Origin of the sequence: Clostridium sp. RTP31139st1_H3_RTP31139_211217 (genome assembly GCF_040227035.1) — a bacterium.
In the GTDB taxonomy this organism is placed as follows: Bacteria; Bacillota; Clostridia; order Clostridiales; family Clostridiaceae; genus Clostridium; species Clostridium saudiense.
Map to the genome: position 1 here is coordinate 1 of NZ_JBCOAB010000015.1, position 57,671 is coordinate 57,671.

Consider the following 57,671-nt stretch of genomic DNA (forward strand, 5'->3'; position numbering starts at 1 on the left):
TAAGATTTTTTTTGTTAGCATGAAAAATATTTTACCATAAATCCTAGGCTTATAGAGTCTGGGATTTATTTTTTTTTGCAAAAGGGGCCTCGCACTAATTATTTAGTGCGACAGCCCCTTTTTTATTATCCTCTTATTAAATTTTCTATCTTAAACAAACTATTATTCTTATTAAATTAATTAACTTTATCAATATACCTTACCATTTCTTGTTTAACTTATAATTACTTATAAATTGCTTCAGTAGTTTTAATTTTTCTACTTACAGCATCAATTTGCATTTCTTTTACAACTTGTGTATATATTAAATCCACAATAAATATTTGTGCTATTTTTGATGATACTGCTCCACTTTCAAGCAAAGTTTCAGAAGAAACATAATTTAAATTTATATCAGAAACTCTTGCAAGTGTTGAATTTTCATTTTCAGTTATTGCAATTATTTTCGCACCATTTTCCTTTGCAATTTTTACAGACTTAATAATTTCTTCAGTTTCTCCAGAATGAGAAATTGCTAATACAACTTCACCTTCATTTGCAAGTGCAGACATCATTATCATAGTATGTGTATCTTGATAATACATGCTATTTATGCCTATTCTCATAAATTTATAATTAGAGTCTTGTGCAACTATTCCTGAATATCCAACTCCCATAAAATATGCCTTCTTGCAATTTTTTATTAAATCAGCACACTCATATATATCATTAGTATTTAATTTATTAACAGTTCTTTCTAATACATTAATATTGTTTCTTAAAAGCTTATTAGCTGTTTCTAATACATCTTCATTATTACTTATTTCATTATTAATAATACTATTGCTATTTTTTAATGATATTTCTTGAGCTAAGGTTACCTTAAAATCTTGAAACCCTGAAAACCCCATTTTTTTAGCAAATCTAGTTACTGTTGCTTCACCTGTATTAGTTTCTTTTGCAGCTTCTGATATACTCATGTAAATAACTTTTTCTGCATTATTTCTTATATATTCAATTATCTGCTTATCCGACTTACTTGTCTTAAAATTTGGAGTATCCAACTGATTTAATATGCCCATTTCTTCTCTCCTGCCACTACTACTTTTACTTAATATTTTGTTTTATATTATCTTAAAATTATATAATTATCTGCTTTTAAAATTATATAAAGCTCCTAACATTCCTGCATTATTTTGATTTTCTGCAAATTCAATTTTAACATTTTTATATACTCTTTCAATAAGTTTTTCTTTTAAAGCCTTATTAATTCTTTCTTTTAAATAATCTTTTTGTGCCATTATTCCTCCGCCAAGCACAACTACTTCTGGATTAATAACATACACAATATATGAAATACCTAATGCTAAATTATCAACTAAATTATCTATTTCTTCAATACAATCAACATCACCTTTTTTAGCTAAATCAAAAATTATCTTTCCGTTGATGCTATCTTTACTAAGATTCTTTCTTATTGCAACTTTCTCAACTAATTTGCTAGTTGCAGCTATGTCTTGAAATGCACATCCATTAATTAGCATATATCCCACTTCTCCGGCACTATTGCTAAATCCATGGATTACTTTGCCATTAATTATAACACATCCACCTATTCCTGTACCAATAGTTAAGCATACACATGAATGTGAATCTTTAGCTGCTCCAAGCCAGTATTCTCCAAGCCCTGCACAATTCACATCATTTTCTACTTCACAGGGTATATCAAATTCCTTTTCTAACTCTTTTTTAATTTCAACTCCTGTATAATTTGGTATTAAACTAGAAGCATATACTATTTTCCCTTCTTTAGGATCAACCATTCCAGCTGTTGATACACATATCCCCTCAACTTTATGTTCAGTTATATAATTTCTTATTATGTTTTTTGCTTTTTCTAAAATTGACAATCCACCTTTACTAGCTTCTGTATCAATTTGAGACATTGTAATAATTTCTCCATTTTCTTTTATAACAGAATGTTTTATTGCTGTTCCACCAATATCTATACAAATATATTTTTTCATAATATCACCTTTGCCACTTTTTAAATTAAAACCTACCAATATTTTATAAAAGCCATTATCAATTTATCTTATATCTATAAAATTACTTAAAAGGGAGTACAAAAATACTCCCTTAACAGTTTTTAAATTATCTTTACTTTAAATATTGCTTTTTTAATATCTTTACTTTCATCAACCTTTATAGCTGTCATATGAGCATCTTCTGGGTAACATATTAAAAAATCACCTTTTTCTAATGTTACTACAGCAGATTCCTCTCCATTTAGAGGTAAGAAATCTCCTTCTTCTTCATATTCCTTTTGCTCTAAATTATCAATATGATTAAGAGCAATTTTTTCTGTTCCATCTAACATTAAATGAACATCAATATATTTTCTATGAGCTTCCCAAAATCTATCTGCTTTATTTGTAGTTTTATAAGATACTACGTTAACGAATACATCATCACCATTAATTTCATGAGTTCCTGTACTAAATTTATTCAAGTTATTTTCAATAGCATATTTAAAGCATTCTAAAATTCTTTCATCTATAAAATTATATCTTTCTTTATCTTTTATATTTCCAAAAATCATACTTATACTCCTTCTAGTTCTCCTCTTAAAGATTCATCAGTTTCTCTATCACAGAAAACTGTTGCAGCATCTAAAGTATTTACCTTTTTGCCAGTTACAGCAAGTTCTATGGAACTTGTTATATATCCAACAACTACTGATGTTGATATAGAAATAATTGCATATGCCCATGAAGTTACACTTGGAACATTGTACTTTAAGAATACAACAAGTGCTGCTGATACTGCAAAAGCTACATAAGCACCTAAGCTTGTTGCTTTCTTTGTGAAAGCTCCTAAAACGAAGATTCCTGCTAATACTCCAAGAACTAATCCCATAAAGCTATTAAACCATTCATAAGCTGATTTAATTTCACCATTTGCAAGTACCATTGATACTGCAATTGATACAATACCAACACCTAATGATATATATTGAGCTATTTTTGTTTGCTTTTCAAAACTTAATTCTTTAGAAGATATTTTAGATTGAATATCTAATGTCCAGCTTGTTGCAACTGAATTTAATCCAGTTGATAATGTTGATTGTGATGCTGCATATATAGCTGCTAATAATATTCCTGTTATACCAACTGGTAATTGGTATGCTATATATGATGCAAAAATTTGGTCTTGTTGAGCTGTTTGTGCTAATGCTGGATTTTGATTATAGAAAACAAATAATGCTGTTCCTATTAAATAAAATACTGTTGCTAAGAATATTGATAATACTCCATTTCCATAAGTCATCTTCTTTAATTGTTTAATATCTGTTGTAGTTGTAAATCTTTGTACTATGTCTTGGCTTGAAATATATGATGAGAATGTATTGAACCCTGCACCTACTAAAATTATAAATGCACTGTTCTTTAATATGTTTATATCAAAAACTACATCTGTTGGTGCTAAGAACTTTCCTCCAGCTAATTCACTAAATACAGATCCTATTCCACCATCGATACTAAATAATAAGAATCCTAATGCAAATGTAACTCCAACTATTAATACCATACCTTGAATAAAGTCAGTCCATAATACTGATTTTAATCCACCTGTATATGAGTAAATTATAGCAATAACACCCATAACTATTATTAATATGTTTACATTAATTCCTGTAAGTTGAGCTAATACCATAGATGGTAAATACATAATGATAGACATACGTCCAATTTGATATATTATAAACATTAAAGCACCTAAAATTCTAAGGCCTTTATTTTTATATCTTATTTCTAAGTATTCATATGCTGTATCTATTTTTAATCTGCTATATAAAGGTAAGAAGAATCTTATAGTTAATGGAATTGCAATAATCATACCTAATTGTGCAAACCATAATATCCAACTTCCTCCATAAGAGTTACCTGCTAATGATAAGAACGATATTGGACTTAATAATGTAGCAAATATAGAAACAGATGTAACCCACCAAGGTATAGTTCCATCCCCCTTAAAGAATTCCTTACCCTTCATTTCTTTCTTTGAGAATGCTAACCCTGCTAATAAAACTGCTCCTAGATATACTACGAGCACAACCATATCAATCCATGTAAAACCCTTCACTTTAATCTCTCCTTTATACCTTTAAATTTTAGAAGTATTTATTGTAGATAACTTTAGCTTGCTTAACCATTTCTGGTGTAGCTTCCTTCATTGGCTTTCTGCAATATCCAGCTTCCACACCTTCTTCTTCTAGTAATAATTTTAAAGTTCCATATAAACCGTTTGCTAATATATCAGTAATTAAGTCATTAGTAACATGTTGAACTTCTAATGCTTCAGCAATTCTACCTTCTTTAGCTAATTCAAATATTTCTCTAGCTCTCTTACCATTTACATTAAATGTTGAACCAATAGCTCCATCTACTCCTAGAACTGTTGCTGGTAACATCATTTCATCAAATCCTGCATAAATTAATTTGTCTGGGAATCTTTTTCTCATTCTTTCTAATAAATAGAAGTCTGCTGCTGTGAATTTAACACCAATTATTTTTTCATTTTCAAATAACTCTGCAAATTGATCTAAACTCATATTTACTCCTGTTAAGAATGGAATTGAGTAAATTATCATAGTGTTGTCAACTGAATTTATTATTGTATTGTAATAATCCTTAATTTCTTCAAAATCAAATTTATAATAAAAAGGTGTTACTGCTGATAATGAATCATATCCAAGTTCTGTTGCATATTTTGCAAGTTCTACTGATTCCTTAACATTAATTGATCCTACTTGCGCAATTAACTTTACTGCATCCTTTGCTTCATCTTTAGCAATTCTAAATATTTCTTTCTTTTCTTCTGTTGAAAGCATAAAGTTTTCTCCTGTGCTTCCACCAACATATAAACCATCAACTTTATTTTTGTCGATGTTATGTCTTATAATTTGTCTAAGACCCTTTTCGTTAATGTTTCCTTCCTTATCAAAAGATACTAATAATGCTGAATAAATTCCCTTCATTTTTTAACCCTCCATTTTGTAAATGTTTACTTAAAATTTAAAAAAATTATTTATTTCTAATTTACTAAACATCTGGTATTTAGCTTAATAGCTTGTCTACCAGTATGATTTTTTATTAAAGTTTAGTAAATGATTTAACTTATTGATTTAACAAATTTCTTTGTTATTAATTGTGGTCTTGTAATTGCTCCTCCAACTACACATGAATATGCTCCACATTCAAATGCTTGTCTTAATTCTTCCGGAGTATTTATTTTTCCTTCTCCAATTACAGGTATTTTTAAATCTTTAGATAACCTTTTAATAAGCTCTAAATCTGGTCCATCTCCCTGTGTTGAATACTTTGTATATCCAGATAATGTTGTAGATACACAATCAACGCCTAATTCTTCTGCTTTAACTGCTTCTTCATAAGTAGATATATCTGCCATAACTAATACTCCATTACTTTTTATATAATCTACTAAGTCTTTTAACGATTCTCCATTTGGTCTTTTTCTTTCTGTAGCATCTAAAGCTATCATTTCACATTTAGTATTTAAAAGCTTGTCCACCTCTTCTTTTGTAGGTGTTATATATATTGGTGAATCTTCATAACACTTCTTAATTATTCCTATGATAGGTAATCCCGTTACTTTTTTTATTTCTATAATATCTTCTACCCCTTGTGCTCTTATAGCAACTGCTCCACCTTCTTTTGCTGCCTTTGCCATTCTTCCCATTATGAATGAACTATGTAACGGCTCGTCATCTAAGGCTTGACATGAAACTATAAGTTTACCTTTTACCTTATTTAGCATATAAACTCCTCCCATCAAGATTTAAAGAAAATAATTTTCACTTGTTGATATTATAATATCATGTAATCATTTACTTTGCAAGTAATTTTCATAAATTATTTTCTTTTTTCTTAATTTTATTATTTTAATAAGATTTTATATTGATTTTTAGTAAAAAAAGAAAATAAATTTCATTTTTATTTTGAAATTTATTTTCAGAAATTCATTTTTATTAAATGTTTTTTGTTTTATTTTTAAAACAATATGGAAATTAATACAAAATAAAGGATGCCCTAATGAGCTACCCCTGTCTACATCACAATAGGTCAGTTCATTAGGACATCCTTTTAAGACTCAATATTTTATATTTTTAATCACTTCATAGTAAACTATTCTTTGCTTTCTTAATGTACATATCTTATATAGAACTTTTACTCAATCTGTAACTATTATCTTCTTTCATATTCCTTAATTAAAATACTTGCCACAATAACTGATAAAAGATATGTTATAGATTTATCTTGAGTGTATAAAAAATTACTTATAATAATAAATATTATTATTGATACTATTAAAATCTTTATTAAGTAAATATTTTTTTTCTGTTTTAGGATATTAATTAAATCCTCACTTATACCATATATATTTTTTTCATCTGAAATTTTTTCTATTTCTCCACTAGGCGAGGTAGACATACCAAATACATATACCCCTCCAATTAATGCTATAATCCAAACTATACCCTCCATTAATATTCCCCCCTTATTATTAATTAAAAAATATTGCAATAAGAAATCCAAAAACTATAATATTTTCTCATAAAGTCATACTCCTATACCTTTACTAAACAACAGAACATACGAAAAATGTAATATACCTGCTTTTATCCAATTTTTTTATTGCTCATAATTTTTCTCCTCACATATATTTAGCATCTAATAAAACAATTATACACTAAATAAAGTATAATTTACATATTAATTACCAATACCATGTATTAACTTTTGTGATTGTAATTTACCATTCACAATATTTAAAAATAGTGTACTTTATTTTTGAATTATGAATAAAAAATACCGGATATTCACTTTTTAATAATACGGTATTTTCATTAATTTAATATTTAATTTCATCTTCTTAATATTTTAATATTATTCACAGTATATTTAATTTATTTTATATACCTTTGTAGTTATTTTTAAATATTTGAATCTTTGTGTTTATGATTTCTCAAAGAAAATACCCATGCTTCATCTTCTGGTAATTTCTTTCCTGTAATATCTTTATACGCTTCCTTAATTCCATTTTTAACTGACCATTTAATAACAAAGTATATTACAATTAAAGTGATAATAGCAGTTCCACCGCTAATCCCTAATTCTTCCCACATAACTATCCCCCCCAAAAATATCTTCAATTAATACCTTACAATATTATACCTTTAATATAGATAGATAATACATAAGCGAGCTTCTCTATCTTTTTATAATCTAGCAATTCTGGAGTATCTTTTTCATTTAAAATAAATTCCGAAATACCCTGTTGACATATATGAATATTCGGATAATCATTTTCCTCAAATGCAAAATAATCGCTTACTCCCATATTTTGCTCAAAAGCAATTTTAGCCTTTTCTGTAGGATAATCATCAACAAAATCTATATTATTATTATTAAAAATCTCCTTAATACCTAAATATAATATTTGCGACTCACTAATTCTACTTAAAGTTTTTAAACCTAAAGGATTAGAATTATATGAATCTTTCATTCCAACACAGTCAATATTTATGTTAAAAATATTTTGATATTGTAATTGTTCAAGCTTTGTTACAAAATCTCTACTGCCTGCAAAAAGAGCCATTTCTCCATTAGTCATTAGAAAAATAACATCATAATTAAGAGACTCTTTTTTTGATGTATCCTCTAATAATTTAGCTATTTCAAGAACTGTAGCAACACCTGATGCATTATCAACAGCTCCATTAAACCAAGCATCAAAGTGAGCTGTCAAAATAATAGCAGTGCTGCTATCGTTTCCACTAATTTTGCCAATAACATTGCTAATATTTCTACCATCATAGGGAAAATTGTCTAAATATGATTTACCAAAAACAAATTCTAAATTTAATTGTTTATACAATTCATCAATATATTCAGTTGCTTTTTGATTCCCTTCTTTATTATATTCCCTATCTTTAACTTTTTCTGAACATAAGTATTCAACTACTTCGCTAACTGTAAATTTTCCGTCGAGATTTTCTTCTTGAACAATAATATTACTTCCAACCTCACTTTCATCTTGTTCTACATTATTATCATTACAACCATATAATAAAAATACACTTAACACTATTAGCAGAAATCTTATTTTATTCATATTAGCCCCCTATTCATTTAATATTACAGATAAATATATATGTTCTATAGCTATTCTGATGATATAATATAAAATTATACATAAAATAATAAATCATATAATAGCAAAACTAACCCACATTTTATTCTCCCTTTACATCGTATTAAGATTATTGATTTAATCTACTGAATAACTAATTAAGATTATCCATTATTCTATTAATTTATATCTTACTATTAATGGACTTAATACAATAATGAATGATAAATATAGTAAATAAAATACTAGAATATTAATTCCTAATTTGAATAAATATGTTTGAACTAATAGAGGTAACGGTATTAATACTGCTATTATTAATCTAGATACATTGTTAATTTTCAATGCAAAATTACAATTTTTACATTCTATTTTTTTATAACCAGAAAATGGCCATATAGAAAATAGTAATTCCACATATGAAAAGTTTCTTTTGCATTTAATACATTTTTGAATAATTTCCCTCTCCTATCCTTTTTAAATTTGTCATATAATACAATTATACACTAGAAAAATCATACTTTACATATTAATTCCAAATACCCCTTAATTCTCACCATATTAAAACTACTTACAATAATTTTGAATTACTCACTAAAAAATACCGTATATTCAGTTGAATAATACGGTATTTTTTTACTATTTACTCTCTAATTTATTTTAGTAAAATCTAACTCTACTTCTCCATCGGTTATTAATATAATAGTATTCTTGTTTGTTATTGTACCAGCGTTACATTTTCTATTACAGTTTATATTTTTATAAACTATATCAGCATTTTGATCCAATACAATAATTGCAGAATCACTATCTTTATTAAGAAATTGGTATTGCAAATTATATTCTCCTTTATCATTTTTATCTAATTTGTAAATTCCTTCCTTGTAAGCATTATTAATAGGCGTAATAGGAGTATTTGCATATACATTGTTTGTAGCAAAAATTAGAACTGTTATTATTAATGTTGCTATATAGATTACTTTCTTTCTCATAATATTCACCTCATAAATATTATTTACTACATTTAATATTTAAATACCGTATTATTCAATTTTCAAAGATCATTTAGTTCGCAATAATTTCCAATCTACTTTAAGCGTTTTTCTATATTTTTTAACGCTTTCAGCACATCATTTAGCACTATAGTATCTCCAGAAACCTATCTATTGTTTTCTATATGCCAAATTATATTTTCTATTTGATTTTTTAAATCCATATTCTCCTCCTATTTTTGAATTGAACACTAAAAAATACCGTATATTCTTTTTGAATAATACGGTATTTTAATACAAAATTAATAATATTTTCTATATAATTTATTCAATTTTCATAGTTTCCATTTCTTCTCTAGTTATTCCGTTTCTTTCACCGTATTTAATCCAATAATTTGTAGAAGCTTTTATAAAAAGTTTCTTAGTTAATGGCATAGTTACAGTATAAAAACTTTTTTTACCATTATTAATAGAGTTAGCAAACTTTTTAATTTTTCTTTTTGCTAAAAAAGCAAATGGTGTTCCCATTATAGCTTCTCCTCCACCAATACATAAAGTAGATCCAAAAGGATAGCCATTTTGTCTTGCAAAAAATTTTATTATTTCCACCGCTATAAAATTTTGTTCTGATTCAATAAATCCACAATTAATTAATACATGTATTGTAGGCTTAATATCAATCTTATATTCTTCCAAGCTTTTTAAAAAAGCTGTAAACACTGCAGGAATACTATCAACATATAATGGAAATATAAAAAGAATATCAGAATACTCATTTATTTTTTCAAATAAGTCTTCGTGTTTTTTTGATACAATATTATATTCTAAAATTTCCCCTTTATAATGCTCTTTAAATACTTCTGCATACTTTTTAGAGTTAGATTTGCTAGCTCTAGGACTTCCATTTATAATAATTAATTTCCCCATAATAAAACCTCTTTTCTAACAATATTATTTAAATCCTCTTCTTGAACAAATAATATTTTATAATTTTCAAATAGCATATTATGCGAATTTCTATCAACAAGTTTTTTGAATAAATTTTTTTCTTCTTCTGAAATATTTCCATATACAATAATTGTTGCATTTTTTAATTCTACATCACGTTGAACATGATGAGCTTCTCCATGATAAAGCCTTATAAATGCTTGTTGAATTGGTAAAGAACGTTCAAGTAAAGTTTTTAGAGGTGTATCATAGGTCCCAAATTTAATTTTTGTTACATAAATTAAATTTTTACTTTTCGCAATTAATGGATAAACCCTAACTGCATCATCTCGTATGATACATTTACCTGGAGTTCTTGTCCAACAATTGAAGCAACCTAGACAATTAGCTATCTTTAGTTTTGATATATCAATATATCTAGAGTTTTCAGATTCAATTAAATTAATATCTAAATCGACATCAGTAATTAGCAAATTCATAATATCATCTCCTAACTCAATAAAATTCAAAAGTTTCATTTTCTAGGGTATATACTATCATATTTTTTATAATTACACCATATTTTCTATACTATATTATTTAATTTTTAAAGATCAAATTTTATTACTTCGTAATAATTTCAAAGTATTGGTGATTTTAATGAATTGCGCACTAAAAAATACCGTATATTCTCTTTTGAATAGTACGGTATTTTCATAATTTAATATTTAATTTCATCTTCGTTATATTTTTTATACTAAGTTACTCCACAATTTTGATTTTACTAAAATATATCTTAGCTTCCTAAATCAGCTCCACTACACATACAAAGCCATTAAACGTATTCATTTTTTGATAAATTTTACAAAAATGTAGTAGACAAGTTGTAAAATATATGTTAATATTCAATTATGTCAAGCGTAAGTCATATTAGATATGATTAAATTGGTTTGTTACTGAAATATTATATATCGTCAGGCAAGACCAATAGTTAGCAGTTTTTTTGCTATACTATTGGTCTTTTTTTATATCGATGGGGGATGTTTTTATGAAAATAAGAAAAATATTAAATAATAATTTAGTCCTTGCTAGCGACGTGCAAGGAAATGAAATAATAGTAAAAGGCCGTGGAATTGGCTTTAACAAAAAAAGATGGGATCTTTTAGACGAATCTGTTATTGAAAAAATATTTACACCTGAAAACTCTAAAAACAGTAAAGAATTACAATCTTATTTAACATCAATTCCTGAAGATTACTTGGATTTTGTTCAAGAATATGTTGATGATATTAAAAATTCCTATGATATTAAATTAAATAATAGCATTTACATATCATTAAGCGACCATTTAACCGGAACAATTAAACGATTTAACGAAGGAATATCTATAAACAATTTATTACTTTTAGATATTAAGCAATTATATAAACTAGAATATAAAATCGGCTTAGATATGCTTGAAAAGCTAAATGCAAAATTCAACGTAAATTTACCTTTAGATGAAGCTGGATTTATTGCACTACATTTTGTTAATGCACAAGATTCTGAAGGTAAAAATGATGGGTTTAAAATATCTCATATTGTAAACGAAATAATGGAGATAGTTAAAAGATATTATGATTCAATTGTTTTTGATGAAGAAAGCTTATATTATCAAAGGTTTATTACACATTTAAAATATTTTGCACAAAGATTTCTTCATAAAGAACTTAATTATAAAGAAGATACTAATTTATTTGAAATCATTAGAAATCAATATAAAGAAGCTTATGGATGTGTTAAATTAATTTATTTAACGATGGATGATAAATATAATTATAAACTTACTGAAGAAGAAATGCTTTATCTTACAATGCATATTCAATCAATTACTGAGAAATCAACATTATAAAATTTATTACTGTTATCTTTGGCTTGTTACTGAAATACGAACTTAATATTCGTAGCGTTCAGGCAAAACCTTAAATATAAATTATATTTTTAAGGAGGATACTTAGAATGAAAAAAGATTATAAAAATGATTCTAAGAAATTAACAGAAGCACTAGGAGGAAAGGAAAACATCAAAAAAGTATTTCACTGTATGACAAGATTACGCTTTTACTTAAATGATAAAAGTAAAATTGATAAAGATTCAATAAATAGTCTTTCAGAAGTATCAGGAATTAACTGGCACAATGACCAACTTCAAATTATTGTTGGTAATGATGTTAATGAAATGTATAAAGAATTACTTGCTTTAGGTGCCCCATCTGATGATAATTCATCTGATATTGAAACTAATTCAAAAGGAATTGTTTCAAAGGTTGTAGATTCAATTACAGGATGTATGACTCCTATGATACCAGCATTAACTGCTGCAGGTATGATAAAAGTTGTATTAACTTTACTAACAACTTTTAATTTAGTTGAAACTACAAGTAGTAGTTATCAAGTAATTAACTTTATTGGAGATGTTGCCTTTTACTTTATGCCATTCCTAATTGCTGCTAATGCTGCAAAGGTATTTCATGTTAATCAAGCACTTGCATTAATTATTGCCGGAGTATTTTTACATCCAAATTTTACTGCAATGATAGCATCACAAGATCCAATATCACTATTTGGACTTCCAATTACTAAGTTTTCATATGCTTACTCAGTAATTCCTGTTATTTTAATGGTTTGGATTATGTCATATATTGAAAAATTAGTTGATAAAATTACACCACGTATATTTAAATTAATATTAAACCCTACACTTATAATGCTTATTAGTGCTCCAATTGCTTTAATAGTTGTTGGACCTTTAGGAGGATTAATTGGTGATTGGTTAGCTGTTGCAATTAACTTCTTATCTACAAAATTAGGTTTTGTTATTGTTGGTATTTTAGGTGCCACTTTCCCATTTATTGTTATGACTGGTATGCATCATGCTTTAACTCCAATTGGATTAAATGCAATAGCTACTGGTGGAGCTGATAAGTTAATATTTGTTTCTCAAGTTTGTTCAAACATTGCTCAATCTGGAGCATCTCTTGCTGTTGCTGTAAAATCTAAGGACAAAGATATGAAACAATTAGCTAGTGCATCAGGTATTTCTGCTTTAATGGGTATAACTGAACCAGCACTTTATGGTGTTACATTAAAATTAAAACGTCCTGTTATTGCTGCTTCTATTGCTGCTGGTATTGGAGGTATTGTTGGAGGAATATTACAAGTTTCTTTATATATTGCTCAAAACAGTATTATGGCTATCCCTGCATTTATAGGTGAAGCTGGAATGGGTAATTTACTTGCAGGTGTTATAATGATCATTGTTTCTTTTGTTGCTTCATTTATATTAACAATTTTATTTGGATTTAAGGATATTAATCTAGAAGAAAAAAAAAATTAAATATTGATGAAGATAAAATTGAAGAAAAACCACTTGTAGAAAGAATTGAGATATACTCTCCTATTGCAGGAACATTAGAGAAATTATCAAATGTTCCTGATAGAACTTTTTCTGACAAACTTGTTGGTGATGGTGTAGCAATAATCCCTACTGATGGAAAAGTATACGCACCAGCAGATGGTACAGTTATTTCTATAATGGAAAGCAAACATGGAATTTTATTTAAAACTAATACTGGAGTAGAGCTTTTAATACACATAGGTTTAGATACCATGAAATTAAACGGTAAGTATTTCAAATCTCATGTATCTAATGGGACAGAAGTTAATTTAGGAGATTTATTACTTGAATTTGATATAAATTCTTTAAATAAGGAAGGTTATAATTTAATAACGCCTATTGTAGTAACTAATATTGATAATTATATTAAAGCTGTTCCAATGTTATCTGAAAAAGAAGAAGTTAAAATACTAGATAACATCTTAACTATTGTTTAATTGCCAAGAAAGGATGAATTATATATGACTAAAAAGATGCCTAAAGATTTTTTATGGGGAGGTGCAACTGCAGCTAACCAATACGAAGGTGGATGGAATGAAGGTGGTAGAGGCCCTTCTATTGCAGATGTACTTACTGGTGGAAGTGTTAATAAAAACCGTAGACTAACTCCTCCCGTACCACTTGAAGATGAGTTTTATCCTAACCATGAAGCTACAGATTTTTATCATCATTGGAAAGAAGATATAAGATTATTTGCTGAAATGGGATTTAAAATTTATAGATTTTCAATTTCTTGGTCAAGAATCTTCCCTAATGGAGATGAAGAATTGCCAAACGAAGAAGGATTAAAATTCTATGATAATGTAATCAATGAGCTACTTAAATACAATATAGAACCTTTGGTTACAATATCTCACTATGAAAACCCATTACACCTTTCTTTAGAATATGGTGGATGGAAAAATAGAAAATTAATTGATTTCTATATTAATTTTGCTAAAGTTTTATTTACTCGTTATAAAGGGAAAGTTAAGTATTGGCTTACTTTTAATGAAATAAACATGCTAACAGTACCTTTTGGTGGTGTCTTCTGTGCTGGAATTTTAGATGAAAATGAAAATAATGAAGAAAATAGATATCAAGCTATGCATCATCAATTAGTTGCTAGTGCTTTAGCAGTTAAACTAGCACATGAAATAGATTCTAATAATCAAATTGGTTGTATGCTTGCATATCATAATGGATATCCTTATACTTGTCACCCTGAAGATATTTTATTTGCTCAACAATATGGCCAACTTCACAATAGTATTGCTGGTGATGTTCATGTTAGAGGTAAGTATCCTGGATTTGCTAAGAGATTCTTTGAAGAAAATAATATTAATCTTAAAGTAGATAATAATGATAATAAAATCCTACAAGAAGGTACAGTTGACTTTGTAAGTATAAGTTACTATTCAAGTATTTGTGTAAGTGCAACATCTGATGGTGAAAAGACTTCAAGTAATGGATCTGAGAATATTAAAAATCCATATTTAAAGGCATCTGACTGGGGCTGGCAAATTGATGCTACAGGTCTTAGATATGTATTAAATCAAATTTATGATAGATATCAACTTCCTATAATGATAGTTGAAAATGGTATTGGTGCAATTGATGAAGTAAGCCCTGATGGAAAAATTCATGATGATTATCGTATTGATTATATGAAAAAACATATAGAACAAATGAAAGAAGCTATCTATGATGGTGTTGAATTAATTGCTTATACTAGTTGGGGTTGTACAGATGTTGTTAGTGCATCAACTGGTGAAGTTAGAAAAAGATATGGTCTAATTTATGTAAACAAACATGATGATGGAAGTGGTGACTTATCAAGAATGCCAAAAGATTCTTTCTATTGGTATAAGAAAGTTATTGAATCTAACGGTGAAGATTTATAAAAAACAAGCTACTCTTTAGGAAAAAGGAACACTTTTCTCCCTCCTAAGAGTAGCTTATTATATGTATTTAAATACTATATTCATCTTACTTAACTTCTTATTAATATTTACTTTAATCTTAAAATTTTTACTTTCTATAAATATTAAACTCATTACTTCCCACAATAATACTGTTCCACCTGAATCTAATAAGGATGTTAGTAAGGATTCTCCATAATATGTTTTTATATAAAACCAACAAGTTAAAAGAATTAATGCAGAAAATATATAATAACATATTCTTTTTATTCCCATAAGCCTGAACTTCTTTTGTAATATAAAAAATGAATTATAATAATTTATTATTCCTAATTTTGATTTTTCTTCTTTATCCTTATCCATAGCATCTTCTGGCATATTTATTAATAGTTCAACATCAATAGAACTTAATTTCTGTGGTACTCTTGAAATATATTCTTCAATCCATGAATGCACTTCCCCATTAATATCTCTCTCTGCAAGATTTCTATAATCTAAGGGATTGAATAACTCTTCATAGGAATTAACTTTAATTGGTATTGTACATTTAACCTTTTCTTTTGTCTTATCACTCATAAATTTTACTCCTAAATCATATATATTCCCCCTTTTACATTTTTCTTATTAATATCATATTTTATACACTTTAGAAGAAATATTTTAACTAATAAATAATTTTAAACTTTAAAAGTTGTAGTACCACTTATTAATACTACAACTTTTACTTTCTTTTCTGATTTCTCATTAAATTAAAATATTCTTTTTTATTCCTTGCACTAGTAATAATTAAAACAATTATTGTAACCAAATATGGAAGCATCTTAATTAGTTCTTGTCCACCTCTGCTAAGACCTGGAATATATGCATATACTACATATAATCCTCCAAATAAAATTGAACCCAAAATAGCATTTATAGGTTTCCATAATGAGAAAATTACTAATGCAATAGCTAGCCATCCCCTATTTCCAAACCCATTATTAGTCCATGTTCCACCTAAATACTCCATTACAAAGTATAATCCGCCTAAACCACTAATAGCCCCACCAAGTATAGTAGATACATATTTATACTTACTTACATTAATTCCAACTGAATCCGCTGTTGATGGATCTTCTCCAACTGCTTGTAAGTTTAATCCTATTCTACTTTTCTTCAAAAATATTCCTATACAAATGGAAAGTACAATTGCAAAATAAGTTAAAAATCCATAAGAAAATAATAAATCTCCAATTACAGGTATCTCACACAAAACTGGTATTTTAGCTCTATATGCACTAGCAGTTACTGCAACTGAAATTTGTCCAACACCACCTGCTAATTTACTTATTGAACCTCCAAAGAAGTTACCAAATCCTATTCCAAAGGTAGTTAATGCAAGTCCAACTACATTTTGATTGACTCTAAGAGTAATTGTAAGGAAACTATAAATAAGACTACCTAAAGCTGAAAAAATCAAAGCACATACTAATGAAATTAAAAATCCAATAAATGCATTTGGATTTGAGCTACTATTCTCATAAAAGAATGCTCCCATAAGACCTGAAATTCCACCCATATACATAATTCCTGGTATACCTAAATTTAAATTTCCTGATTTTTCAGTTATAATTTCACCAGTAGCTCCAAATAAAATTCCAATTCCTTGTGCAATTGCTTTTTGAATAAATACTAAAACAACATTCATATTATTACACCTCCTTCTTAATTTTTCTGAATTCTAACTTATAATTAATAAAGAATTCGCATCCTATTAAGAAAAATAATATTATTCCTGTAATAATATCTGAAGCACTTTTATTAAGACCAAATTTTGTTGCAATTTGAATAGAACCTTGTTGCATAAAAATAAGAACTGCTGTAACTGGTATCATTGCAAATGTATTAAATTTAGCCATCCAAGCAACTATTATTGCTGTAAAACCAAATCCCCCTGCTATAGTTGTAGAAATTGTATGACTTGATCCACTAACAATAAGGCTTCCTGTAAATCCACATATTGCTCCTGAAAGAGCCATTGTTTTTAAAATTACTTTTTTTACATTTACCCCAGCATAATTAGCAGTATCAACCCCTTCACCAACTACTGATATTTCATAACCCATTTTGCTAGACTTTAAAAAGAAGAAGATTCCTATAGTTAATAAAGCTACTAAAATAATATTTAATCCATAAGTCATTCCAAATACCTTTGGAAACCATCCTGAATTGGTAATAGAATTAATAATTCCTACTGTATTAGATCCTTTTGGATTTTCCCAAAAAACAATACAGCAAGATACAATTTGTATTGCAACGTAATTTAGCATTAATGTAAATAATGTTTCATTAGTATTGAGATGAGCTTTAAAAAATGCTGGAATTAGTCCCCATATCATTCCTGCTACTGCACTAAATATAAAAATAAGTATCAATAAAACCCAATTTGATACCTTATCTCCCATATATATCATAAGAGCAGCTGCCATAGTTCCTCCCATAAGTACTTGTCCTTCTGCTCCTATATTCCAAAATTTCATTTTAAAAGCAGGTGTTAATCCAATTGCTATACATAATAACACTGTTATTTCACGAATTGTTGTCCATAGTCTTGTACTATTTCCAATTGCACCTTCTATAATTGTTTTATATATTTCTATTGGATTTAAATGAGTAATTGGTACAATAAAAAGTGCACATGCTATCAAAGCAAAAAAAAGTGCTATTATACGAATTCCCCAAGCTTTTTTTATAGAAATAGTATCTCTTTTTACCATATGAAACAGTGGTTCTTTATTTGCAAGTTGTAAGTTTTTGCTCATTTTCCTCACTTTCCTTTCCACTCTTCGTCATAAGAAGTCCTACTTCCTCTTTATTAGTTGTTCTAGCATCTAATATAGCTGCAACTTTTCCCTTATTTAAAACAACAATCCTATCACAAAGTTCAAGTAAAATATCTAAATCTTCTATAACACAAATAACTGCTACACCTTTTTTCTTTTGCTCATTTATAAGATTATATATTGTGTAAGATGAGTTTATATCTAATCCTCTTACTGGATATGCAAGCATTAATACTCTTGGATTAGAATTAATTTCACGTCCAACCAATACTTTTTGTACATTTCCTCCTGAAAGTCTTCCCACAGGAGTTTCTGCACTAGGAGTTACAATATCTAACTCTTTAATAATAGATAATGCTAATTCTTTTGCTTTTTTACGTGGAACAAAAAATCCTGAATTCTTTTTATAGTTTTTTAGCATCATATTATCAGTTATATCCATAGAAGATACCAGTCCCATACCAAGACGATCTTCTGGAACAAAAGATATCTTTATTTCATTTTTCTGAATATCATCTGAATTCATATTAGTTATGTTTATGTCCTTACCTTCTGATGAAGTATATATAATACTTCCACTTTTAATTTCTTGAATACCAGCTATAGCTTCTAAAAGCTCCTTTTGCCCGCTTCCTGCTATACCTGCAATTCCAAGTACTTCTCCACTATTAGCTACTAAAGATACATTATCTAAAGAATTTATTCCATCAGAATTAACACATGTTAAACCTTTAATTTCTATTCTTTTTTGTGGATTTATAACTTCATCTCTTTCAATATTAAGTACTATTTTTTGCCCTACCATCATTTCTGTAAGTGATTCAAAGCTAGCATCTTTTGTGTTTATTGTTCCTATATATTTTCCTTTTCTCAAAACTGAAACTCTATCTGAAATTTCTAATACTTCATTTAATTTATGAGTAATTATTATTATAGATTTTCCATCAGCACGCATATTTCGTAATACTGAAAATAATTTTTCTGTTTCTTGTGGTGTTAATACTGCTGTAGGTTCATCTAAAATTAAAATATTAGCTCCTCTATAAAGAACTTTTACTATTTCTACTGTTTGTTTTTGAGATACTGACATATCATAAATTTTTTGTGATGGATTTAGTTCAAATCCATAGCTTTCTGATAATTCCTTAATTTCTTTTTCAACTTGAACCATATTTAGCTTTTCTTTTTTTTCATTTCCAAGAATAATATTTTCTGCCGCTGTCAAAATATTAATTAATTTAAAATGCTGGTGTATCATTCCTATCCCTAATGAAAAAGCATCTTTGGGAGAACAAATATTAACTTTATTATCATTAATAAATACTTCTCCTTCATCTGGAAAATAAATTCCTGAAATTATATTCATAAGTGTTGTTTTCCCACTACCATTTTCACCTAAAACAGCTAGTATCTCTCCTTTATTAACAGAAAGACTTACTTTATCATTTGCAATAACTTGTCCAAACCGTTTAGTAACATTCCTCAATTCCAGTGCTACCTTTTCCACAATAAACACCCCTTTTTTTTAGTTAGGAGTTAATAGTTAAGAGTTAATAGTTAGTAGAATAAATTCAGCCGTGCTAAATTTTAAAAAACATATATTTTAAGTCCCCCCAAGTAGTTTCCCCCTCAACTATTAACTCAAAACTATTAACTATTAACTGATAAAAGACTTTTAACTATCTTACTCTATTCCGTCAATTTTAATATCAAATGATGGAGCTGATGCTGCTTCTGATTCATGATAATATCCATCAGAAACATAATCTGCATATTTCTTATAGTCTTCATTTGATTCAATTAAATCTTCTAATGAAGAACCATCTACAGTAAATTTACTTGTATCAAATACATGAATTGTACCATCTTTAATACCTTGCTCTACTTCTGCTACCTTTTCTTCAGTACCTTCTGCAATAGTATTTTTATTTAATTCAGTTATGCAATCTGCTCCTTCTGAATATCCCTTACACCAATCTGTATCAATCTTTTCACCATCCATAACAGCTTTTACTGCATAAGTATAATATGGACCCCAATTAATAGATGCTGAAGTTAATGCTGTGTTAGGTGCTGTTGCTATCATACTTACGTTATAACCAACTATTGGAACACCAGCAGCTTCACAAGCAGTTGCTGCACCTACTGTATCAGCATGTTGACTTATTAATACACAACCATCTGCAATTAAAGCTTCAGCTGTAGATTTTTCTAAATCCATACTTGCCCAGCTATTTGTATATTGAACTTCCATTGTAGCTGACTCACATACGCTCTTAACTCCAAGATAAAATGCTGTATAACCAGAAATTACTTCTGCATATGGATAAGCCCCAACATATCCAATCTTACATTTATCTGCTGTTATTTCTCCCTTTTCTATCATTTCATTTAATTTCATACCAGCTACTACACCTGATACATAACGTGATTCATAAATAGCTGTAAAATAATTATGCATATTACTTAATCCTGAGCTTGCAGCTTTAAATCCTGTAGCATGGCAGAACTCTACATCTGGAAATTCCTTTGCAGCTTCAATCATATAATCTTCATGTCCAAAACTATTTGCAAAAATAACATTACATCCTTGTCCAACTAAATCTTTTGCTGTATCATAACATGTTTGATCTTCAGGTATATTTGTAACTTCAATAACTTGATCATCAGATAAACCTAAAGCTTCTTTCATTTCTTTAATACCAGTCATATGAGCTTCCGTATATCCTTCATTTTCATCTCCAATGTAAATAATCCCAACCTTTATATCAGATTTTTCACTAGTAGAGTCTTCGCTTTTAGCAGTATTATCTTTATCCGTATCTTCTGTGCTTCCTCCTGATTGACATCCTACAAGCATCATTACTGTCATAGATAATGCCAAAATTAAACTTAACAATTTTTTCATAAATAACTCCCCCTTCTATATTTTTTGATAATATTTATAAATTTGTTTACATTTAACAAATACTACACTTTTAAAACTTATATTCATTATTTTTTATATTTCTTAAAAAAATAAAAAAACAAAGGTGCTGACATATATAAAATATGTTCAACACCTTTGTTGAATATTTCCATTTTTTATAATTTTAGTATACTACCCATTATTGAGTTGTCAAGTATTTTCCATTAATTAATCCAATAATAATCAAAACCATTCTTAAACTAATATATTTCTTTTAAACTTATTTTTAAATCAGTAAATACTGTACTAACATATTCATCTTCATTTTTATAAACATCAGAAATAATATATTGATTATCTACCAAAGAGTACTGTATAATTTTCCCACTTTGTTCTACAATATTATATTCTTCTACCTTAAACTTTTGATATACTGCAAGTTTAGTTATATAATCATGAGATGCCGTACTTTTAGAAACTACTTCAAATATAATTTTAGGAACTGAAGTAAAACTTTCTCCCTTTGTAGTAGCATTTTCACACATTACAAAAATATCGGGTTTATATTTATATAATTCATCTTTGCTTTGAAATATTACTTCTATTTGTTCATCAAAAGGCTCACATTTTGACCCTTTAAAGAAGTCATCAAGTTTAGATAATATTCTCCTTTTTATCCTATTATGCTCAATAGACGTATTTGAAGTTAAAAATATTGACCCATTATCAAATTCTGCTTTACCATTAAAATTCTTCTGAATTTCTTCAAAATCCTCTTCAGAGTAGATATAATCTTTAATAATATCCATTTTACCCCTCCTTACCACTCTTATTCTTACTTTTTATTATAGCCTAAACATATCTTTTCTTAAACATAAATTTTAATCTTAAGAAAGCTTCAATTTAATATCTATCTCTTCTTTTTCTATTACCCCTATTAAATCCATTTCTTCTGCTATTTCCCCTAAATACTTTCTTATATCTAAAGTCCTTACCATCATTCATCAATTCCTTACAAGCTCTACATCTTTCACTTGGATAATCCCAAGATAACTTTTTACCACAGTTTATACAAACTCTTTCATGATCTAAAAGATTAGTTAAAAGAAGTTCATTTATTCTATTTGCTGTATCTTCCTTTTCCATTGCAATATATCTATTATTTATCATCATATTAAAATTCTTACCAAAAGAATAATTTAATTCTAATGACTTATAATAACATTCAAGTTCATCAAGCTCCTTCTTTGAACTTACATTTTTCTTAAGTACTGGCTTCTTTAAATTTACTGCTCCAGAACTATACATCTTACAATACTCTTCCCACAATGCACATACTGCCTTATTATTTTCTTCAAAAGGTATTGTTGCCATTTTTAAAAGTTCTTCTTTTGAAGCCTCTATATTAAGCTTCTTTAATCTATTTAAAAGATAAATTATTGTTGTTACATCTGATTTTTCATAATATCCTTTTACAGGCATTGTACTCCATGTTTTTAAAGCATCTACAAGATCTATATTTATTTCAAGAATAGAATCTGGTATTCCTATAAAACATTTTTCAATTTTCTTTGTTTTTGCTTTTAATGCATCTCTTATCAAATTAGGATCGCTCATAGTTGCAACATAACCTTTATTATAGATACCTTTACGCCCTGCTCTTCCTGCTATTTGCTTTATTTCAGAAACATTTAATTTTCTTAGGGACACCCCATCATATTTTCTTGTTTCTAAAAATACAATACGTTTTATAGGAAGATTTACTCCCATTCCAATGGCATCTGTACATACTATTACTTCTGTTTCTCCATCTAAAAATCTTTCAAACTGTTTCTTTCTTGTTGAATATGGTAGTGATCCATAAATTATACTTGTTTTTATATTGTTATTAAGAAGCTGTGCTGAAACTGCAAGCGCCTTCTTTTTACCAAATACAACTAATGCATCTCCTGGTTTAACATCCTTATTTAAATCAAACTTTTTATCTTCAAATATCAGTTCCGTATCTCTTTTATGTTCAATAACTTCATATGTGTCATTACAATCTTTTATTAGCTTAATTATTACATCCTTTGCTTCTGGTGCCATACATATATGAACTTCTGGAGCCATTACACCTATTATAGCTCTTGTCCATGCCCATCCTCTTTGTTTATCCGCAATCATTTGAGCTTCATCTATAACACATACATCATAAGGAGTTCCAAGCTGTAGCTTTTCAATTGTTGATGATACATGCCCTGCATATGAAATAATATCTTCTTCTTCTCCTGTTAATAATGAACAAGATATATTTTCTGAATTAAGCTTATCTTGAATTTCAAGAGCTAATAACCTTAATGGTGCTAAATAAACCCCAGTTTCTACTTCCATAAGTCTTTCAATACTTGCATGTGTCTTTCCTGTATTAGTTTCACCAACATGAAGATAAAAATGTCTTTTCATCTCTCTAGTTTCTTTATATTCATATATTGGATTATCTAAAATTATTTCTTGAATTTCATCTTTTGCTTTATTTTTAATATATATATTTTCTGATGTCCATACTAAACCTTTTATACATATCCAAGGAATACATTCTTTAAACTCTATCATTTCATCAATAGATGGTGCTTTTTCATTTTCTTTTAAATATTCCTTATAAAGAATATTTTCAACTACTGCAATTCTTTTTATTATTTCATTAATTTTATCTTCCTTAGATACAAGGTTTCTTCTAAAGCCTGGTAAATTAACACTTTTATAATATCCAAAGACCATACTTTTAGCATCTTCTAAAAATAAATTCATATGTTCTTTTGTCTTATAAATATTCACATTAATAAGATTATCTAATCTTTTATCAATTGAATTAACAACCTTAACTTTAAGTCTATTTATTCCTTTTGTTGATGAACTTGCCTCTTCACAGCTTTCTATCATAAGCTTTATTAATTTTTCTTCATCATCACTTTTATCTTCTTCTACAATTTCTGTATAACAATCATTAGCAATACCAAGTGCTGCACAGCCCTTATCATAAATATCTAATAAAAGTTTTTCTTCTAATGGTGCTACCTTAACTGCAACTGCTGCACCCCATCTTGTTTTAAATCCGTTTCCTATTTCTACTTTTATTTTTTCTTCTATACTTCTTTTTTTATCATCATTTAATTCTTCTAAATCTAAATCATAATATACTTTTCCATCTCTAGTTCTCTTATACCATCTAACACTATTCCATATGAATTCATCATTATATTTACTTTTAAATTTTTTATATAATTCACCTTTTTTTTGCTCCATTATAGTTGCTACTTTTTCATATATAACAGTAGCAATATCTTTTGGCTCATACTTATATACAGGTGTATCATCATCATTTTCTTCAATTTCTTTTAAGTCTTCAATATATGAACCTTCCCATGATACTTCATATAAAAAATCTTTCACATATGTATAATCATAAATATTAAATGGTCCATTATCTATTAAATCGACCTTTGAATTTATATCATACTTATTGTAATTTGAATCATCTATTTGAACTTTATTAACTTCTTTTATGTATTTAACAATTTCTTTTATTGTTTCATTAATAAATTCATTATCTATGTATTTAGCTATTTCATTTTTTGTTTCTTTTCTTAGTGTACACTTAATTGAGCTCATCCCATCATTCCTTTATAAATTACTTTGTTATATTTTATGAATCTTAATTCTTTATCTTATACCTAGCCGTTGTAATACTTCCGTCTCTTTAAGAAGAAGATATAAACAGATATCACTCCAAGACTAAATTCCTTATTTTTTAACCAATTCTAGTTCTTAAATTAGTTAAAAATTCCCCTTTAAGTTAAAATTTCAATTTATATAACATACATTTTATCACTATAGGTAGTTTAACAAAAATATATGTATTTGGGTATTTATTTACCAAACTATTTTTGTACAAATCATTTCCATTGCATAATTCCCTAAATTCTGTTAAATTATAGTATGTATTCATCAAAAAAATACAAAAACTTTCATTTCTATTATGTCTATCAAAAGAATGCAAGGATTATTCCAAGGAACCCTTGTTGCTCAAGGAGCCTTTAGCATATATAAAACTGAAATAGTTAAAAGTCTTGATGGATGGTCTGATGCTATAGGAGAAGATATTGTATTAACATGGCAAATGTTAATGAAAAATAATAGAGTTTATTTTGAACCATTAGCTGTTTCATTTACAGATGTACCTACTAAGTTTTCTCATTTTTATAAACAGCGTTCAAGATGGGCAAGAGGAATGATTGAAGGATTAAGATTGGTAAAACCTTGGCAACAACCAAATATGTTTTTAAAATTTTTAACTGGTATTGATTTATTAATTCCTTATATGGATTTATCTTATACTATATTCTTCATTCCAGGATGTGTACTTGCATTATTCGGAAAGTTTTACATAGTAGGACCTATCATACTTCTTGTATTACCTATAACATTATTAACATTTATTATTTTTTACTTTAAACAAAAAACATTCTTTAAAGCATTAAATTTAAAAGTTCGTAAAAATAAATTAGGTTTTACTACATTTATTCTCTTTTATCAAATGATAATGTCACCTATTTCACTTATTGGATATCTTCAAGAATTATTTGGAGCTAAAAGAGTATGGAAATAAATAATCTCCTATCAACTTTTCATAAAATATTTACTTTAAATATAAATAAGCTTAAATAAACAAGCCGTATTCAGATTTAATTATTAAATTTAATCTAAATACGGCTTATTTCTATTTTTCATTAAATTTTATACACTAATCTTTACAGGTATCTTTATTATAAATTCTGTAATTGTATCATTACTAGAAACTGATACTTTACCATTATTTCTTTCTACTATCTCTTTAACAATAGCTAATCCAAGTCCATGCTCCTTATTGCTGTTTTCCTTTGTAGTAAATCCAACATCAAAAATCTTATCTATTATTTCATCTTCAATTTTAGGTCCATTATTTTGTATTTTAATAACAACACTATTAAGACTATAATAAGTTCTAACTATAATAAGACCTTTTTCATTCATAGCTGTTACAGAATTATTTAATATATTTGAAACAATCCTTTGTATCTCCATTTCAGATACATTTATATCTTCTAATGAAGCCTGCTCATCAACAAAAATATTAATACCTTTATGTTTTATACCATTAACTATCATAGAAATAATTGAATCGTTATTATATATTTCAACTTCAGATATAATATTGTCATGTCCATTTATTATGGACTTTAAAGAATCCGTAAGCTTGTCATATTTCCCCATAAGACACAATCCATATAAATATGAAATTTGAGAACCATAATCATGCTTTACTTTCTTTAAATCATTTATTTTTTCTTCTAATTCTTTATTTAATAACATAATTTCTTTTGATTTTTTTTCAATACTTGCAAAATATAATATAATTCCTATAATAAATAACCCTGTCATTACAAATATGATATTCTTAATTATTAGGTTATCTATATCATATACTATAAAATTATAAGCTATTACCAAATCAGCTACTACAGTAGTTATTATTAATGACATCATAGATAAGTTTTTACTTCTAACAAATAAGTAAATTCTATAAATTAAGTCTTTTCTCAATAATATAAAAATATCCACTATAAAATATGGTACATATGTAATCATTATATATGCAAATTCTAACTTCTCAGTAGGAATCCCACCTTTGAAATATAAAAATAAATTAGACATAATAAGTGTATTAATATTTATAAATAAATATACAATAGATATAGAAATAGTTGCTCCTAATGAGTCATTTTTAAATACGATTATTCCCATAAGTATTAATACCAAATGAGTAAAAATTATTCCTATACTTGAACTTCCTACTAAATATGTTGTTAAAGTAATAATAAGCCAAAAATTCGCTATTAAAAGTCCGAGCTTTAATTTACTATTTTTATCTCTATATTTAGTACAAAAATTGGGAATCAAAACTAGTACTAAGCTCTGAAGTATCGTATTAATTACATCTGCTAACCTTATAATTTCTGTTTTCATTACTTTTTACCTTTCATCATCCATCAATTTTATATTTATTTTTCAACAAATTTCCCTATAAAAATAACTATCTCATTTCTTTTTTCATATCTTATCTCGAATTATATCATATTTTTTCTTATTATTATACGTTTTTTATAATCATTATTAAATTTTTATAACTTTTTTTATATTATTAAGAAAACCAGTAAATATATGTTACCGCATAACTACTTAAATTATTTAACTCATATTTTATTAAAATATAAATTTATAAAATTATAAAATATATAAGCAAAAAGAGTTAGTATATTTATTATTTGCATAAACATATTAACTCTTTTTTCACTATATAAATAATATTTAATTTAAAACTAATCTAAATATGAAAAAAGAACCCTAGCAATAACTATGGTTTCTTCCTTAATCTCAATATTAATCAACTTTAGTTTTATAAGCTTCCATCATTACAAATACAGCCGTTAAGATATGCATTATCATTCCTAAAAATGGTATCCATCCAAGAGCATTACCTACAATCCCTAAAATACTACCTGTTATAGGCAAGTCCTCCTTTTTTGATAATACTAAATTTACAATATGGAATGCTAGCATAGCTGCTAATGGTACCCATACTAATCCTATTATTATACTTGCACCTATTACTGGAATACCTAATAAAGCTTCGATTCCTCCAGCAACCCATTTGGTTACTCTTACTGTCTCCTTCATAATTCTCTCCTAATAAACTATTTATTAATTCCATATTATATATTCAAAATACCTTAATAAAATTCCTATATATTTAACTTAGTATCATCTATACATTTTTATTGGTTTACATATATTATTGGGGCTACTTTTAATATATTATTTATACTAAATTCACACTACTAATCATTCTCTTATTAAAAGATGGAATATCATCAACTTCTTCAAAATCATCATTAATAATGACAATTTCATTTCCATCAGTAACAACACCATACTTAACAGTATCAAAAATATTCATACATATCTTAAGATGACTAATTTCACTCTCTGTTCCTGCTCCTAATTTATTACTCTTAATAAAAATAAATGGTACTTTATCTTTATTTTCATAAACATATACAACAATATCAACTACTTCAGCCTTAGCTTCTATATTAACTTTAACTTCAACATCTATTAAATCCTTAGGATATCCATATCTATTCATAAGCTCACTAATAATCCATTGTCTTGTGATTTCTTCACTTTTATAAATATCGTCAATCTTATAAGTAAATAAATACTCATCAATATCAATCCTATGTAATTTTCTAAAATTACACTTAGAATTAATTCTTAAATACTTACAGCTTATATCTTTAATAAATTTAGATGGATTTCCATAACTACTTAAAAATAGCTCTTCTGTAGCTCTAGTCATTCCTACATATAATAATCTTCTATCTATAGATTCAACAAAATCACTATCTTCAAATTCATTTGCAAAATCTCTTGAAGGAATAATTTTATCATTAAGTCCAGCTATTATTACAGCCTTAAACTGTAACCCCTTAGCACAATGCATAGTAAGAAGTTTTACACAATCTTCATTAAAATCTAATTCTTCATTACTTTCTAGTTCTTTATAAGGAATATTATTTTTTTCTAAGAAAATCTTAATATCCTTAAGTTGATTTTTAAACTTACTTATTATTGCAATATCTTTGTAGTCATACTTATTTTTTAGCTCATTTTCTATTGTTTCAGCAATATATTCTGCTTCTGATACTTTATTTTTAAATCCTCTATATACTGGATAAACCCCTTGTTTATCAATTAATGATGGCTTTACAAAATTATCATCCTCAAGGATATTTTTATCATCTTCAATTAAACTATATGCTGCATATGCTATTTGCATTGTTGTTCTATAACTCTTTGATAGTGATGTAGATTTGCCTGTCATATCAAGTCCTATACTAGTAAAGCTTCTTCCCTTTACAAGCCAAGCTTCTGGATAAATACTTTGTGCTGTATCTGAAACAAATAACATACTAGAATAGCTTCTATTCATATATAATGTTTTAATAAATTCTAATTGTACTCTTGTTAAGTCTTGTGTTTCATCAACTATAATATGAGTGTATTTTTCTCCAACTTCCCTTTTTGCTTGCCTTAATGCCATTAATGCAACATCTTGAAGATCTACTAGCTTTTCTTTTTTTAAGTTATCATTATATTGAATCATTACTTCAAAAATAGCTTTTCTTATCTTAGAATTCTTTCTTAATTTGTGTGTTGATTCCACATTATTATTTGATATTCTTCCTATTCTATCAATTGTTTGATATTCTTCAATGTCTGTATAATTACAGGATTTCATCCACCTTATTTCTTCTATAATAAAGGTAAGATTCTTTCTATCTAGTACGTTTACTTTTTCATACTCTTGTTTTACTACATTTATTGCTTCCACCATAGCTTTATTTATTTGCTTTTCAGTAGCAACTCTTAATTTTTCTAGCTTTTCTTCTTTAATATATGAAGTAAAATACTTAAACATCATATTATCAATAGTTTCTATATATAGCTTGTCCTTATCTCCGCTTTCATATATTCCTAATGTTAATTGTTCATTTTCTTTATTTCTTTCTATTTCTTCATATATATATTTAATATAATTTATTAATGATTTGTTATATGTAATAACAAGGATTTTATCATCTTTTTCATAAGTATAATCTTTTAATAAAAATGGTATTTTGTGTACTGCTACTGTAGTTTTTCCCGAACCTGCTACCCCTTTAACTAGTACATGACCATTAGGTTTGTTTTCAATTATTCTTCTTTGTTCAACATTCAACCTCATTGTACTCTCTCGTTTCCCCTTTTATTTTATCTATAGCACAATTATACCATATTTTGTATATTAACTCTTCTATAAATCCTTTTTTCTTAACTATTAAAACCTTAACTTTTTAATTCTTACCACCCACTATTCTAAACTTGAATATTCTCATTTGTATTACACACAATAATCTTGAAAGGAGGCTATTTTATGAAAAAATATATTGCTATATTTCTGATTTTAATTGGATTAATATCTACTACATTTATTTCAATACCTGCATTTACTAAAAATATCTTTACAGAGGGTGTTTATAAATCGTCTGATTTTAACTTTTCAGAAGATAAAACTTATTTTGTACAGAACGTTTCATCAGAAAACGCTGTTTTCTTAACCCTTTATGACGAAAATCAACTTGTAATTCAAAGTATCCGCTTAGAAGCTAATTCAAATAAATATGACTTAATTCCACTTAAGCCTGCTTATAGGATCGTCATAGTTGGAAATGGAGAGGTTTTTATTGATCCTAGGGAACAGTAACTTTACCTCTTTATTACTTTAATATCATTTATGCTTCAAATTTAAAGAATAATATTTTTGAATTGCTAACCAAAAAATACCGCATATTCCTTTTGAATAATACGGTATTTTTATTAGTTTGAGATTTAAATATATTTTATAAACCCTTTATTTAAAGTCTATATAAATATATTTAATACATTAGAATTTAGTTACTTAAATATTTTATCATTTGCTGTAATTTCTCTAATTACTTTGGCAGGATTTCCTGCTACTATTACACCAGCAGGTATATTCTTTGTTACTACACTTCCTGCACCAATAATTGAATTTTGCCCAATTTTAACTCCTCCAATAATAGTAACTCCTCCACCTATCCATACATTATCTCCAATTTCTATAGGAAGAGACTTCTCATAACCATCAGTTCTTTCCTTGCTATCAAATGCATGATTAGGAGTTAATATTTTTTCTTTCATTTTTTCCCCCATTATTAAAACATTATTACTTGTATAGTACTATATTAACACGCTTTTGAATTTTATAACACTAAATCCTTTTATTGTAACAAAATAAAATAACACTAAAATAATTTAAGTAACAATTTTAGTGTTATTTAAATTTTATTTTTAATTAAAATATATCAAAATCAAAGGCCACTTATAACTTCAATAAACTTCTGCTCCCAACCTGTATTTGAAATATTATCATTTGGTTTAGTCTTCAAATAATAGTTTAACGCCTCAATTTCCTCTTTACTAAGACTATTAACTAATCCCTCTACTTCATCTTCCCAAATACAATTATTTAAAATTTCTACTAAATCATCTAAACTTTTAACTTCCTTATGAATAATTGCAACCTTATCCTTAGTAAATCTACACACTCTTATTTCATCTATTAACTTTCTTAATCTTTCATCATCCATAGTTTCATTATCTATAAAAATATCTTCAGCTTTATCTTCTTCTATTTTATAACTTAAAAATATATTTTCTAAATTATTATTTTTAATGCCTTCTTCAATTCTAGGAAGTAAATTTAAAGCTGTCATTTTCAAATAATTAATTTCAAAATCACTAACTATTTTTAATTTATTACATACACTATTTGCTGATTTTATAAGTTCTTCTTCTATTTCTTTTATAGTAATATTTTTAAAAGTATATAATAGTACTTCTCTTTCATAACTTTTCATTTCTAATTTAAATATATCTGCTTCTACTAAATCTAACCCTATGATATTTGTAAGAACTGGCTCAAATATATTTATTAATAATCCTTTATAATCTTTGCAATAACTTTTTAAAATTCCTATTATTTTTTCTTTCGCAAAGTTATTACAAAACTTATTTTCAAATAATAATCTTGTAAGATATTCATTAATGAAATCTATCCCTTGTAAATCCTCACTTACAGCATTTGATAGCTGATAATCTATACTACAAGGTATTTCATGTGCAAAAAATCTATAATCATATACTTTAAGACCTCTACCAATTTCCACTACCGTGTCTTCATATGATATATTTTCTATGCCAGTTGATGTTTTTATTACCTCTTCTAGTAACTCTTTACCTTTTGCTATATCCTTTTCTATTGTTGTCCAAGAGTGTTTCCATGCACTTTCTAGGCTTTCACTTTCAAATAATTTTACTATACTTTGTGGATTTTTCGTTTCCTTATTTAATAAAAAAGTAATAGACTTTAAAAGTTCTTCAGCAATTTCAACTGGAACTGACGAACTATCTCCCATAGTATATCTCTCTGTAACATTTCCTAATAAAGTCCAAAGCTTTATTTGCATCATTTCTTTTTCTTCATTACTTATATTAGCTAGGTTTGAATTATTTAAAAGCTCTAAATAAAAATTATTTTCCGCCATAGTATCTCCTTTTATAACCTTGAGTTATTTTATCTTTCTCTATTTAATCCATATCTCGTATCACGGCACAACTCTTCAAGATTTGTTCCACTTAAATATTCTATTGAACCTTGACACTCACCATTAAAGTATTCTTTCATAAATTCTATTAATTCATCATCAGCTATTTGATCCATAGCTTCTCCCTTAAAAAAATAAAAAATATCTTGTAGTTCTTCTAATGTTTCTTCATAGTTTTCCTGAATAATATAAGGAGAATCACAAAATGCTTCAATTAACTCTTTTAAAATACCATCTCCAAACTCTACTCTTCCAGTACTCTTTAAACTTTCAAATCTTTTATTAATTAAATTTTCAATTTGTGTATCTGACAATGTAACTCCATATCTCATTGTCACTTCATTACACTTTTTTATTTCCATTGCTAATTGTTTTTTCTTCATATTTTGAATAGTTAAAGCAAAGTTCTCACTCATTCCTATCACCTCTTCATATAGCTTACTACTGTTGCTACACAAGTACTAGACTTGAAATTTTCGCTATTTTGTGGTATTATAAGAGTATAGGAAAAGTGCTATAAAGCTTGAAATATCAAGCTTTACAGCACTTTTATTTTTTATCAATTTTTTTATTATTTCTTACCTCGTATATTCTCCATCCCATACTATTTTTCTATAATTTTCTTTATCCGTGTCTCCTTCACTATTAAAAAATAAAATAACTGAATTTTCATCTAGCATTAATTCTTCTTTAAGCCACTTTAAATCTTTATTTCTTAAAACTTCACTTACAAATCCAAAACTTGAAGCTCCACTTTCCCCAGAAATTATTTTTTCATCACCTTTTAATGGATTGCCTAAAATCCTCATTCCTTGTGCTGCTACATAATCTGGACAAGATATAAAGTTATCAGCATAATCTTTTAAAATTCTCCATCCTACTGTTGTTGGTTCCCCACAAGCAAGCCCTGCCATAATAGTTTTCATCTCCCCTGTAACTGGGTGAATTTTACCATCATTAGCTTTAGCAGTTTTAAAAATACAAGCTGCTTCATTTGGTTCTACTATTGTTGTAATTGGCCTGTCTTCACCATAAACATCACCAAAAAAGCCTTGTACTGCAGCTGCAAAAGATCCCACTCCTGCTTGTACAAAAATATGTGTTGGCTTTACTCCATTTAATTGATTATAAGCCTCATAAGCCATTGTAGTATATCCTTGCATAATCCAAGTTGGAATATCTTCATATCCATCCCAAGCAGTATCTTGAACCATTACCCATCCATTTTTTTCTGCCAAATTATTAGAATATCTAACTGCATCATCATAATTAAACTCTGTAATTTCAGCTTCTGCCCCTTCAGCACGAATATTATCTAATCTTTCTTTTGCACTTCCCTTTGGCATATAAATCACACATTTTTGCTTTAATTGATTAGCTGTCCAAGCCACTCCTCTACCATGATTTCCATCCGTAGCTGAAATAAAAGTCAAATCTCCTAGCTTTTCTCTTACTTCTTTAGAAATCATTCTTTCATAAGGCATATTTTCAATATCCTCATCTAACTTTTTAGATATATAATTTCCAATAGCAAAGCTTCCTCCAAGCACCTTAAAGGCATTTAAACCAAAACGATATGATTCATCCTTAACATAAATATTTTTAACCTTTAATTTCTTTGCTAAATTATTTAATTCTACTAAAGGTGTTTTTTTATAAATTGGAAAGCTTGAGTGAAATCTTTGTACTTTTTTTGCAGTCTCTAATCCTAAATGTTTCACAGAAACTTTTTCTTTTTTTCTCTCATAGCTTACTATTTCAAAACTCATTAAATATCTCTCCTTGTTGCTTTATAAATTTTCTTATACTCATTAGCTTCTTCTATAGAAACATCTCTTTTATTAGTTCTTAAAAACATATCTTTATCTAAATAAACTCCATTATTTTTACTATTATCGAAATTTTCTTTTGAACTAAATATAGTAAACTTTTCTTTATATGGACTATGATTATAAATACAAAACAAAGCACAATTTCCACATTCATTACATAAATCATCAATATGAACTGTATATTTCTTACCATCCACATTAACTAACTTATTACTCCTGTTAGGACAGACATCAACACAGTTTTTGCACTTTGAGCAAAACTCGCTATAATCTCCACCTTTAATTTCAGCCTTCTTTTTAATATTTTTTGAATAATTAAAATCTGAAATTGATTTAGATGCAAGTGCTTCTAATTTTTCTACATTAATCTTTGTAATCTTGCCTCTCTTATAATCCTTGCATTTTTCGTTTAATCTTGTAATATTTTTATATCCACCTTGCTTTAATAACAAAGTTGAAACTGTAACTGGATAAATTCCGGTGTCTAAAATATCCTTTATGTTATTTACATCAGCTCCCCCAGAATATGAAATTGGTAAATCGCCATTAAATTCTTTTGCTATCATTGCTGCAACATTTATTGAAAATGGGTAAAGTGGTGGACCAGACATATACATATCATTTTCCTGTAATTCATTTCTTGTAATCTTAACTGGAAATGTATTAGTTAATTTAACTCCGAAAACTAAGTTTTTATTTTCTGCAATTTTAATTAATCTTCTAATAATATCAGTTAACTCCTTAAAAGAAATATCATGTTCAAAAGCTTCTTTTGATAAAACAACATAATCATATCCAAGCCCCTTTAATATTTCCTTTGCTTTATCATATCCAACTAATGTTGGATTACACTTTATATACACACTTAATTCTTTTTCATTTAATAAATACTCTGCTATTTTTTCAATTTCTTCTGGCAAACATCCATGCATTGTAGACAAGGTTATAGTATTACAAATATTAGGTGTTATATTTTCAATATATTCTGCTGTAACATTTTCAAATAGATCTAAGTTTTCAAGAGAATATTTTTTGCATTCTTTCCATATTTCTGTGTTTGAAGCATCTTTTAACCCTTCAATAAAGTTATCTATTTTCTTTGATTTAATACCTTTTAAGTCATATCCCACACTCATATAAAAAACAAAATCATTTTCATCATTAATATTAAATTCTTTTGAAATTAATTTAAGTAAAAACCATGCTTTTATATATTCTTCTAAAGCCTCTTGTACAGTTAATTCTGTAGACCATTCAGTATTATAAGCTTCTCCTTCTACATAAATACAAGGTTTTAAAATACCTAGTTCTTTACCTTCTAATACTTGAACTGTTTTTAATTCAAAGTGATTTGCACCACCTGCATAAGCTGCTAATATATTTTGAGCTAATTGCGTATGGGGCCCTGCAGCTGGACCTATTGGACTTTTAATTCTTTCTTTTGATACTGGTACATAATATATAGTTTTTTCTCTTTTATATTCTTTAATAGCTTGATTTAAAAGTTCTTTAAATGATATAGGGGTCATTTTATCACTCATAATTTACCTCCCATTCTCTTCCATAATTTAGTTTATTCTTCTCTTCACCTTACCATTACTTTCTCTTTATTTAAATATTGTAATTAAGTATTCACACTTTTCTATAACCTACTATTATTATCAAATAAGCTTATTTCATTTCTATTCACATAAGAGCCTTTACTTTCTAAAACCTTTCCCTTTTCAGCTATTAGCTTTCCTCTTAAAAATACCTTTTCAATTTTACCTTTCATACTTTTCCCATCATAAATACTTTCACTGTCATTTATAACTTCTTTTATATTTTCATCATAAATAACAATATCCGCATATGAGCCAACCATTAAACTTCCCTTTTGTGGATACAATCCATATGCTTTTGCTGGTCCATCTGTAAATTTGGAAATAATTTTTCTTCCAAACTCTGTATACATATTTTGAAAAGAATACTGTATTCCACCTATTCCCATGGCAATTTCACTTGTATATTTTTTATTTTTTAATTCCTTTGCAAATGGACAATGATCTGTACCAATTGTTGTAATAAAATCTATTTGTTCATATAATAATTTTCTTTCCTCTTCAGGCCTTAATGGTGGTGTCATAAGATATAAGTATCCCTCTTCACCCTTATATATCTCACTATTAAATAAATAATAATGTGGACAACTTTCTAAAATAATTTGTTTTGATTTTAATTCTTTAGAAAAACACTCCTTCAATCTCTTTACAGTAGTTCCACAGCTAACATGAACAATATATAATAACCCTCCAGTTTCCCTTGCCATTTCTGCAAGCTTTAAAACTTCTGTTACTTCACTAACTACTGGTCTTGAAACTTCATGATCTTTGACTTTTACTTTTTTATCATCACTTACTAACTCATCATTTTCTGCATGAATAACAACCCTAACATTATACTTTTTTGATAGCTTTAATAAATCATATATGTATTTGTCATATGTTCTTCTATCTGTGTCAGCATATGTTGTAAATAACTTTATAGATGTAATCCCCTTTTCAATACCTGCTTTTATTATTTCTTCTGGAGAACTTTTAGGATTTGCAATAGTTGTATGAAAAGCATAATCACTTACACTCTTTTCTGCTAATTTCATTCTATTTTTATATGCTTCTTCAATTTCTTCTACACTTTTTATAGGATCTAAAAAATCAATATATGTTGTAACTCCTCCAAGCACCCCCTTAATTGAACCAGTATAAAAATCATCACTAGATATATTACTTCCTACCCCTAAACTAAAATGAACATGAGGATCAATAAAACCTGGAAGTACTAGCTTTCCAGAAGCATTTTCTTCTACTTTACACCCTAAATCTTCATTTGTAATATTAGTAATAACACCATTCTTTATATAAATATTACAATTGAAAAACCCTCCATTTAAATAAACTGTTCCATTTTTAATTCCTAAATCATACATAACTCTCTCCCACAAAATTCCATTGATTAATTTATAAATAAATATAAAAAAATTTTTATAATAAAAAAGACATAAAATAATTGTTTAAACTATTTTACGTCTTTAATAATTGATATATGATTATGTATTATTAGCTTTCTTTTCATATTGCTATAATACCATTAAAGCCTTTTATTATTTAATAAAAAATCCAACTACTTATTCATATATAGTTTCTAAATATAATTTTCTCCTTTATAAAAATTACAAATCTTAATTAATTTAATGTATCTTTCCTATTAATTTAGATAAAACAATATTAAGAATACTTTTTTATAAATTAATAATCTTTATTTTAAAAATATTAAATAATTATATTTTTATAATTGGAGTTTAAAATGGAAAATATTATAGATTATGCTAAAACCGAATTACATACAATGGATATAAAAGAATTTAATGATGTAGATTCATTAATCCTTTCTCAACTAAGTTACATAAAACTTGATGAATTAATAGGAACAATAGATAGTAATAGTGATTCAATACTTTTAAAAGATTTACTAAAAGCTGAGTTTTTTCCTAAAATGTTTAAGGATATTGCTTATGCAGAGCAAACTAAGGACTTGCTTTTTAATCTTTGCTCTAATCCTAGATTTAGAAATATAAAAATTAATTATCATATATCAAAAACTGATCCAATTTTTGAAAAACAATTTTCTGCAACAACATTTATTTTAAATGAAAATTTAGCTTATATAGCCTTTCGTGGTACAGATTATAGCATTGTTGGTTGGAAAGAAGACTTTAACATGGCATTTACTATTCCAGTTCCCTCTCAATTAGAAGGAGTTGGTTATATAAATAAAATTTCAAAACTAATTCCTCATGATTTTTATGTAGGCGGTCATTCTAAAGGTGGAAATATTGCTGTTTATGCTTCTATGCATTGTGATTTTGAAGCATCACCACGTATTAAAAAAATTTTTAGTCATGATGGTCCTGGTTTCCGAGAAGAAGTTATAAAAAGTGATGCTTTTATTAAGATACAAGATAAGATAAGTAAAACATTACCATATTCTTCGCTTATAGGAATGCTTCTAGAAAACCATGAAGATTATCATGTGATAAAAAGTAATAAAATTGGAGGCATAGGACAACATGATCCTTTTTCCTGGGAAATAAAGGACTCTGATTTTGTTTATTTAGAAAAGATTTCTCATGGTTCTAAATATACTTGTGATACTTTACATCAATGGTTAAAAGATATTGATGATAAAAAGAGAAAATTATTTATTGATGGTTTATTTGATATTTTTACTTGTACTAAATCTGAAAGTTTTATTGAAATTTTTCATGATTGGAAAAAAAATCTTCCTCTTATATGGGATTCTGCAAAGCATGTAGATAAGGAAATTAAAACTATGATTTTTGAGTTATTTAAAGAACTTTCAACTTTCAATTTTAAAACCTTCAGTCATAACGATAAATAATCTCCTACATTAAATTTATCCTTAAATATTATGTGATTTATTGGTTAATTATTTTCATATTTAATTCATATTCATCCATAAACTTCATGTATTAAAATTTGAATTAAACACAAAACAATATTAATAAAAGTATTTTATTTTAAGGAGGTTATTATGTGTACACACAAAAGCAAAAAAATATCTGAAGTAATAAATAAAAGTGATGAAGATCTTAACTTACATGAAATAAAGGCTAAAACTGGTGCTGGTAATGGACTTAGTTCTACTAATACAACACCATCAGAAATGATAGATAACAATAATCCAACACATAAAAGTCATAAGATAAATGAGGTTTTTAATGAGCATGGAAGTGATTTAAACTTACATGAAATTAAAGCTAAAACTGGTGCTGGAAGTGGTCATAAATATACTACTATTCCATCTAATGATAATGTATCAAAAGTCCAACATAAAAGTCATAATATCTATGATGTAGTAACAAAAATCGAAGGAAAAGCTAATATACATAAAATAAAAGCACAAACTGGTGCTGGTAATGGCTATAAAGATCATAGTAAAAGTGCTGTAAATAATTCAAATAATACTACCTCTAATGAATCAATGACTCATAAAAGCCACAGAATTCATGCATTATTCCATAACTCCGATAGAAAATTTAATCTTCATGAAATTAAAGCTATAACTGGTGCGGGAAGTGGTTATAAACATTAATATTTAGTTGCTAACAAACCTTAATATTATAAAGTGAAATTATAAAATTTCACTTTATAATATTAATTATTACTAAAAATCAGCTGACTTTATACAATTTAAACAAACTTATTTACATACTTCTAATTTATTTTCTAATTTTAAATTCCATAACTAATCCCCATAGATAAACTTATTGTTTATCTATGGGGATTATAAATATTTTTCATATTATATTTCTATCTGTTTATATTTATCTGCATATCTATATTTATATTTAAATTCGCCAATCTATTTAAACCTCTTTATAAGCAAAAATAAATCTAACTCCTTCTAAATAAATAAATTCTATATCAGCTTTAATAATACACACACTTTTCTTTCTCTTCTTAGTTTTAACTTCGTTATATCTTCTTAATGCATCAATTTCATAATCAAAAATTCCATAGACTTCTTCAGTCTCCTGTCCCTTATCAGATATAACCATATACTTCCCATATTCAAACTCTGAACCTTTTTCCTCTGGACTCATTTCATTTAATTCTTTCTCAAATTTATCAAAAACTTTTTCTAAAATTTCTGCAATATTTTCTTTCTCTCCATCATAACTCATCAATTTTTCCTCTACTTCCAAACTAATTTATATTAATTTCAGCTCCAGATAATTTTAGATATTGTCCATCTTGTACTGTTATATAAGAATCTTCCATTAAATTATCATTAGTTATAATTGAATCAAGAACTCCTCTACTATCACTAGACACTTCAATATATCCCATACCAATATTTGAATTAACAGTTACCTTATACTCTCCAGCTGGTATATCTTTCCCTACAATATACTTTCCATCTTTATATATTCCATCACTTGGTACTACTGATGGCGCATCTGCAACTGCATAAGCTTCACCACTTCTAAGTTTTAGATATTCCCCATCATAAACTGTTATATAAGTATGACCTGATACATTATCATTTGAAATAATACTATCTAATGCTCCTGTTGAATCTGAAGCAACTTCTATATATCCCATTCCTTTTGCAAAAAATATATATTCTCCTGCTGGTAAATCTACACCTATTTTATAAGTTCCAGCTTTAATTTTAGTATTCTTCTTTTCTTCCTTAGTTGTATTACTTTCTTCATTTGCAGTCTCTATGCTTACTTCTTGTGCTGTATCAGCGCTTTCTTCTTGAACTACAATACCTTGATTACTATTATTGCTAGAATCAGTAGTCTTATCACTTTCTCCTCCTGATGTGATTGCACCGACTATAATAACAGCAAGTATCCATACCCACCATTTTTTCCATATTGGTTTTTTAACTTTTTTCTCCATAAAAATAACCTCCAAAAAATAAATAATAATATTAACTTCACTTGATAATATTATTTTAATTACTTTTTGAAGGCCTTTGTTATGCTGTCAGCATACATTTTAATATTTTTTTAAATTAATTCTGTGATAATTCCATATATCATAAAAATAACAATATTATATATAATAACACCTGCTATCACTCTATTTTTCACATTACTTCTAGTCAAAGGTAATTTACTTTTTATATTTTTATAATTTCCATTAAATAAAGTAAATGATAATAATAAAGCTACAACAAATATATCTTCTAAAATTAATGTAATATCACCACTTCCCCAATTGCAAAAGAATCCAAAGGCTAAAAATAAGTACCATAAACTTGCTCCCAATATCATAAAAGGATTCCTAGCCCCACATCCTGGTAAATCTTTTATTTCAGATATTATATTAATTTTTTTATGTTTTTTTCCCTTATTTAAATTTGAATTTAAATTTTCTTCTTTATCTATTTTATTTAAATTAAGCTTTTCTTTTTCATCTGCTTTATTTAAATTAACTTTCTTCTTTCCACCAAATTTATTTAAGTTCAATTTCTCTTTTTCATTTGATTTCTTAAAATTATTGTATACTTTCTCCTTATTTGAAAATAAATTTTCATTATTTGAAGCTTCCTTTTCTTTTATTTTTGGAACTCCCTTTTTAGTTTTTTCATTTGTATATTTATTTTCATTTAAAGAAATTGATACTCTTTCCTCTTCTTCTTGTTTATACTTATCTTTTATAAATTCTGGCTCAGAGTTTTCAGATTTAATAACTGTTTCTTTATACTCTTCTTGTCCTTTATAGTATAAAACATTTTCTAAAGCTTTTTTTAATTCTTTTACATTAGAATACCTATTATCTGGTGAAATGTTTGTACACTTTTTAATTATTCCTTTTAATTTTCCCTCATTTAGCTCTTCTTTTATATGCTTTCCTGTAGTTAATACATTCAGCATTACCCCAACTGAATAAATATCACTTCTACAATCTGTTTGTTCAAAACCAAACTGCTCTGGTGGCGCATACCCCTTAGTTCCTAATATATGCGTATCCATATTTCTTTCTTCTTTATATACTCTTGAAACATCAAAATCTATAAGCTTTAATATTCCATTATTATCTATTATTATATTAGAAGGCTTTATATCTCTATGTATAACTGCTGGATTTAAATTATGTAAAACATCTAAAATCGAGCATAAATTAATCATATATTTTATTGCTTTTGTTTCTTCTAATGGTCCTTCATTGTCTAATATAGCTTGTAATGTTTGTCCATTAATAAACTCTTCAATTACTATTAATGAATCTTCACATTTAAATACTTCATATACTCTAGCCATGTAGAAATTTTCTATATTCATTATTTGTTTATATACGTCAATATTATAATTTTTTAACTCCTTTTTTATATAGATTCTTCCATCTACTTCACTTCTAACTAAATATACATTACTTTTTGCTGAATTATTAAGTTCTGTAAGCTCACTGTACTTTGATTCTATTTCATCAAAGCTAACATTTTCCATACTCCTCTACCCCTTAGTTATTTGATTTTTAGCAAGTTTTATTTTATCATTATTATATGAATTACTCAATTTTGAGTATAAAAATAATAATGGAGAATAATAATGTTAGATAATAATACTACTGAACTTGATAATATAATTAATAATATTAATTCTGAAAGTGAGCTTGATAATTTTATTAAAAATACACTTTCACCAATTCCTAAATTAACATTTTCTAAGTATTTAGATAGTTTAAGAATTTCTAAAAAAATAAAAAAGAGTGAACTTATTGCTAATGCTGATATTCATAGAAATTATGGCTATCAAATACTAAATGGAACAAAAAACCCAAGTAGAGATAATGTATTAAAACTCTGCCTTGCTTGCAAGTTATCTATTGATGAATCTAACAGATGCCTTACCCTTGCAGGATTTAATAAGCTATATTCTAAAAATGCTCGTGATGGCTTAATAATTTATTTTATAAATAATGGCTACTCTGTTATTGATGCAAATTTAAAATTAGCTGAGTTAGAGTTAGAGCTTTTAGGCAATGTTGAGTAAAAATCCTTTTGATATTATATAAATTAGCCCCAGAAGCAAACTAAACTAATTAGTAGTTCACGTCTAGGGCTAATCTATTTATCCATATCAAATATATAATCCATTTTATTAAGACTGTAAATAATTTTCTTCAAACTCATCTAAATCATTATATTTTACAACATCGATATTTAACCTATTATAATTTTCTTTATATTCTTCCATAGCTTCATCAAAACATTTTGCTGCTTCCTTTAAATTATTATCTTTTAACTTTTTCATAATATCAACCTTTTTAATATTATATTCATTATACATACCATCATAAAATTCCTGACAACTTGCAGCAGTGTTCAAAGATAAATAAGTATCATTTATATCAGCAGCATGATACATCTTATTTTTCCAATTAGAGTAAATTTCTTCATAAGATCCCTTAATATCATTTTCTGTTATTGTTTTTTTAGTAGTAACCTTAGCTCTCATAACACTTGAAAAATCTTTCATAGATTTCATTAATCTTGTTGATATATTCTTCATTTCTTCAATATTTTCTGATTCAATAAGCTTCTTATATAATTCAATAAACCCTTCTGGTAAATTTTCCATTTTTGATATTTCTTCAGGAATTCTCTTTACACCTGTATTTATATATTTTTTATTATATATATAAATAGCTTGTTCAATATTATAAAGCATTCCTGCTACCTTATATCTACATTCTCCATACTCACTACTAAGCATTATATTAGCATATTCCTTAATTCCTTCTTCAAGAAGCTTTTCAGCATTTTCATTATCCTTTATAGAAAATTTTTCTTTTAATCTTTTTATAGCCTTTAACTTTAACTCATCATATCTTATTAAGAACTTTTTCTCTTTAATATATAAAACATTTAAATCTAAAAGCTTTGTAATATAAGGGTTTTTATATTCAGCCATATCTTCAAGTGCATCCCATGGTGTACAATAAATATCAAAAGCAACATCATCTAAAATAAAACATGAAGAAAGTTTCCATCCTTCATCATCATTTATGACAATACATAAATCTAAATCTGACTTGTCATGTATATCTCCAGTATAAAATGAACCATAAACCCCTATTAATGCAATGGATTCTGGACAAATACTATTTGCCTTCTTTATAACTGCATTAATTATTCTCTCATTTCTTTTCTCTAACTTCTTTTTTATAGACCCATCCATTAATTCTCACCTTTTCCCATTTTTCTGGACCTTTAATGTCCAAAAATTTTATTTAACTTTCCCCCAATGCTACTTTACCTCTTCATATTTTTTATTATTTGCTACATGATTCATTTCTCTATCCCCTCTACCATTATTTACAATTTAATTATCTTTTTAACTTTAAACAAAGTCAACACCTTTATGTAAACATTTAATTTTTTATATACTAAAAAGGAGTTACTATTTACTGTAACTCCGTTAAATGCTTCCAATACCTTCTTGGCATATGCTGATTTCTACATTTATGATTTTTACGTTCTTCAATATTTACAGAATTATAAAAAGTCCTCCATAAATTTTCAAAATCACTATCATCAATTTTATTACTTAACTTTTCTCCCTGTTCTTTAGTTAAGTCTGTAATAATTGCTTCTTTTGTGTTATAAACTATTGCCTTTTCTCTTTTTAAATCATGTATTATAAAATTTTGATCAGAAAACCTGTTAGTAAAATGCCTTAATATTATAGGTAATATATTATGATCTGGCTCAATAACTGAATAATAACTTAAAGGACCTATTTCCTTAAATCTTACAAAACCAGTAAAACTATGTGCTTCTCCACTTACTCTTTTGCAATATTTATCTACTAAAATTATTGTTTCATTATTTTTAGCTAAGTTAATATCTATTCCATACTTGTAACATAATCTTAAATAATCTAATGCAAGATTTTCTGATCCTTGTATATCACTAAGGTATAAGTAATATACATTTCTTAAAACATTATTATTAAGCTTTTCAGACATACTTTTATAAACTCTCTCAAACTTATCAATTTCTGTATTTATATCTATTACTTCATCTATTAAATTTGGAATATATTCTTTTGATTTTACAATAATGCAACTATCCTTGCAGCTATAAGCATAAAAAATAGATGTTAAAAAACCTTCAAAGCTTCCATCATATAAATATGAATTCAATATATTATCACCTCTTATAACTCCCCACTTATTGACGTATCTTTATCATTTAATAATAAAACTTTCTTTTCAGTAGAATAGCTGCCATTATCCTCTAAAATAATATTTCCTATATCCTTATTAAAAAATGATATTTGCTCAACATCTTCATCAATAATATTTAAATCAAATTTAGGTTTTAATGCACTTCGTATCTTAACATCATCAAAAGCAACAGCTCCAAAATACTTTCCTTTGCAAGTAACAAAATATTGTGCTCTTTTTATTACTATTCCTAGTTTTTTTAAGTCTATAAAATCTAAAGAATTTATTCTTCTAGCACTAATAATTTTTCTTGCTCCCCTTATTCCTATTCCTGGTACTCTAATTAACATTTCATATGATGCTATATTCACTTCCACTGGAAATTTATCTATATTATTTAAAGCCCATGTAGTTTTAGGATCAAAATTAATATCAAAATTAGGATTCTTTTCATCTAATAATTCATTGGCCTTGAATCCATATACCCTTAAAAGCCAATCCCCTTGATACAATCTATGTTCTCTAAGTGTTGGTGGATTTTTAATTTCTGGTAAGTTTCCACCATTATTAACTGGTACATAAGCTGAATAATAAACTCTTTTTAAATCAAATTTATTATAAAGATTTTCTGTTAAATTTAATATATTTAAGTCATTTTCCTTTGTTGCACCAACAATAAGCTGTGTACTTTGTCCTCCTGGTACAAATATTGGTGATGATTTATACCTTTTACGTTCATCTTTATTAGAGATTATGTTATTTTTTATTAAACTCATTGGCTTAAATATTTCTTCTTTTTTCTTTTCTGGAGCTAAAAGCTTTAATGAATTTGATGATGGTAATTCAATATTTACACTCATTCTATCAACATATGAACCTGCTTTTTTAATAAGTTCCTCATCAGCACCTGGAATTGCCTTTAAGTGAATATATCCTCTAAAATTATATTCTACCCTAAGTTTTTCAACTACTGTAGTAAGTAACTCCATAGTAAAGTTAGGACTATTAATTATTGCCGAACTTAAAAATAATCCTTCTATGTAATTGCGTCTATAAAAATTCATAGTTAAATTTATTATTTCCTCAGCTGTAAAAGAAGCTCTTTCCACATCATTAGATTTTCTGTTTATACAATAAGCACAATCATATATGCAACAATTACTTAATAATATTTTAAGTAAAGATATGCAACGTCCATCTGGAGTAAAACTATGACAAATCCCACTTGATGAAACTGAACCTATTGCACCCTTTTTTGAACTTCTATTAGAGCCTGAAGATGAACAAGACACGTCATATTTAGCAGCACCACTTAAAATTCTTAGCTTTTCATTAATATCCATTTTAATCACCAGCTTTATTAATAATCTATAGCTACATTATAGCCCAACAAAGCTTAATGAACAAGTGTTCTTTTATATTTTAGCTATATATATTAATTTTTATTTCAACCTTATTTATAAAATAAACTTATTATAAAAATCTCAAATTAAATAACTCCAATAAAAAATGCTTAGATAAATATATTTCTACATTATCTAAGCTCTGATTATTTTTTTAATTTTACAAACTTGTTTCTAAATCAACCTTTTTATAATATTCATCTTGAAGTAATTTAACTATATTAGGGGCTTTTCCCCCAACCTTTATTCCATCGATTTCACAAGCAGGTACTATTAATTTACTTGAACTAGTTACTAATACCTCATCTGCTTCCATCATTTCCTTTACTGTAAATGCTGTTTCATCAACCTTAATATTATTATTCTTACAAATTTCAATTATATGTTTTCTTGAAATACCAGGCAAAATATAATTATCAGTTGGGTGAGTTTTAAATACACCATCTTTTATTATATGAACATTACTATGTGATGCTTCAGTTACTATATCTCCTCTATGAAAAACCGCTTCATCACATCCAGCTTCATCTGCTTTTTGAGAAGCCATAACATTTGGAATTAAATTCAATGTTTTTATATTACAATGTAAAAATCTAGTATCTTCAACAGTAATAAGCTTAAGCTTTTTTTCATAATCCTTAACTTCAGCAAATGGAGTTATTGTTATATAAAGATTGCCCTTTATTTCTTTATTATATATATGCTTTCTAGGTGCTGTCCCCCTTGTTACTTGCCAATATATAAACTTTACTTTTGAATCGACCTTACTATTTAACTCTTCCAATATATTAATTATTTCTGTTCTAGTAAAAGGTAAATTAATATCTAATAATGATGCACTGCTATATAATCTGTCCAAATGATCATCTAATGCAAATATTTTATTACCTATCGAAAATGTAGCTTCATAAATCCCATCTCCAAAATAAATTCCTCTATCAAGCATTGGTATTTTTACTTCTTCTATTAATCCATATTCCCCATTATAATATCCTATATTTTTCATGTATTACCCCTCTTTTAAAACCTCTATTGCTTATTTATAACCATCCGTTTTTATAAATCAGTATCTCTTGGCTCCCTTTTTTCTTTCTTTGGAAATTCTAATTCGAATTTCTCTAACTCCTCATCAGTAACATTAAATAAAGAATCAAAATTATAAACTCCACTATGCTTTGATAAATAACCTTTTTCTAATTCCATTGCCATAAAAAATTCTGCCTTATCCTCTACAGACATTCCTGGCAAAGTAACTCCATACTTATATGCCCCTTCAAATCCTAATGGATTATAAAACTTATCATTTCCAGTAATAAGAACTGCCTTATACCCTAGTTCTTTTGCCCTATTTATTGATATTTCAATTATCTTCTTCCCTATACCTCTTTTTTGATATTCAGGATGTACACTAATTGGTCCAAAGGCAATTACATCATTAAGCATTTCACCCTTCTCATTAAACATCTTTGTATAAACAATATTAGCTATAATTTTCTTATCTACTACAAAAACATAATCTAAATCACTAATAAATGATTTTGCATTTCTCAATTTATGCAATACTAAATGTTCACTACATCCTGGTCGATATACATCCCAAAATGCTTCTCTTGTTAGATTTTCTACTTCTCTATAATCATCTTTTTGCTCTAATCTTACTACTAATTGCTCTAACCTAATTTCCATAACTGCTCTCCTTTTATTTTAACTCACAATAGATTGATTTAAATATTAATCTATCCCTTCTAGAGGTACTTTTGTATCATTTAATTAATATAAGTTAACCTATTATAAAAAATTGTTTTTTACATTATACATTATTTTCATATAACATTAAACATTCTAACTAAAATGGTACTTTAGTATAAATTTATAGATACATTCAAAAGGAAAAACTAAATATCACTATACTACATTGCTAGCATTTAAATTTTTATTAATACCTATTTCGAGAATATTGCAAATCCATATGATACTATCCAACTTGTCCCTATTATAAGTACAACTAGTAATAATAATACACTTTTATTTTCAGGATTAGATTTTTTTAAGTTCTTTCTTTGCTCTCTTACTATTAGGAAATTTATAATCATCCCACATAAAATTACAATAAGAAATAAAATTCTAACATAAGACATTGATATTCTATCAGCATATCCTAAAATATTAATTATTGTACTACACACCATTAATACTAATTCTATTGCACTAATAACTTTTAATGATTTCAAAATAACCCCTCCCTTTTTACTCCTTATCTTTGTTTTGATATATTTTTTTATGTTGAATATAAGCATTTATAAAAGATAAAATAACTACAACTATGTCTAATAAAATCAAAGCAAATGTCCTTTTACTAAAAATATTTATTATACAAGTTATAAAAAAAAGCACCCCAGAAATTATCCACAAATTCCTAGTTAATTTGTAATTCATAATATATACCCCCATAATATAATTCACTTAATAAATGATATAGATATTCTTATAAATAATTATACATTAATATTTTGTAAAAATATAACTTAATTTTAATTTATATTTATAACAACTAAATTTACCCTTACCTATTTATAAAAATAACTGCAAAACTTAAAGTTTCACAGTTACTATTTTTTCTTTATTATTTATATAAATACTTTATATTATTTAGTATTGATACCTTTTATCCATAACATCTCCTTTTTATAATTCTCTATAATATGGACAAATATCTTCATAATGTCCATCCTCCATTAAGAATCCCTCCGGTATAACCCCCAATTGTTTAAATCCTAAACGTTCATATAAATTTCTTGCATGTATATTACTTGCCACTACCGCATTAAATCGAATTATTCTAAAGCCATATTTTTTTCCTTGTTCTAAAGAATCAATTACAAGTTTTTCATCAATATGTAGGCCCCTACAGTCTTTTTTTACAGCATAACTTGAATTACATATATGACCACATCTTCCTACATTATTAGCATGTAAAATATATAATCCTAACACTTCTGACTTTTCTTCATCAATTGCAATTGCCGTATATGTTTATTCATCAAAAAAATTCTTTGCTGAATTCAATGATAAAGTCTCCATCTGAGGAAATGCTATTCCTGTTTCAACTACTTCATTCCATATTTTAATCATTTCCTCTAAGTATTTTTCTTCATATTTTCTAACAATTATATTCATTATATTTTTCCTCTTTCTTCTTTATATTTACTAATGTAATACCTTTTATTTCAAATCTTTAATTACATACTTTTTAAACTCTTCTATAGTTTTCGAGTAATATGAATTTCTATTCCATCCCATATAAATATTCTTACGTCCAATATAATCCTTTATTTTTATAATAGATAGCTTATTAGTATTTATCATTGGTGTATTTAAAATTATTGCAATTCCTGCTCCTGCAGCAACTAAACTTGCAAGCATAGTTGCTTCTGTTGGCTCAACTGCTATTTTAGGTGTATATCCTATAAGTTCTGAATAAGATATTTTTTTCTCATTATTCCTATCATTATAAGCTATAAAATACTCATCTTTTAACTCTTTCAGCTCAACTTCCTCTCTATTTGCTAAATGATGATTTTTAGGTACTATTAAAACATACTCCTCTTTCTTAACTAATATTGTTTCTATTTCTGAATACTTATCAATCTTTTCAATACTATCAAAAAACCCCAAATCTACTCTTTCATACTTTAAATCTTTAAAAATTTCTTCTGTACTTTGATTATTAAAATTAAATCTTGTTTGAATATGTGAATTTATAAAATTACTTATTAAAAATGGAATAAATGTAGCTCCTATACAATAAGTTGATGCTATTGAAATAATATTATCATTATTTGTTTTCATATCATGTATTTTCTCTATGCCTTTTTCAATATCATTTAATGCTGATTCTGCATATTTTAAAAATACTTCTCCATATTTAGTTATTTTTATATTACGACCTTCTCTTTCAAATAGTTGTACATCTAATTCTTCTTCTAATTTTGAAATTGCTTTACTTAAAGCAGGCTGAGTTATTGATAATATATTTGATGCTGTAGTAAAATTCTTTGTTTGTGAAATCACTTTAAAATATTGTAATTGTTGTAAATTCATTTTTATATCTCCTACTGATTTTTATCTAATTTGTTAAAGGAATATAACTTAAATTTATAATACTCTTAATTCCATTAATATAACTACTACATATTGTGTAAATTAATCTAAAACTTTATTTTAATTTATATATATATCCTTAACTTCAAAACAAATCTATAACTTTTAGTTATACATTTATGAATATATTGAATTAGACCTACTCTAATAAATAGTGCTATAATATCAATATTGATTCATTACTTTTTATTAACTAATGGATTAATTATAAATTTTATGAATATAAAAGTCAAAAAATACTAACTATAAAAATATAAAAGAGGAGTGTGTTTATATGTTTAAAGTAGATAGAGAAAAATGTATCGCTTGTAGACAATGTATTCAAGATTGTCCTACACGTGTTATTTCATTAAAAGATGGTAAAGCTGATATAAATAATGAAGGTTGTATAAAATGTGCTCACTGTGTTGCAGTCTGTCCTGTAGATGCTGTTTCAACTGATGATTATAATATGTCTGAAGTAAAACCTTATAATAAAGAAACTTTCACTGTAGAAGCTGAAAATCTTTTAAACTTTATTAAATTTAGAAGAAGTGTTAGACGATTTAAAAATATTCCAGTAGAAAAGGAAAAACTAAAACAAATTATTGAAGCTGGAAGGTTCACTCAAACCTCTACTAATAGCCAAGATGTTTCTTATACTGTAGTTACAGATAAATTACATGAACTTAGAGAATTAGCTTATGAAAGCTTAAAGAAAAAAGGAGAATATATATTAGCTAACTTAACTCCTGAAACTGAGCATTTAAAAAGATATGCAAATATGTGGATTCATAGTTATAATCAATTCAAAGAAGATCCTTTAAAAAATGATAGAATATTTTTTAATGCACCATCAGTAATATTTGTTACTACTCCAAATCCTATTAATGGTGGATTAGCTTCTTCTAATATGGAGCTTATGACAGATGCTTTAGGACTTGGTACTTTCTTTAGTGGATTTTTATTAATTGCATCTAAAGACAATAAAGAAATTTTAGATTTACTTGGAATTAAGGATGGTAATACAATAGTTTCTTGCTTAGTTATTGGATATCCAGATGTTAGATATAAGAGAACTGTTCCTAGAAAAGAAGCTAATGTAAATTGGATTTAAAAACTTCGCCATATTAATATTAACGTTTTTATATATAAAAAGCATCATATTTAGTTTATGATGCTTTTTACATATACTTTTATTTCATATTAATTTAAACCTTTTATATTAAAATTAATATTATTTACTTATCTTCTCTAACTAAATAATCATTTCCATCCATATCTTTAAATTTAAACATACTTCCATATGGCATTTTCATAATTTCCCCAACTTCTACTTCATTTGTTTTCATTTCATTATAAGTAGATTCAATATCATCAGTACTTAAAATTATATTTGGATGACCTACATTTGCTTGTGGATTTTGAGCTAACATTAAGTTCTTTTCATATATTACAAAAGTAGTAAATGAATCTTCACTTGGTCCAACTTCTAACCATTTCATATTTGGCCCCATTGGTTGTTCAAGTTTTACAACAAAATTCATTTTCTTAGTCCAAAACTCTTTAGCTTCTTCTTGATTATTTACGTATATTGTTATTTTTCCAATTTTATTCATCATTTGATTTCCTCCAGATTTTTGTATAAGTTAAACTATACTCTAATATTTATGTTTTAACCAGTAATTAATTTACAATACATTTTACTTTTACCATGAAAGCTTTCCTGTTTTTACTGCATCTTCATATATTGAAATTTTATAATTAAGTCTATCTAAAGTTTCATCTATTTTCTTTTTTTGTTCTAAAAGTGATTGTCTTTGTTCTAATAATAACTGCAATCTTGCTGGTATTGTTGAATCTCCCTCTTGATATAATCTTACATATTCAATCATTGCTTCAACTGGAAGCCCTGCACTTCTCATACATTTAGCAAGGCCAACCCATCCTAAATCACTATCTTGATAATCTCTAATACCACTTGCTGTACGAGTTACTGGTGGAATCATTCCTACTCTCTCATAATATCTTAATGTATCTGCTGAAATATCGTATTTTTTACTAACCTCTGCAATTGTCATACTACTAACCTCAACTTCCTTTTAAGTATTTAATTAACTTTATCTATTTCCCTATAAAATATTATATTTCATTTTTCTTAATAATTTAATAATACCCCTTGGAGTTAACTCCAAGTCAATATTTTTTGTAAATTTCTAGCCTAAAATGAAAAGTTAAATTCTTGATTTTAATACTAAATTCACTTTTTTAAAAACTTATTCTTCGACTACTAAAATATTATACCGCATTAATAATTATTGAATTTTTCTATTAAGAAGTAAAAAAAGCAGTAGACAATTAAAAAATATCTACCACTTCATATTTATTATAATTAATTTTCTTTAAACATACTAACTTTACATTCTTCTAATAATTCATTTGTATTACTATCTTTCATAGTAATTGAACATTCTAAATTAACTAACTGATCAACATTAGTATTAAATATCATTTTATCAAACACTCTTGTTTCTGCTGAAATATTGCAGTTAAATACTGGTTCTGTGCTTCTTCCATCAACTATAACTTCTTTACTTTCTACTACAACATTTTTGTCAGTTTTATTTTCAATACATAAATTTAAATTTAAAGAATCATCTTCATTTCTGCTTATTCTAATAAAATACATCTTAATTTTATCAGTATTAACTATTATGTCTCCATCAACATCATCACTAACATTTTCAACAACTACTGAAGCATCTGATGCAACCTCTTCATTGCTTTCTTCATTAGTAACTTCAGTTTCCTCTATCTTTTCCTCTTCTTTTACTATAGGTTTAAGTCCAGTAAACTTTTGAATAGCTTCATCATCACTTAATACTTCTTTTACTTTGTTTAATTTACCATTACACTTATTATATGCTAAATTTAAAGTATCCCATGCACTTTCATTTTCAGCATATAAATCAAGTGAATTATTAAATAACACCACTAAAGCCTCTAATGAATATGGGAATGTCTTATCTTTTTCTTTTGTAGCACTAGCAATAGTATATTCATTATCATAATATTCTTCTAATGATTTGTTTAAATTTTTTAATGCCTCTTCTAATTCTTGTCTTGCTTCATTAAGATATTTTACCTCTAATTTATCTTTGCTATATATATCTAACATACTTTCATCTACTAAATATTTTGAAGCTAAATCTTCTACTTCACCTAATAAATCACTAGTCACTCCATAATATTCTGGAACTTTATGTTCAACTTTTTCTACGTTATTTTTCTTTTTATTAAATATATCAAATATCCCCATCCTAGTACTCCTTTACATACAAATGATTTTCTACTGTATTTTTATTAAACATATATATTTAAAACTATACTATATTAATCATAATTTTCAAGTAATTATTTAAAATAACTTTTAAATGAATATGTTTATTTACCTCTAATTCAAATATATTATTTAACAATTAAATAATATAGCCATAAATATTGGATGTTTAAACATTCAATATTTATGGCTTTATTTTACCCTTGAATATTATTATGTTGGCTTTCTTCTTTTACTAACTCTTTAAATTCCATGTCATATAGCTTATCTTGTAATTCTTGAATTTTATTATCTAATTCCTGTACTTTTTCCTTTGCATGGAGCATTTTCATATCTACTTTCCAATCATCTCTTTCTCGCTTATAGTATTTTATCTCTTCCCTTAGCTTTTCAATTTCTGATAGCATATTTACACTTCCTTACAACATTTCATGTACTACTTTTTTAAGCACACTTACTAAATTTATGCTCTTATTATAAGGTATGCGTAAATACAAAATTTATATTCTAAATTTAGCCACTCATCTATAATAATTACTTCACACTACCTCTACAGTTTTATCTATATTAAACATGGATTATAACTTTCTTAGTTATGCAACAGCACTTCTTAATAACCAAATTTTATACATGTTGAACTCCTATTTTATTGCATCTTTCATTTCTTTCACATAATTAAATAATTCATCATGCGCATTGTCCCCATATTTTGCAATTATCTTAACAATTGCACTTCCAACAATAACTCCATCTGCTACTTCTGCCATTTGCCTTGCTTGTTTTGAATTATTAATTCCAAAACCTATAGCACAAGGAATATCAGTAACTTCCTTAATTGATTTTACTATACTTGATATATCTGTTTTTATTTCATTCCTAACACCCGTAACCCCCATAGAAGAAACTACATAAATAAATCCTTTAGCCTCACTTGCTATTTTTTTTATTCTATTTTCTGAAGTAGGTGCAATTAAAGAAATAATATCAACATCAAATTTATTTGCTATATCTTCAATTTCATGTTTTTCTTCATAAGGTACATCTGGAATAATAATTCCATCAATTCCAACTTCTTTACATTCTTCAAAGAATTTTTCATACCCATACTTATAAACCGGATTAATATAAGTTAAAAATACTAATGGAATATTACTTTTTTCTCTTACCTTTTTTACAATTTCAAAAACTCCACTAGTTGTCATTCCACCTTTTAATGCTCTAATATTAGCTTCTTGAATTACTATACCTTCAGCTGTTGGATCTGAAAAAGGTATTCCTATTTCAATTAAATCAGCCCCTGCTCTTTCCATTTCTAAAATATATTCTACAGTCTTATCTGCCCCTGGATCACCTGCAGTTAAAAAACCTATAAATGCCTTTTTACTTTCAAATGCTTTATATATTTTACTCATAAATTTCTTCCCCCTTATATCTAGCTATTGCTGCAACATCTTTATCTCCTCTTCCTGAAAGATTAATAATAATATTTTCATCAGAGCTAAAATTCTTTGCTATTTTCATAGCATAAGCTACAGCATGTGCACTTTCTATTGCACAAATAATCCCTTCTGTTCTTGCTAAATACTCAAAGGCTTCAACTGCTTCATCATCAGTTATAGGTACATACTTAGCTCTTTTTATATCATTTAAATATGCATGTTCAGGTCCAATCCCCGGATAATCTAAACCTGCGGATATTGAGTAAACTGGAGCAATTTGCCCAAATTCATCTTGGCAAAAATAAGACTTCATTCCATGAAATATACCTACTGTTCCATTAGCCATAGTTGCTGCATTTAATGCTGTATCTACACCTTTTCCTGCAGCTTCACATCCAATAAGCTGTACATCTTTATCTTCTATAAAGTTATAAAAAGCTCCAATTGCATTACTTCCACCACCAACACAAGCAATAACTGCACTAGGTAGCTTTCCTTCTACCTTTAATATTTGTTCCCTTGCTTCTTTACTTATAACACTTTGAAAATCCCTTACTATTGTAGGAAATGGATGCGGTCCCATTACTGATCCTAAAACATAATGAGTATCAGAAATTCTACTTACCCATTCCCTCATAGTTTCATTAACAGCATCCTTTAAAGTCATTGTTCCACTAGTTACAGAATGAACCTTTGCCCCTAAAAGCTTCATTCTATACACATTTAAGGCTTGTCTATCTGTATCTTCCTTCCCCATGAATATTTCACACTTTAACCCTAAAAGGGCTGCTGCAGTAGCTGTTGCTACACCATGTTGCCCTGCTCCTGTTTCTGCAATTATTCTTGTTTTACCTAATTTTTTAGCTAACAAAGCTTGTCCAAGAACATTATTTATTTTGTGAGAGCCTGTATGATTTAAATCCTCCCTTTTTAAATAAATCTTTGCTCCTCCAAGATCTTTACTCATTTTTTCTGCATAATACAATAATTATGGTCGCCCAGCATATTCATTAAGTAATTTATTTAATTCCTCATTAAATTCTTTATCCTTTTTATAAAATTCATATTTTTCTTCAAGATTAATAAGTTCATTCATTAATGTTTCTGCTATATACTGTCCTCCGTAAATTCCAAATCTCCCTTTACTCATAAAATTACCTACCTTCCTACAATCTTTATTACTTCCTTCATTTTTTCAAAATCCTTAACTCCATTAGTTTCAATGCCACTGCTAATATCTATAGCCATTGGTTTTACCTTTAAAATAGCTTCATTTATATTTTCTAAATTTAATCCACCAGCAAGGAAAAATGGTCTATTAAGATTTTTTATATTATTCCAATTAAATGTCTTTCCTGTCCCTTGTCCATTATCTAACAATAAATAATCTGCACAAGAATCCTTCCATACTTCAATATCTTCAAAGCAGTTTACCTTTATTGCTTTTATAACTTCTTTTGTACTCCTTTCTTTTATAGTTTTTATATACTCCTCACTTTCATTTCCATGAAGTTGAACTATATCAATAATATTTTTATCTATTATCTCTAATACTTTTTCAATATCTTCATTAACAAAAACTCCAACAGCCTTAATATTAGTATTTAATTTACTTTTTAATTTTATTGCTTGTTTTATACTAACTTGTCTTTTACTTTTAGCAAATACAAAGCCTATATAATCTGGATTTAACTCATTTACATATTCAATATCTTTTTCTCTAAACAACCCACAAAATTTTATTTTTACTTTACTCATATTTGTATCCTCTTAAATACTCTAAGGCTGTCTTTTTATCCTTACTTCTCATAAGAGTTTCACCTATTAATACTGCATTTACATTAGCTTTTCTTAACTTTTCTATATCCTCCGAAGTTTTTATTCCACTTTCAGCTATAAAAATAATATCTTCTGGTACTAGCTTTCTTAAATTTATAGAATTATTTATATTAACAGTAAAATCCTTAAGATTTCTATTATTTACTCCTATAATTCTTGCTCTAGCTCTTAAAGCCATTTTAATTTCATCTTCATCATGAGCCTCCACTAATGCTGATAATCCTAAGCTATCTGCTATTTTTATATACTTTTTTAAAGTATCTTCATTTAATATTGAACAAATAAGTAATACTGCACTTGCTCCTAAGATTTTAGCTTCATATATCATATATTCATCTATTACAAAATCTTTTCTTAATACAGGAATTTTTACTTCACTGGCTATTTCTTTCAAGAACTTATCTTCACCTTTAAAGAAATATGGCTCTGTTAAGACTGAT

56 protein-coding genes and 3 pseudogenes (1 of these 59 running past the window's edge) are annotated in these 57,671 nt (G+C 26.9%); 10 read left to right on the forward strand and 49 right to left on the reverse strand.

Going from position 1 to position 57,671, the window contains the following annotated elements; all coding sequences use genetic code 11:
- Positions 1–224: 224 nt before the first annotated feature.
- The 13 genes from ABUA17_RS08325 to ABUA17_RS08385 form a co-directional block, all read right to left on the reverse strand.
- Positions 225–1,061, reverse strand: a complete 837-nt coding sequence (locus tag ABUA17_RS08325) for a MurR/RpiR family transcriptional regulator (RefSeq protein ID WP_042395599.1) — start codon at positions 1,059–1,061, stop codon at positions 225–227.
- A 66-nt stretch (positions 1,062–1,127) separates the two neighbouring features.
- On the reverse strand, positions 1,128–2,006 hold the full coding sequence (locus ABUA17_RS08330) for an ROK family protein (RefSeq protein WP_055292065.1): 879 nt from the start codon (positions 2,004–2,006) through the stop codon (positions 1,128–1,130).
- 122 nt (positions 2,007–2,128) lie between these two features.
- Positions 2,129–2,581, reverse strand: a complete 453-nt coding sequence (locus ABUA17_RS08335) for a NanQ anomerase/TabA/YiaL family protein (protein ID WP_154820947.1) — start codon at positions 2,579–2,581, stop codon at positions 2,129–2,131.
- Positions 2,582–2,583: 2 nt separating this feature from the next.
- Positions 2,584–4,125 carry a sodium:solute symporter family protein gene (locus ABUA17_RS08340; protein ID WP_042395588.1) on the reverse strand — a complete coding sequence of 514 codons (1,542 nt, stop codon included), beginning with the start codon at positions 4,123–4,125 and terminating at the stop codon, positions 2,584–2,586.
- A 28-nt stretch (positions 4,126–4,153) separates the two neighbouring features.
- Positions 4,154–5,020, reverse strand: a complete 867-nt coding sequence (locus ABUA17_RS08345; RefSeq protein ID WP_042395585.1) for an N-acetylneuraminate lyase — start codon at positions 5,018–5,020, stop codon at positions 4,154–4,156.
- 134 nt (positions 5,021–5,154) lie between these two features.
- Positions 5,155–5,820: an N-acetylmannosamine-6-phosphate 2-epimerase gene (locus ABUA17_RS08350; protein ID WP_042395582.1), complete on the reverse strand. Its 666-nt coding sequence runs from the start codon at positions 5,818–5,820 to the stop codon at positions 5,155–5,157.
- Positions 5,821–6,248: 428 nt separating this feature from the next.
- A complete protein-coding gene (locus ABUA17_RS08355; protein WP_042395579.1) occupies positions 6,249–6,548 on the reverse strand; it encodes a hypothetical protein in 300 nt (99 codons plus the stop codon).
- 449 nt (positions 6,549–6,997) lie between these two features.
- Positions 6,998–7,189, reverse strand: a complete 192-nt coding sequence (locus ABUA17_RS08360; protein ID WP_042395576.1) for a DUF6019 family protein — start codon at positions 7,187–7,189, stop codon at positions 6,998–7,000.
- Positions 7,190–7,224: 35 nt separating this feature from the next.
- Complete coding sequence (locus tag ABUA17_RS08365) at positions 7,225–8,178, reverse strand: M28 family metallopeptidase (RefSeq protein ID WP_195952458.1); 954 nt, start codon at positions 8,176–8,178, stop codon at positions 7,225–7,227.
- Positions 8,179–8,367: 189 nt separating this feature from the next.
- The gene (locus ABUA17_RS08370) at positions 8,368–8,655 is read right to left on the reverse strand and encodes a TIGR04104 family putative zinc finger protein (RefSeq protein ID WP_078061287.1); all 288 of its coding nucleotides are present in this window, start codon (positions 8,653–8,655) and stop codon (positions 8,368–8,370) included.
- Between the two features lie 191 nt (positions 8,656–8,846).
- On the reverse strand, positions 8,847–9,188 hold the full coding sequence (locus ABUA17_RS08375) for a hypothetical protein (protein ID WP_055292071.1): 342 nt from the start codon (positions 9,186–9,188) through the stop codon (positions 8,847–8,849).
- Positions 9,189–9,512: 324 nt separating this feature from the next.
- Entirely contained in the window at positions 9,513–10,115 is a 603-nt protein-coding gene (locus ABUA17_RS08380) for an NADPH-dependent FMN reductase family protein (RefSeq protein WP_042395568.1), read from the reverse strand.
- Positions 10,103–10,615 carry a flavodoxin family protein gene (locus ABUA17_RS08385; protein ID WP_055292075.1) on the reverse strand — a complete coding sequence of 171 codons (513 nt, stop codon included), beginning with the start codon at positions 10,613–10,615 and terminating at the stop codon, positions 10,103–10,105. Before ABUA17_RS08385 ends, ABUA17_RS08380 begins: the two co-directional genes overlap by 13 nt.
- Positions 10,616–11,163: 548 nt before the next feature.
- On the opposite strand from ABUA17_RS08385, the gene licT reads away from it, so the two are divergent.
- The 4 genes from licT (at position 11,164) to ABUA17_RS08405 (ending at position 15,433) form a co-directional block, all read left to right on the forward strand.
- Positions 11,164–12,006, forward strand: coding sequence for a BglG family transcription antiterminator LicT (licT, locus tag ABUA17_RS08390; RefSeq protein WP_195952459.1), 843 nt, complete (start codon positions 11,164–11,166; stop codon positions 12,004–12,006).
- A gap of 107 nt (positions 12,007–12,113) precedes the next feature.
- Positions 12,114–13,490 carry a PTS transporter subunit EIIC gene (locus ABUA17_RS08395; protein ID WP_195952460.1) on the forward strand — a complete coding sequence of 459 codons (1,377 nt, stop codon included), beginning with the start codon at positions 12,114–12,116 and terminating at the stop codon, positions 13,488–13,490.
- A 62-nt stretch (positions 13,491–13,552) separates the two neighbouring features.
- Complete coding sequence (locus ABUA17_RS08400; RefSeq protein ID WP_242833229.1) at positions 13,553–13,987, forward strand: PTS sugar transporter subunit IIA; 435 nt, start codon at positions 13,553–13,555, stop codon at positions 13,985–13,987.
- 24 nt (positions 13,988–14,011) lie between these two features.
- Entirely contained in the window at positions 14,012–15,433 is a 1,422-nt protein-coding gene (locus ABUA17_RS08405; protein ID WP_195952461.1) for a glycoside hydrolase family 1 protein, read from the forward strand.
- Positions 15,434–15,490: 57 nt separating this feature from the next.
- Here the strand turns inward: ABUA17_RS08405 and ABUA17_RS08410 are convergent, their stop codons facing one another.
- The 7 genes from ABUA17_RS08410 to ABUA17_RS08440 form a co-directional block, all read right to left on the reverse strand.
- A complete protein-coding gene (locus ABUA17_RS08410) occupies positions 15,491–16,027 on the reverse strand; it encodes a hypothetical protein (RefSeq protein WP_195952462.1) in 537 nt (178 codons plus the stop codon).
- A 145-nt stretch (positions 16,028–16,172) separates the two neighbouring features.
- Complete coding sequence (locus ABUA17_RS08415; RefSeq protein ID WP_195952463.1) at positions 16,173–17,138, reverse strand: ABC transporter permease; 966 nt, start codon at positions 17,136–17,138, stop codon at positions 16,173–16,175.
- 4 nt (positions 17,139–17,142) lie between these two features.
- Positions 17,143–18,252, reverse strand: a complete 1,110-nt coding sequence (locus ABUA17_RS08420; RefSeq protein WP_195952464.1) for an ABC transporter permease — start codon at positions 18,250–18,252, stop codon at positions 17,143–17,145.
- On the reverse strand, positions 18,224–19,783 hold the full coding sequence (locus ABUA17_RS08425; RefSeq protein WP_042395645.1) for an ABC transporter ATP-binding protein: 1,560 nt from the start codon (positions 19,781–19,783) through the stop codon (positions 18,224–18,226). Before ABUA17_RS08425 ends, ABUA17_RS08420 begins: the two co-directional genes overlap by 29 nt.
- Positions 19,784–19,957: 174 nt before the next feature.
- Positions 19,958–21,181 (reverse strand): BMP family ABC transporter substrate-binding protein, encoded by a 1,224-nt coding sequence (locus ABUA17_RS08430; protein WP_042395544.1) that lies wholly within the window; start codon positions 21,179–21,181, stop codon positions 19,958–19,960.
- A 260-nt stretch (positions 21,182–21,441) separates the two neighbouring features.
- Positions 21,442–21,990 (reverse strand): Uma2 family endonuclease, encoded by a 549-nt coding sequence (locus ABUA17_RS08435; RefSeq protein ID WP_055292086.1) that lies wholly within the window; start codon positions 21,988–21,990, stop codon positions 21,442–21,444.
- Positions 21,991–22,084: 94 nt separating this feature from the next.
- Entirely contained in the window at positions 22,085–24,832 is a 2,748-nt protein-coding gene (locus ABUA17_RS08440; RefSeq protein WP_055276626.1) for a helicase-related protein, read from the reverse strand.
- A gap of 367 nt (positions 24,833–25,199) precedes the next feature.
- Here ABUA17_RS08440 and ABUA17_RS08445 point away from each other — a divergent pair, with 367 nt between their 5' ends.
- Entirely contained in the window at positions 25,200–25,829 is a 630-nt protein-coding gene (locus tag ABUA17_RS08445; protein ID WP_195952465.1) for a glycosyltransferase family 2 protein, read from the forward strand.
- Positions 25,830–25,957: 128 nt separating this feature from the next.
- Here the strand turns inward: ABUA17_RS08445 and ABUA17_RS08450 are convergent, their stop codons facing one another.
- The 3 genes from ABUA17_RS08450 to ABUA17_RS08460 form a co-directional block, all read right to left on the reverse strand.
- Positions 25,958–27,226 (reverse strand): sensor histidine kinase, encoded by a 1,269-nt coding sequence (locus tag ABUA17_RS08450; protein WP_207743365.1) that lies wholly within the window; start codon positions 27,224–27,226, stop codon positions 25,958–25,960.
- 414 nt (positions 27,227–27,640) lie between these two features.
- Complete coding sequence (locus ABUA17_RS08455; RefSeq protein WP_042395531.1) at positions 27,641–27,937, reverse strand: hypothetical protein; 297 nt, start codon at positions 27,935–27,937, stop codon at positions 27,641–27,643.
- 142 nt (positions 27,938–28,079) lie between these two features.
- Positions 28,080–30,047, reverse strand: a complete 1,968-nt coding sequence (locus tag ABUA17_RS08460) for a UvrD-helicase domain-containing protein (protein WP_070098870.1) — start codon at positions 30,045–30,047, stop codon at positions 28,080–28,082.
- A 189-nt stretch (positions 30,048–30,236) separates the two neighbouring features.
- Here ABUA17_RS08460 and ABUA17_RS08465 point away from each other — a divergent pair, with 189 nt between their 5' ends.
- Positions 30,237–30,566 (forward strand): hypothetical protein, encoded by a 330-nt coding sequence (locus tag ABUA17_RS08465; protein ID WP_195952466.1) that lies wholly within the window; start codon positions 30,237–30,239, stop codon positions 30,564–30,566.
- Positions 30,567–30,787: 221 nt separating this feature from the next.
- Here ABUA17_RS08465 and ABUA17_RS08470 read toward each other — a convergent pair.
- The 6 genes and pseudogenes from ABUA17_RS08470 to ABUA17_RS08495 all read right to left on the reverse strand — a co-directional run.
- A pseudogene (locus tag ABUA17_RS08470) lies at positions 30,788–30,967 on the reverse strand (DapH/DapD/GlmU-related protein); the annotation flags it as partial.
- A 227-nt stretch (positions 30,968–31,194) separates the two neighbouring features.
- Entirely contained in the window at positions 31,195–32,430 is a 1,236-nt protein-coding gene (locus tag ABUA17_RS08475) for a DUF6179 domain-containing protein (RefSeq protein WP_195952468.1), read from the reverse strand.
- Positions 32,431–32,459: 29 nt separating this feature from the next.
- Positions 32,460–32,906 (reverse strand): DUF6323 family protein, encoded by a 447-nt coding sequence (locus ABUA17_RS08480; RefSeq protein WP_195952469.1) that lies wholly within the window; start codon positions 32,904–32,906, stop codon positions 32,460–32,462.
- A 162-nt stretch (positions 32,907–33,068) separates the two neighbouring features.
- Entirely contained in the window at positions 33,069–34,259 is a 1,191-nt protein-coding gene (gene dpaL / locus ABUA17_RS08485; RefSeq protein ID WP_042395525.1) for a diaminopropionate ammonia-lyase, read from the reverse strand.
- Entirely contained in the window at positions 34,259–35,863 is a 1,605-nt protein-coding gene (locus tag ABUA17_RS08490; protein ID WP_195952470.1) for a selenate reductase, read from the reverse strand. The genes dpaL and ABUA17_RS08490 overlap by 1 nt, the downstream gene beginning before the upstream one ends.
- 101 nt (positions 35,864–35,964) lie before the next feature.
- Entirely contained in the window at positions 35,965–37,287 is a 1,323-nt protein-coding gene (locus ABUA17_RS08495; protein ID WP_154820757.1) for an amidohydrolase family protein, read from the reverse strand.
- A gap of 377 nt (positions 37,288–37,664) precedes the next feature.
- Here ABUA17_RS08495 and ABUA17_RS08500 point away from each other — a divergent pair, with 377 nt between their 5' ends.
- Positions 37,665–38,759 carry an Mbeg1-like protein gene (locus ABUA17_RS08500; RefSeq protein ID WP_042395512.1) on the forward strand — a complete coding sequence of 365 codons (1,095 nt, stop codon included), beginning with the start codon at positions 37,665–37,667 and terminating at the stop codon, positions 38,757–38,759.
- A 153-nt stretch (positions 38,760–38,912) separates the two neighbouring features.
- Positions 38,913–39,473, forward strand: coding sequence for a hypothetical protein (locus ABUA17_RS08505; RefSeq protein ID WP_042395510.1), 561 nt, complete (start codon positions 38,913–38,915; stop codon positions 39,471–39,473).
- A 274-nt stretch (positions 39,474–39,747) separates the two neighbouring features.
- On the opposite strand, the gene ABUA17_RS08510 is transcribed toward ABUA17_RS08505, so the two are convergent.
- From ABUA17_RS08510 to ABUA17_RS08520, 3 genes are all read right to left on the reverse strand, one after another.
- Positions 39,748–40,065, reverse strand: a complete 318-nt coding sequence (locus tag ABUA17_RS08510; protein ID WP_052330605.1) for a hypothetical protein — start codon at positions 40,063–40,065, stop codon at positions 39,748–39,750.
- 22 nt (positions 40,066–40,087) lie between these two features.
- Positions 40,088–40,792 (reverse strand): Rv1352/Rv1906c domain-containing protein, encoded by a 705-nt coding sequence (locus tag ABUA17_RS08515; protein WP_195952471.1) that lies wholly within the window; start codon positions 40,790–40,792, stop codon positions 40,088–40,090.
- Positions 40,793–40,902: 110 nt separating this feature from the next.
- On the reverse strand, positions 40,903–42,345 hold the full coding sequence (locus tag ABUA17_RS08520) for a serine/threonine-protein kinase (RefSeq protein WP_052330603.1): 1,443 nt from the start codon (positions 42,343–42,345) through the stop codon (positions 40,903–40,905).
- 102 nt (positions 42,346–42,447) lie between these two features.
- Between ABUA17_RS08520 and ABUA17_RS08525 the strand changes: the two genes are divergently transcribed.
- Positions 42,448–42,891, forward strand: a complete 444-nt coding sequence (locus ABUA17_RS08525; protein ID WP_042395507.1) for a helix-turn-helix domain-containing protein — start codon at positions 42,448–42,450, stop codon at positions 42,889–42,891.
- 108 nt (positions 42,892–42,999) lie between these two features.
- Here ABUA17_RS08525 and ABUA17_RS08530 read toward each other — a convergent pair whose 3' ends face one another.
- The 9 genes and pseudogenes from ABUA17_RS08530 to ABUA17_RS08570 form a co-directional block, all read right to left on the reverse strand.
- Positions 43,000–44,079 carry a nucleotidyltransferase domain-containing protein gene (locus tag ABUA17_RS08530; RefSeq protein WP_195952472.1) on the reverse strand — a complete coding sequence of 360 codons (1,080 nt, stop codon included), beginning with the start codon at positions 44,077–44,079 and terminating at the stop codon, positions 43,000–43,002.
- A gap of 226 nt (positions 44,080–44,305) precedes the next feature.
- The gene (locus ABUA17_RS08535) at positions 44,306–45,046 is read right to left on the reverse strand and encodes a TIGR03915 family putative DNA repair protein (RefSeq protein WP_055276605.1); all 741 of its coding nucleotides are present in this window, start codon (positions 45,044–45,046) and stop codon (positions 44,306–44,308) included.
- A 14-nt stretch (positions 45,047–45,060) separates the two neighbouring features.
- Positions 45,061–46,413, reverse strand: a complete 1,353-nt coding sequence (locus ABUA17_RS08540; protein ID WP_042395500.1) for a putative DNA modification/repair radical SAM protein — start codon at positions 46,411–46,413, stop codon at positions 45,061–45,063.
- A gap of 220 nt (positions 46,414–46,633) precedes the next feature.
- Positions 46,634–47,479, reverse strand: coding sequence for a D-amino acid aminotransferase (locus tag ABUA17_RS08545; protein ID WP_055292271.1), 846 nt, complete (start codon positions 47,477–47,479; stop codon positions 46,634–46,636).
- Between the two features lie 50 nt (positions 47,480–47,529).
- Positions 47,530–48,159: a GNAT family N-acetyltransferase gene (locus tag ABUA17_RS08550; RefSeq protein WP_042395478.1), complete on the reverse strand. Its 630-nt coding sequence runs from the start codon at positions 48,157–48,159 to the stop codon at positions 47,530–47,532.
- Positions 48,160–48,416: 257 nt separating this feature from the next.
- Entirely contained in the window at positions 48,417–48,704 is a 288-nt protein-coding gene (locus ABUA17_RS08555; protein WP_042395476.1) for a hypothetical protein, read from the reverse strand.
- Positions 48,705–48,720: 16 nt separating this feature from the next.
- Positions 48,721–48,909 carry a hypothetical protein gene (locus ABUA17_RS08560; RefSeq protein WP_042395473.1) on the reverse strand — a complete coding sequence of 63 codons (189 nt, stop codon included), beginning with the start codon at positions 48,907–48,909 and terminating at the stop codon, positions 48,721–48,723.
- A 249-nt stretch (positions 48,910–49,158) separates the two neighbouring features.
- Positions 49,159–49,650, reverse strand: a pseudogene (locus ABUA17_RS08565) (GNAT family N-acetyltransferase).
- A gap of 45 nt (positions 49,651–49,695) precedes the next feature.
- A complete protein-coding gene (locus ABUA17_RS08570; protein ID WP_055276599.1) occupies positions 49,696–50,574 on the reverse strand; it encodes a LysR family transcriptional regulator in 879 nt (292 codons plus the stop codon).
- Between the two features lie 334 nt (positions 50,575–50,908).
- Here ABUA17_RS08570 and ABUA17_RS08575 point away from each other — a divergent pair, with 334 nt between their 5' ends.
- On the forward strand, positions 50,909–51,730 hold the full coding sequence (locus tag ABUA17_RS08575; protein WP_042395466.1) for a nitroreductase family protein: 822 nt from the start codon (positions 50,909–50,911) through the stop codon (positions 51,728–51,730).
- Positions 51,731–51,854: 124 nt separating this feature from the next.
- On the opposite strand, the gene ABUA17_RS08580 is transcribed toward ABUA17_RS08575, so the two are convergent.
- The 8 genes and pseudogenes from ABUA17_RS08580 to trpC all read right to left on the reverse strand — a co-directional run.
- Positions 51,855–52,235, reverse strand: a complete 381-nt coding sequence (locus ABUA17_RS08580; RefSeq protein ID WP_195952688.1) for a VOC family protein — start codon at positions 52,233–52,235, stop codon at positions 51,855–51,857.
- 87 nt (positions 52,236–52,322) lie between these two features.
- Complete coding sequence (locus ABUA17_RS08585; RefSeq protein ID WP_042395462.1) at positions 52,323–52,694, reverse strand: MerR family transcriptional regulator; 372 nt, start codon at positions 52,692–52,694, stop codon at positions 52,323–52,325.
- Positions 52,695–53,005: 311 nt separating this feature from the next.
- Positions 53,006–53,932 (reverse strand): hypothetical protein, encoded by a 927-nt coding sequence (locus tag ABUA17_RS08590; RefSeq protein WP_195952689.1) that lies wholly within the window; start codon positions 53,930–53,932, stop codon positions 53,006–53,008.
- A gap of 218 nt (positions 53,933–54,150) precedes the next feature.
- Complete coding sequence (locus ABUA17_RS08595; protein ID WP_042395459.1) at positions 54,151–54,360, reverse strand: hypothetical protein; 210 nt, start codon at positions 54,358–54,360, stop codon at positions 54,151–54,153.
- 234 nt (positions 54,361–54,594) lie between these two features.
- Positions 54,595–55,365 carry a tryptophan synthase subunit alpha gene (gene trpA, locus ABUA17_RS08600; protein WP_042395456.1) on the reverse strand — a complete coding sequence of 257 codons (771 nt, stop codon included), beginning with the start codon at positions 55,363–55,365 and terminating at the stop codon, positions 54,595–54,597.
- Positions 55,358–56,542, reverse strand: a pseudogene (trpB, locus tag ABUA17_RS08605) (tryptophan synthase subunit beta). Before trpB ends, trpA begins: the two are co-directional and overlap by 8 nt.
- Before the next feature lie 8 nt (positions 56,543–56,550).
- Entirely contained in the window at positions 56,551–57,150 is a 600-nt protein-coding gene (locus ABUA17_RS08610) for a phosphoribosylanthranilate isomerase (protein ID WP_042395452.1), read from the reverse strand.
- On the reverse strand, positions 57,143–57,671 hold the 3' portion of the coding sequence (trpC, locus tag ABUA17_RS08615; protein WP_055276595.1) for an indole-3-glycerol phosphate synthase TrpC. Its footprint extends 257 nt past the window's final position; the window shows 529 of its 786 coding nt (coding positions 258–786); its start codon lies off the right edge, out of view; the stop codon is at positions 57,143–57,145. The genes ABUA17_RS08610 and trpC overlap by 8 nt, the downstream gene beginning before the upstream one ends.

Coding starts and splice junctions, on each gene's coding strand:
- ABUA17_RS08325 (WP_042395599.1), bottom strand. CDS start 1,061: ATGGGCATATTAAATCAGTTGGATACTCCAAATTTTAAGACAAGTAAG.
- ABUA17_RS08330 (WP_055292065.1), bottom strand. CDS start 2,006: ATGAAAAAATATATTTGTATAGATATTGGTGGAACAGCAATAAAACAT.
- ABUA17_RS08335 (WP_154820947.1), bottom strand. CDS start 2,581: ATGATTTTTGGAAATATAAAAGATAAAGAAAGATATAATTTTATAGAT.
- ABUA17_RS08345 (WP_042395585.1), bottom strand. CDS start 5,020: ATGAAGGGAATTTATTCAGCATTATTAGTATCTTTTGATAAGGAAGGA.
- ABUA17_RS08350 (WP_042395582.1), bottom strand. CDS start 5,820: ATGCTAAATAAGGTAAAAGGTAAACTTATAGTTTCATGTCAAGCCTTA.
- ABUA17_RS08355 (WP_042395579.1), bottom strand. CDS start 6,548: ATGGAGGGTATAGTTTGGATTATAGCATTAATTGGAGGGGTATATGTA.
- ABUA17_RS08360 (WP_042395576.1), bottom strand. CDS start 7,189: ATGTGGGAAGAATTAGGGATTAGCGGTGGAACTGCTATTATCACTTTA.
- ABUA17_RS08365 (WP_195952458.1), bottom strand. CDS start 8,178: ATGAATAAAATAAGATTTCTGCTAATAGTGTTAAGTGTATTTTTATTA.
- ABUA17_RS08375 (WP_055292071.1), bottom strand. CDS start 9,188: ATGAGAAAGAAAGTAATCTATATAGCAACATTAATAATAACAGTTCTA.
- ABUA17_RS08380 (WP_042395568.1), bottom strand. CDS start 10,115: ATGGGGAAATTAATTATTATAAATGGAAGTCCTAGAGCTAGCAAATCT.
- ABUA17_RS08385 (WP_055292075.1), bottom strand. CDS start 10,615: ATGAATTTGCTAATTACTGATGTCGATTTAGATATTAATTTAATTGAA.
- licT (WP_195952459.1), top strand. CDS start 11,164: ATGAAAATAAGAAAAATATTAAATAATAATTTAGTCCTTGCTAGCGAC.
- ABUA17_RS08395 (WP_195952460.1), top strand. CDS start 12,114: ATGAAAAAAGATTATAAAAATGATTCTAAGAAATTAACAGAAGCACTA.
- ABUA17_RS08405 (WP_195952461.1), top strand. CDS start 14,012: ATGACTAAAAAGATGCCTAAAGATTTTTTATGGGGAGGTGCAACTGCA.
- ABUA17_RS08410 (WP_195952462.1), bottom strand. CDS start 16,027: ATGAGTGATAAGACAAAAGAAAAGGTTAAATGTACAATACCAATTAAA.
- ABUA17_RS08415 (WP_195952463.1), bottom strand. CDS start 17,138: ATGAATGTTGTTTTAGTATTTATTCAAAAAGCAATTGCACAAGGAATT.
- ABUA17_RS08420 (WP_195952464.1), bottom strand. CDS start 18,252: ATGAGCAAAAACTTACAACTTGCAAATAAAGAACCACTGTTTCATATG.
- ABUA17_RS08430 (WP_042395544.1), bottom strand. CDS start 21,181: ATGAAAAAATTGTTAAGTTTAATTTTGGCATTATCTATGACAGTAATG.
- ABUA17_RS08435 (WP_055292086.1), bottom strand. CDS start 21,990: ATGGATATTATTAAAGATTATATCTACTCTGAAGAGGATTTTGAAGAA.
- ABUA17_RS08440 (WP_055276626.1), bottom strand. CDS start 24,832: ATGAGCTCAATTAAGTGTACACTAAGAAAAGAAACAAAAAATGAAATA.
- ABUA17_RS08445 (WP_195952465.1), top strand. CDS start 25,200: ATGTCTATCAAAAGAATGCAAGGATTATTCCAAGGAACCCTTGTTGCT.
- ABUA17_RS08450 (WP_207743365.1), bottom strand. CDS start 27,226: ATGAAAACAGAAATTATAAGGTTAGCAGATGTAATTAATACGATACTT.
- ABUA17_RS08455 (WP_042395531.1), bottom strand. CDS start 27,937: ATGAAGGAGACAGTAAGAGTAACCAAATGGGTTGCTGGAGGAATCGAA.
- ABUA17_RS08460 (WP_070098870.1), bottom strand. CDS start 30,047: ATGAGGTTGAATGTTGAACAAAGAAGAATAATTGAAAACAAACCTAAT.
- ABUA17_RS08465 (WP_195952466.1), top strand. CDS start 30,237: ATGAAAAAATATATTGCTATATTTCTGATTTTAATTGGATTAATATCT.
- ABUA17_RS08475 (WP_195952468.1), bottom strand. CDS start 32,430: ATGGCGGAAAATAATTTTTATTTAGAGCTTTTAAATAATTCAAACCTA.
- ABUA17_RS08480 (WP_195952469.1), bottom strand. CDS start 32,906: ATGAGTGAGAACTTTGCTTTAACTATTCAAAATATGAAGAAAAAACAA.
- dpaL (WP_042395525.1), bottom strand. CDS start 34,259: ATGAGTTTTGAAATAGTAAGCTATGAGAGAAAAAAAGAAAAAGTTTCT.
- ABUA17_RS08490 (WP_195952470.1), bottom strand. CDS start 35,863: ATGAGTGATAAAATGACCCCTATATCATTTAAAGAACTTTTAAATCAA.
- ABUA17_RS08495 (WP_154820757.1), bottom strand. CDS start 37,287: ATGTATGATTTAGGAATTAAAAATGGAACAGTTTATTTAAATGGAGGG.
- ABUA17_RS08500 (WP_042395512.1), top strand. CDS start 37,665: ATGGAAAATATTATAGATTATGCTAAAACCGAATTACATACAATGGAT.
- ABUA17_RS08505 (WP_042395510.1), top strand. CDS start 38,913: ATGTGTACACACAAAAGCAAAAAAATATCTGAAGTAATAAATAAAAGT.
- ABUA17_RS08510 (WP_052330605.1), bottom strand. CDS start 40,065: ATGAGTTATGATGGAGAGAAAGAAAATATTGCAGAAATTTTAGAAAAA.
- ABUA17_RS08515 (WP_195952471.1), bottom strand. CDS start 40,792: ATGGAGAAAAAAGTTAAAAAACCAATATGGAAAAAATGGTGGGTATGG.
- ABUA17_RS08520 (WP_052330603.1), bottom strand. CDS start 42,345: ATGGAAAATGTTAGCTTTGATGAAATAGAATCAAAGTACAGTGAGCTT.
- ABUA17_RS08525 (WP_042395507.1), top strand. CDS start 42,448: ATGTTAGATAATAATACTACTGAACTTGATAATATAATTAATAATATT.
- ABUA17_RS08530 (WP_195952472.1), bottom strand. CDS start 44,079: ATGGATGGGTCTATAAAAAAGAAGTTAGAGAAAAGAAATGAGAGAATA.
- ABUA17_RS08540 (WP_042395500.1), bottom strand. CDS start 46,413: ATGGATATTAATGAAAAGCTAAGAATTTTAAGTGGTGCTGCTAAATAT.
- ABUA17_RS08545 (WP_055292271.1), bottom strand. CDS start 47,479: ATGAAAAATATAGGATATTATAATGGGGAATATGGATTAATAGAAGAA.
- ABUA17_RS08550 (WP_042395478.1), bottom strand. CDS start 48,159: ATGGAAATTAGGTTAGAGCAATTAGTAGTAAGATTAGAGCAAAAAGAT.
- ABUA17_RS08560 (WP_042395473.1), bottom strand. CDS start 48,909: ATGAATTACAAATTAACTAGGAATTTGTGGATAATTTCTGGGGTGCTT.
- ABUA17_RS08570 (WP_055276599.1), bottom strand. CDS start 50,574: ATGAATTTACAACAATTACAATATTTTAAAGTGATTTCACAAACAAAG.
- ABUA17_RS08575 (WP_042395466.1), top strand. CDS start 50,909: ATGTTTAAAGTAGATAGAGAAAAATGTATCGCTTGTAGACAATGTATT.
- ABUA17_RS08580 (WP_195952688.1), bottom strand. CDS start 52,235: ATGATGAATAAAATTGGAAAAATAACAATATACGTAAATAATCAAGAA.
- ABUA17_RS08585 (WP_042395462.1), bottom strand. CDS start 52,694: ATGACAATTGCAGAGGTTAGTAAAAAATACGATATTTCAGCAGATACA.
- ABUA17_RS08590 (WP_195952689.1), bottom strand. CDS start 53,932: ATGGGGATATTTGATATATTTAATAAAAAGAAAAATAACGTAGAAAAA.
- ABUA17_RS08595 (WP_042395459.1), bottom strand. CDS start 54,360: ATGCTATCAGAAATTGAAAAGCTAAGGGAAGAGATAAAATACTATAAG.
- trpA (WP_042395456.1), bottom strand. CDS start 55,365: ATGAGTAAAATATATAAAGCATTTGAAAGTAAAAAGGCATTTATAGGT.
- ABUA17_RS08610 (WP_042395452.1), bottom strand. CDS start 57,150: ATGAGTAAAGTAAAAATAAAATTTTGTGGGTTGTTTAGAGAAAAAGAT.